42 protein-coding genes and 6 pseudogenes are annotated in these 51859 nt (G+C 69.5%); 20 read left to right on the forward strand and 28 right to left on the reverse strand.

Annotated elements, in window-relative coordinates; genetic code table 11:
- Together AB0L74_RS30730 and AB0L74_RS30735 are read left to right on the forward strand one after the other, a co-directional pair.
- A partial coding sequence (locus tag AB0L74_RS30730; RefSeq protein ID WP_365659561.1) for a hypothetical protein occupies positions 1-221 on the forward strand: 221 nt, incomplete at its 5' end.
- A 337-nt stretch (positions 222-558) separates the two neighbouring features.
- Positions 559-918, forward strand: coding sequence for a hypothetical protein (locus AB0L74_RS30735; RefSeq protein ID WP_365659564.1), 360 nt, complete (start codon positions 559-561; stop codon positions 916-918).
- Positions 919-1003: 85 nt separating this feature from the next.
- On the opposite strand, the gene AB0L74_RS30740 is transcribed toward AB0L74_RS30735, so the two are convergent.
- Together AB0L74_RS30740 and AB0L74_RS30745 are read right to left on the reverse strand one after the other, a co-directional pair.
- On the reverse strand, positions 1004-1162 hold the full coding sequence (locus tag AB0L74_RS30740; RefSeq protein WP_365659566.1) for a hypothetical protein: 159 nt from the start codon (positions 1160-1162) through the stop codon (positions 1004-1006).
- A gap of 304 nt (positions 1163-1466) precedes the next feature.
- A complete protein-coding gene (locus AB0L74_RS30745) occupies positions 1467-1919 on the reverse strand; it encodes an SRPBCC domain-containing protein (protein ID WP_365659569.1) in 453 nt (150 codons plus the stop codon).
- A 562-nt stretch (positions 1920-2481) separates the two neighbouring features.
- Between AB0L74_RS30745 and AB0L74_RS30750 the strand changes: the two genes are divergently transcribed.
- From AB0L74_RS30750 to AB0L74_RS30760, 3 genes are all read left to right on the forward strand, one after another.
- On the forward strand, positions 2482-2679 hold the full coding sequence (locus tag AB0L74_RS30750) for a DnaB-like helicase C-terminal domain-containing protein (RefSeq protein WP_365659661.1): 198 nt from the start codon (positions 2482-2484) through the stop codon (positions 2677-2679).
- A gap of 445 nt (positions 2680-3124) precedes the next feature.
- Positions 3125-3598, forward strand: coding sequence for a hypothetical protein (locus tag AB0L74_RS30755; protein WP_365659572.1), 474 nt, complete (start codon positions 3125-3127; stop codon positions 3596-3598).
- Positions 3599-4472: 874 nt separating this feature from the next.
- Entirely contained in the window at positions 4473-4985 is a 513-nt protein-coding gene (locus tag AB0L74_RS30760; protein WP_365659664.1) for a DUF6233 domain-containing protein, read from the forward strand.
- A gap of 8 nt (positions 4986-4993) precedes the next feature.
- On the opposite strand, the gene AB0L74_RS30765 is transcribed toward AB0L74_RS30760, so the two are convergent.
- Positions 4994-5347, reverse strand: a complete 354-nt coding sequence (locus tag AB0L74_RS30765) for a hypothetical protein (protein ID WP_365659574.1) — start codon at positions 5345-5347, stop codon at positions 4994-4996.
- Positions 5348-5390: 43 nt separating this feature from the next.
- Here AB0L74_RS30765 and AB0L74_RS30770 point away from each other — a divergent pair, with 43 nt between their 5' ends.
- Together AB0L74_RS30770 and AB0L74_RS30775 are read left to right on the forward strand one after the other, a co-directional pair.
- Complete coding sequence (locus tag AB0L74_RS30770; protein ID WP_365659577.1) at positions 5391-6386, forward strand: helix-turn-helix domain-containing protein; 996 nt, start codon at positions 5391-5393, stop codon at positions 6384-6386.
- 96 nt (positions 6387-6482) lie between these two features.
- Complete coding sequence (locus AB0L74_RS30775; RefSeq protein ID WP_365659580.1) at positions 6483-6725, forward strand: hypothetical protein; 243 nt, start codon at positions 6483-6485, stop codon at positions 6723-6725.
- Between the two features lie 127 nt (positions 6726-6852).
- Here the strand turns inward: AB0L74_RS30775 and AB0L74_RS30780 are convergent.
- Together AB0L74_RS30780 and AB0L74_RS30785 are read right to left on the reverse strand one after the other, a co-directional pair.
- Positions 6853-7410: pseudogene (locus tag AB0L74_RS30780) on the reverse strand (XRE family transcriptional regulator).
- A 12-nt stretch (positions 7411-7422) separates the two neighbouring features.
- A pseudogene (locus AB0L74_RS30785) lies at positions 7423-7695 on the reverse strand (transcriptional regulator); the annotation flags it as partial.
- 34 nt (positions 7696-7729) lie between these two features.
- On the opposite strand from AB0L74_RS30785, the gene AB0L74_RS30790 reads away from it, so the two are divergent.
- Both AB0L74_RS30790 and AB0L74_RS30795 read left to right on the forward strand, forming a co-directional pair.
- Positions 7730-8092 (forward strand): hypothetical protein, encoded by a 363-nt coding sequence (locus AB0L74_RS30790; RefSeq protein WP_365659583.1) that lies wholly within the window; start codon positions 7730-7732, stop codon positions 8090-8092.
- Between the two features lie 73 nt (positions 8093-8165).
- Positions 8166-9392 carry an erythromycin esterase family protein gene (locus AB0L74_RS30795; RefSeq protein WP_365659585.1) on the forward strand — a complete coding sequence of 409 codons (1227 nt, stop codon included), beginning with the start codon at positions 8166-8168 and terminating at the stop codon, positions 9390-9392.
- Between the two features lie 10 nt (positions 9393-9402).
- On the opposite strand, the gene AB0L74_RS30800 is transcribed toward AB0L74_RS30795, so the two are convergent.
- From AB0L74_RS30800 to AB0L74_RS30830, 7 genes are all read right to left on the reverse strand, one after another.
- Positions 9403-9663 carry a hypothetical protein gene (locus AB0L74_RS30800; protein WP_365659588.1) on the reverse strand — a complete coding sequence of 87 codons (261 nt, stop codon included), beginning with the start codon at positions 9661-9663 and terminating at the stop codon, positions 9403-9405.
- Between the two features lie 41 nt (positions 9664-9704).
- Positions 9705-10016, reverse strand: a complete 312-nt coding sequence (locus AB0L74_RS30805; protein WP_365659591.1) for a hypothetical protein — start codon at positions 10014-10016, stop codon at positions 9705-9707.
- Between the two features lie 134 nt (positions 10017-10150).
- Positions 10151-11515, reverse strand: coding sequence for a hypothetical protein (locus AB0L74_RS30810; RefSeq protein ID WP_365659594.1), 1365 nt, complete (start codon positions 11513-11515; stop codon positions 10151-10153).
- A gap of 38 nt (positions 11516-11553) precedes the next feature.
- Positions 11554-15237, reverse strand: coding sequence for a hypothetical protein (locus tag AB0L74_RS30815; RefSeq protein WP_365659597.1), 3684 nt, complete (start codon positions 15235-15237; stop codon positions 11554-11556).
- On the reverse strand, positions 15227-17680 hold the full coding sequence (locus AB0L74_RS30820) for a hypothetical protein (protein ID WP_365659600.1): 2454 nt from the start codon (positions 17678-17680) through the stop codon (positions 15227-15229). The genes AB0L74_RS30815 and AB0L74_RS30820 overlap by 11 nt, the downstream gene beginning before the upstream one ends.
- Positions 17677-23199: a YncE family protein gene (locus tag AB0L74_RS30825; protein ID WP_365659603.1), complete on the reverse strand. Its 5523-nt coding sequence runs from the start codon at positions 23197-23199 to the stop codon at positions 17677-17679. Before AB0L74_RS30825 ends, AB0L74_RS30820 begins: the two co-directional genes overlap by 4 nt.
- An 8-nt stretch (positions 23200-23207) precedes the next feature.
- Complete coding sequence (locus AB0L74_RS30830; protein WP_365659606.1) at positions 23208-25193, reverse strand: DUF4157 domain-containing protein; 1986 nt, start codon at positions 25191-25193, stop codon at positions 23208-23210.
- Positions 25194-25523: 330 nt separating this feature from the next.
- Here AB0L74_RS30830 and AB0L74_RS30835 point away from each other — a divergent pair, with 330 nt between their 5' ends.
- A complete protein-coding gene (locus AB0L74_RS30835) occupies positions 25524-25787 on the forward strand; it encodes a hypothetical protein (protein ID WP_365659667.1) in 264 nt (87 codons plus the stop codon).
- 5 nt (positions 25788-25792) lie between these two features.
- Here the strand turns inward: AB0L74_RS30835 and AB0L74_RS30840 are convergent.
- The 4 genes and pseudogenes from AB0L74_RS30840 to AB0L74_RS30855 form a co-directional block, all read right to left on the reverse strand.
- Positions 25793-26272 (reverse strand): annotated as a pseudogene (locus AB0L74_RS30840) (asparagine synthase-related protein); the annotation flags it as partial.
- Positions 26273-26402: 130 nt separating this feature from the next.
- Positions 26403-26501, reverse strand: a pseudogene (locus tag AB0L74_RS30845) (IS982 family transposase); the annotation flags it as partial.
- Positions 26502-27022: 521 nt separating this feature from the next.
- Positions 27023-27391, reverse strand: coding sequence for a MazG-like family protein (locus AB0L74_RS30850; protein ID WP_365659609.1), 369 nt, complete (start codon positions 27389-27391; stop codon positions 27023-27025).
- Positions 27388-28092 (reverse strand): NUDIX domain-containing protein, encoded by a 705-nt coding sequence (locus tag AB0L74_RS30855; protein ID WP_365659612.1) that lies wholly within the window; start codon positions 28090-28092, stop codon positions 27388-27390. The genes AB0L74_RS30850 and AB0L74_RS30855 overlap by 4 nt, the downstream gene beginning before the upstream one ends.
- A 602-nt stretch (positions 28093-28694) precedes the next feature.
- Between AB0L74_RS30855 and AB0L74_RS30860 the strand changes: the two genes are divergently transcribed.
- Complete coding sequence (locus AB0L74_RS30860) at positions 28695-29075, forward strand: hypothetical protein (protein ID WP_365659615.1); 381 nt, start codon at positions 28695-28697, stop codon at positions 29073-29075.
- Between the two features lie 78 nt (positions 29076-29153).
- Here the strand turns inward: AB0L74_RS30860 and AB0L74_RS30865 are convergent, their stop codons facing one another.
- Together AB0L74_RS30865 and AB0L74_RS30870 are read right to left on the reverse strand one after the other, a co-directional pair.
- Positions 29154-29486, reverse strand: coding sequence for a hypothetical protein (locus AB0L74_RS30865; RefSeq protein WP_365659618.1), 333 nt, complete (start codon positions 29484-29486; stop codon positions 29154-29156).
- A 73-nt stretch (positions 29487-29559) separates the two neighbouring features.
- A complete protein-coding gene (locus AB0L74_RS30870) occupies positions 29560-30705 on the reverse strand; it encodes a hypothetical protein (protein ID WP_365659621.1) in 1146 nt (381 codons plus the stop codon).
- Between the two features lie 160 nt (positions 30706-30865).
- Here AB0L74_RS30870 and AB0L74_RS30875 point away from each other — a divergent pair, with 160 nt between their 5' ends.
- Positions 30866-31072, forward strand: a complete 207-nt coding sequence (locus AB0L74_RS30875) for a hypothetical protein (RefSeq protein WP_365659624.1) — start codon at positions 30866-30868, stop codon at positions 31070-31072.
- Positions 31073-31538: 466 nt separating this feature from the next.
- On the opposite strand, the gene AB0L74_RS30880 is transcribed toward AB0L74_RS30875, so the two are convergent.
- Positions 31539-31781, reverse strand: coding sequence for a hypothetical protein (locus AB0L74_RS30880; RefSeq protein WP_365659627.1), 243 nt, complete (start codon positions 31779-31781; stop codon positions 31539-31541).
- A 170-nt stretch (positions 31782-31951) separates the two neighbouring features.
- On the reverse strand, positions 31952-32722 hold the full coding sequence (locus AB0L74_RS30885; RefSeq protein ID WP_365659630.1) for a TetR family transcriptional regulator: 771 nt from the start codon (positions 32720-32722) through the stop codon (positions 31952-31954).
- Between the two features lie 234 nt (positions 32723-32956).
- Here AB0L74_RS30885 and AB0L74_RS30890 point away from each other — a divergent pair, with 234 nt between their 5' ends.
- The 4 genes and pseudogenes from AB0L74_RS30890 to AB0L74_RS30905 all read left to right on the forward strand — a co-directional run bounded on the left by AB0L74_RS30890 (position 32957) and on the right by AB0L74_RS30905 (position 37943).
- Positions 32957-33577 (forward strand): (2Fe-2S)-binding protein, encoded by a 621-nt coding sequence (locus AB0L74_RS30890; protein WP_365659632.1) that lies wholly within the window; start codon positions 32957-32959, stop codon positions 33575-33577.
- Positions 33574-34557, forward strand: a complete 984-nt coding sequence (locus tag AB0L74_RS30895) for a xanthine dehydrogenase family protein subunit M (protein ID WP_365659634.1) — start codon at positions 33574-33576, stop codon at positions 34555-34557. The genes AB0L74_RS30890 and AB0L74_RS30895 overlap by 4 nt, the downstream gene beginning before the upstream one ends.
- Positions 34554-36767: a xanthine dehydrogenase family protein molybdopterin-binding subunit gene (locus AB0L74_RS30900; protein ID WP_365659636.1), complete on the forward strand. Its 2214-nt coding sequence runs from the start codon at positions 34554-34556 to the stop codon at positions 36765-36767. Before AB0L74_RS30895 ends, AB0L74_RS30900 begins: the two co-directional genes overlap by 4 nt.
- A 5-nt stretch (positions 36768-36772) precedes the next feature.
- Positions 36773-37943, forward strand: a pseudogene (locus tag AB0L74_RS30905) (XdhC family protein).
- 101 nt (positions 37944-38044) lie between these two features.
- Here AB0L74_RS30905 and AB0L74_RS30910 read toward each other — a convergent pair.
- The 7 genes and pseudogenes from AB0L74_RS30910 to AB0L74_RS30940 all read right to left on the reverse strand — a co-directional run bounded on the left by AB0L74_RS30910 (position 38045) and on the right by AB0L74_RS30940 (position 42135).
- Complete coding sequence (locus AB0L74_RS30910) at positions 38045-38419, reverse strand: hypothetical protein (RefSeq protein WP_365659639.1); 375 nt, start codon at positions 38417-38419, stop codon at positions 38045-38047.
- Positions 38420-38573: 154 nt separating this feature from the next.
- A pseudogene (locus AB0L74_RS30915) lies at positions 38574-38902 on the reverse strand (twin-arginine translocase TatA/TatE family subunit).
- A 48-nt stretch (positions 38903-38950) separates the two neighbouring features.
- A complete protein-coding gene (locus AB0L74_RS30920; protein WP_084899284.1) occupies positions 38951-39532 on the reverse strand; it encodes a TerD family protein in 582 nt (193 codons plus the stop codon).
- Positions 39533-39692: 160 nt separating this feature from the next.
- Positions 39693-40508, reverse strand: a complete 816-nt coding sequence (locus tag AB0L74_RS30925) for a hypothetical protein (RefSeq protein ID WP_365659642.1) — start codon at positions 40506-40508, stop codon at positions 39693-39695.
- 32 nt (positions 40509-40540) lie between these two features.
- Positions 40541-41116: a TerD family protein gene (locus AB0L74_RS30930; protein ID WP_084899287.1), complete on the reverse strand. Its 576-nt coding sequence runs from the start codon at positions 41114-41116 to the stop codon at positions 40541-40543.
- 152 nt (positions 41117-41268) lie between these two features.
- On the reverse strand, positions 41269-41538 hold the full coding sequence (locus tag AB0L74_RS30935; protein ID WP_365659670.1) for a LytR C-terminal domain-containing protein: 270 nt from the start codon (positions 41536-41538) through the stop codon (positions 41269-41271).
- 27 nt (positions 41539-41565) lie between these two features.
- Positions 41566-42135: an LCP family protein gene (locus AB0L74_RS30940; protein ID WP_365659645.1), complete on the reverse strand. Its 570-nt coding sequence runs from the start codon at positions 42133-42135 to the stop codon at positions 41566-41568.
- A 949-nt stretch (positions 42136-43084) separates the two neighbouring features.
- Between AB0L74_RS30940 and AB0L74_RS30945 the strand changes: the two genes are divergently transcribed.
- From AB0L74_RS30945 to AB0L74_RS30960, 4 genes are all read left to right on the forward strand, one after another.
- Entirely contained in the window at positions 43085-44326 is a 1242-nt protein-coding gene (locus tag AB0L74_RS30945; RefSeq protein ID WP_365659648.1) for a hypothetical protein, read from the forward strand.
- Positions 44323-45888, forward strand: coding sequence for a VWA domain-containing protein (locus tag AB0L74_RS30950; protein ID WP_365659651.1), 1566 nt, complete (start codon positions 44323-44325; stop codon positions 45886-45888). Before AB0L74_RS30945 ends, AB0L74_RS30950 begins: the two co-directional genes overlap by 4 nt.
- The gene (locus tag AB0L74_RS30955) at positions 45875-46624 is read left to right on the forward strand and encodes a hypothetical protein (RefSeq protein WP_365659653.1); all 750 of its coding nucleotides are present in this window, start codon (positions 45875-45877) and stop codon (positions 46622-46624) included. Before AB0L74_RS30950 ends, AB0L74_RS30955 begins: the two co-directional genes overlap by 14 nt.
- Positions 46625-47693: 1069 nt before the next feature.
- Entirely contained in the window at positions 47694-48575 is an 882-nt protein-coding gene (locus tag AB0L74_RS30960) for a thermonuclease family protein (RefSeq protein WP_365659656.1), read from the forward strand.
- Between the two features lie 233 nt (positions 48576-48808).
- Here the strand turns inward: AB0L74_RS30960 and AB0L74_RS30965 are convergent, their stop codons facing one another.
- Positions 48809-51220, reverse strand: a complete 2412-nt coding sequence (locus tag AB0L74_RS30965) for a Helicase associated domain protein (RefSeq protein ID WP_365659659.1) — start codon at positions 51218-51220, stop codon at positions 48809-48811.
- Positions 51221-51859 lie beyond the last annotated feature (639 nt).

The following is a 51859-nucleotide window of genomic DNA, read 5'->3' on the forward strand; positions in this document are numbered from 1 at the left end:
CCGTGGAGGAGTCCATCAAGCGGTCCAGTGGCGGCGCCCCGTCGATGCTCCGGAAGCTGATGGGCAACATCGGCGCCAAGCAGGCCCAGGACGACGCCGCAGTGCGGCCACGGCGGCGGGACGGGGGATGGCGGTTCGGGGGGCGCGGGTGTCATGCCCGTAGGACGACCGGGCGCGACCGGATGGTTGCCCCGCGCCCTGCCGCCGAGGCGCAGCACTGAAGCTCTCGGTGCGGCACTGAAGGACGTACTGAAATAGATTGTGTGCTCCTGAAATCATTCGCACGGTCCGACATCCCCGACCACCTCTGCCGCCGCGTGGCCGAAGAGACACATGGTGCAGGAGTAGGACGGTCGCCAACGGCTGGCGTCCCTGCTGAACGTCTCGAAATCTCAGCTGGACAAGATCTCCACTGATCCCTGCCGGATGCCGAAAACGGCCCAGGTCGGCGCTCGCCGCCGGTGTCTCATGAGACATCGAAACGGTGGGGAACGCTGCCCCTTCTGGAGGCGGCAGCACGGGACTGTGCCATAGGCCCCGGCGAGCGACGCTGGAGGCGTGGCCCGCATCCGCTTCTGCGCCTCCCGCGGTGCCCGGCTGCCAAGGAGGGCGTCGGCCAGGCGCCGGTACTACGACGACGTGTGCCGGGCCCAGGCGTACCCGGGCCGGCCGCCAGGCCGTCCGCGATGTCCGCACCGCCCCGCTCCCGCCGCCCGCCGCCCGCCGCCCGCCGATCCGCCGGCGGGCCCGGCCGTCGCCGCGCTGCGCGCCGTCGCCGACGACCTCGCCGCCAGCACCCACGCGATCGGCGAGCCCCTCAACCACGGGCTCGCCGCCCGCCGCTCCGCGATGTCCGGGGGACCGCCGCGCCCTGCACGGGATCGTCCTGTGACCGCTGTTGCCCGGCCGCTGCTGTGAGGCTCACACTCCTTTTCCCAGATGGGCGGGGTGGGGTTGTGAGGCTGTGAGGTATGAGGCGAGGGCCTGCGGCGGCGGTACGGCGCTACTCCTGGCCGTGCCGCAAACGGCCGTTTGCAGCGGCTGCTGGTTCGGGGGAGCCCCGGGGGCGCTGCTCGTCGTCGCCGACGTGCTGCTCGTGGTCCTGGAGGTGGTCGTCGGAGGGCAGCACCGTGCTGTGGTGGGTGCAGCGCGGCATTTGCATGGGCCAGGCGGCACGCGGGTGCTGCAGGGGTGGCAGGCCGGCCCCGGCCGGAGCAGCACGGCCAGCTGCTGCACGCTGCTCGGACCCCGCTGCTACCCAGCCGACATCTGCTGGTCCAGGGACAGGCGGCAAGACCACGGGCCCGTCCCGGCGGCTGCGTGACAGCGCAGATCTGCCATGTCCGGCAGGAGATCCATGCACGTGATTGTGTCGGCGAGATGTAGCAACGCCTGACGGTGAGTTCCCATCGGCCGGAGCAAGCCTGCCTTGCCCCGACCGACCGGGTGGTGACTCCTTCGAACGCTCAATCCTGTGTCTTTGCGGCCAGGAAGGTGCTCAGGCTGTCGAGGAGCATGGTGCTGCCCTGCTCGGCCATGTCGCGTTCCTCGGCGGTGTCGCAGGTCTGGTGGAGCACAATCTGTGTGTGCTGGTCGTCCTGCTCGTCGAGTTCCATGACCATGGTGGCGGGCTCGGACTTGCCGGGTACGTCCATGCCGGTCACCAGGCGGCGATTCTCGGCGACTTCGAGGTAGGAGCCGGTCAGCGGGAACTGCCCGCCGTCGGGGGTGACCATCATGGCCTTCCACGCTCCGCCCGGCCGTACGTCCATCTCGACGGAGCCGGCAGCGGCTCCTGCCCACTGGGCGTACTGCTCGGCGTTGGTCCACGCCCGCCACACCATCGCCGCAGGAGCGTTGAGCGTTCGGGTCAGCGTGTAGGCGAAGCCATCGGCTGCGGCGGTCTGCTCTGTGCTCATGTCTCGTCTCCTCGTCTTGTCGTCTCGCCCGGCCGGGCTGTCGCATCTGTAGACGCCCGTGGGCACGGAAACTCATCGGTGTGGCATCAGGCGATGACGAGATCGCCGGTCTCTAGCGGCTCGGCGCTGAATTTCGGTGCCATCGACTCCTCCTTGGAGGTGGGGCACGCCCAGGCTCCTACCGTAAGCCCGATCGAGCGTTGCCAAGACTCTTCGACATCCGCCTACCGCAGTCCGAGGTGTTCTCAGCGCTGGCCGACACACGGTCGCGGAACTCACCGACATAGCCAATGCACGGCTACTGCGTACAGCGTCCGCGCTTCGAGAGGCCGCTGGTTGTTCTGCTCCTCCAGAACAAGCCGGTTCACCTGGTGCGCTCATCGCCGTCGACGACGTCCAGCAGCTCCACTACGGCACCCCCCGGGGTCGCGCTACGAGGAGGTCTCCGAGACCGCCCGCGGCCTCACGCACCTCGCCAGGGAACTCTGGAACCCCGTCGTCGCCGTCTCCGCCCTCAACCGCCCCCGAACAGCGCACCGACAGGCTGCCCAAGATCAAGGACCTGCGCGACTCCGACGCCCTGGAGGACAACGCCGACCTCGACATTGTCCTGCACCGCGAGGACGCCTACGAGAAGGACTCACCCCGCGTCGGCGAAGCCGACCTCATCGTCCCCAAACACCGCTACGACTCCACCGCCACGCTCACCACCGCCCATCAGGGGATGTACGGGCGTTTCGTCGACATGGCACGCGACTGACGCCCTCGCGGACTGCGCGCGGCGGTGAGGTCGCACGCACAACGACTATGCCGTTACCCTCGGCCCCTTCCCCGCTGAGGGTCTGCGCCGCTACGCATGGGTATGCGGGTTCCCAGTGCTCGCTCGCTTCCTGGTGAGGCGGGGAGAAATTAAGTTGGGTGTCATGACTGGGGACTCTGACGACAGCGCACCTGGCGCCTCCGCATCACCTCCTCCGCCTCCTTCATCACCACCCCTGCCTCCGCCCCCTTCTTCGTCACCGCCCCCGCATCCGCCGGCTCCCCCTCAGCCTCATCAGCCCCGGTGGGCATGGTGGGTTGTCGGAATCCTCATCCCTGTCATCGGCATCATCGCGACGTTGGTCGTCAACAACCAGGGATCTTCCTCCTCCGCAGACTCGAGCCCGTCAGTCGGCGTCACAAGGTCGGCGGATCCAGCGCGCTCAGTGAGCCCGAAGCCGTCAACTGGCACGCCCGAGGTGGCGAATTCGACGCCAACGGCCGAGGCGAGCCGTGAGGGTGCAGGAGAGAAGCCACCGCAGATTCGATTCGGGCCGAAAATCATCGAGTTCCCTTCGTTCAACTGGAGCGTCGACCTAGATTCCAAACCCCCGCTTGTCATAGAAACGTCAACCAGAGGCACCGACCTCGGAATTTCCTGCTGTTCACTCAGTCTCGGCACCATCAACGGTGAGGGCAGGCTTGCGCCGCTGCCTTCTTCCGGTCCTGATCCGAGCGAGGCCGAGTGTGCAGAGCAGATACAGACCAACGGCACGTACAACTTGCATCTGATCAAGGGTGCTCGTTACTGCGCGGTGACCCGCGAGGGACGCACGGTCTATGTGCGTGCTGTGGCAGCCCAGCCGGAGGGAGAGGGAGTCGTTCGGCTTGAAGTAACCGTGTGGGAGCTCCCAAGCTGATCTACGCACAGGCAGACCGCGTCCCAGGCCTGCGAGTCGGCGGATTGCCAGGGCGGTGGCCGGTGGGCGGCCGAAGGCCGTGGGGTGGGAAAAGGCGCAGCGGCAGCGGAGGGTGAGCCTTTCGGCTGATCTCGGTCTGCGGGTGGCTCTGGGGGCCGGTCGCGGGGCTGTGGGAGCGGCTGTTGGGCTGGCAGCTAAGCCAAGTGGGCGGCGCAGGCGGAGATGACCCGGCTGGCGGGAATGCCGGAGCGGCCGGAGATGGCGCCGCGGCTGCTGGCCGGCCGGCTCACCGACCGCCCGGCGGAGACCGGCGACGAGGCCCTGGTCAAGCGCTCCTTCCCGTGGCTGTTGCGGCGTGGCCTGGTGCAGCGTCAGCAGTGCTCGGGCCGCCGGTGCGATGACGGGATCGGCCTGGACACGGGCGGCGAGAGTGCGAGAACCACGGAAACGTGGTGCACATCCGGCAGGCCCCGGCGGGCGAAGATCGCGGCGGAGGCCGACCGGGAGCTGCCTGGCCTGACCGAGGGCGAGCGCCGCCGGGTCCTTGAGGAGCGGGTGCGGGAGCAGGCGGCCATCGAGGCGGAGGACTTCGTGTTGCGGCGGGAGCAGGCCCGCGCGGAGCAGGCCCGCCGTGATGCGGCCCATGCGGCTGCCGAAGAGCGGGCGGAGCACGAGCGTCAGGCCGCGGCCGCCGCCGACGCGGTGCGCCGGGCCCTGCCGTGCGAGGACTGCGGACTTCAGCGGTCGGCCGGCTGTGCGAGGCGTGCGGGTCCCGGCGCCGGACCGAGGCGACGATCGTGGAGGCCGGGCTCATCGTCGCGACCTGGTCGGCCGACCTGGACGACCCAGGCGCCTTCGCCGCCCACGTCCGGGCATTGCTGGAGGCCGACATCGAGCGGACCGGCGTGTGCTGCCCGGCGACCAGGAGGTCGTCGCGCGGCTGCGGCCGAAGCGCCAGGTCCTCGACGGCTGGCTGTACGAGGTGGGCCTCCCCGCGTACCGCAACGGGCCCGGGGACGCGATGGAGTCTGCCGAGTATCGGGTCTGGGTGCGGGCGCCGCAGCACGTACGGCCCGTGGAGGGCGTCTCGTACGACCAGGTGCCCACCGAGTACCTGCCGAAGCCGTCCGTCGTGGAGCAGGTCCTCGAGCCGCGCCGCCCGTCGGGCTGGGTGATGGCAAAGGCCGGGGGCCGCGGTCCCGGCCGGGGCGGTGTCGTGCACGCCGTCGACTGCGACGAGGCCCCGGCCGGGGCGCCGGTGCTGACGCTGGAGCGGGCCTTGGACCTGGCGCAGCAGCCGGGCGTCCGGCTGTGCTCGCTGTGCGGCGCGGCCGCCGAGCTGGACCCCGTTCTCAAGGGCTTCGACCACGGCTTTGAGGAGCCCTGAGCAGCGGATCAGGGGCGGGTGACGGTGTAGCCGGCGTCGTTGACGGCGCAGGTCCACACGTCACGGTCGAACCACTTGGTGATGTTCGGCTGCAGCTCGGTCATGGTGCGCATCCGGGCTTCCCAGTCGTATCCGGCCGGGCCGCGGCTGCCGTCGCATCCGGTGCAGCCATCCTCGCCGTGGATGTGGCCGGCCATGCAGGTGACCGCCGCGTTGATGATGACCGCGAACAGGTCGCCGCCGGTCTGCGTGCGTGTTTCTGATCTCCGATGGTTTTGATCTCGTACTTCATTGCTGCCAGGAGGTGCGTGGCGGCACATGTGACCGAACTGCTGCTGGACTGCATCGTTTCCTCGTGTCACGTTCGGAGCCGCAGGGGACCGGCTACGGGGATGGGGAATCCTGGTGACGGAGTTCAGCACGGAGGTCGTGTCAGCACCGGAGCGGTTCGCATTATGGGAGGAAGCGACGGAGCAGTCGCACATGCGTAATCGGCTGTACAGCAACGACCGCGACAACTTCCGTGCCAGGATGCGTGGTCTGGATTTAGGGGCGGTACAGGTGTCCGCGCTGGCCTACCCGCATCTGGAGGTCGTGCGGACAGCGAAACTCGTGCGGCAGTCCGACCCCGAGGCGTACCAGATCAACTACCTTCTCGGCGGACAGGGGCTTGTCTCCATGGGCGGGCGTGACACGACTCTGGGCACTGGTGACTTCGTGGTGGTGGACAGCAGCCGTCCCTTTCGAGGCGCTGTTCACGCCGATCCGGACAGTTGGTCACATATAACCGTGCAATTTCCGCGCCGGCTACTGCCGCTGCCGGAGAAGACGGTGCAGGGCCTGCTCGCGGCCCCGATCAGCGGGCGTCGTGGCATGGGCGGAGTATTCGCCCGCTGGCTGTCCGACCTCAACGCACGCGCTGACGAGTTGGCCCCTGCCGACATCCCCACGCTCGCCTCGGTGACCCTGGACCTCCTGGCGTCCGTCCTCGCTCGCTGTCTGGAGGCTGAGGAGGTGCTGAGTCCGGAGGCCCGCAGGAATGCCCTGCGGGCTCAGATCAGTGCGTTCGTCGAGCAGCACCTCGCCGACCCGGCCATGACTCCCCAGGTGATCGCGGACGCCCACCACATCTCCCTGCGCCACCTTCAGCAACTGCTCGCTGAGAACGACACGTCGCCGGCAGCCTGGATACGCCACCGCCGATTGGAACGCTGCCGCCTCGACCTGGCCAACCCCCGACTGAACGCCCGCCCGATCCAGGCCATCGCTGCCCGGTGGGGCTTCTCCAACCCCACACACTTCAGCCGCCTGTTCCGGACTGCTTACGGGGTACCGCCGCAGGACTACAGGAAACTGCCGTCCAAGGTGTGCGTGAATCGGCAACACCCCTGCGCGGAATGACAAGGCCCGATGCTGTTGCCCTCGGCATTCTGAATGTCACACGGGCACTCGGGCCCGCCGAAATCTACGAAGGGAAGGACGCATATGCGCGTTCGTATGTTGCTCACCGGCATAGCTCTGGGGGTCACCGTGCTGGCGGGGGGCGCCGCCACTGCACAGGCAGCTCCGGCGACCTCCGAGACCATCGCGACATCGACTGCCGTGGCTGCGGGCCGCTGGGTGTATGACGGCAGCTACTCCGAAGCGGCGTGCTACTCGCTGGCGGCCTCCTACGCCGGTCCCGCCTACTGCACCCCGAACGGTAGCAAGTGGGCGCTGTACATCTGGGTCGAGGACTAGAGCCGGAATTGCATTCGGCTGCCCAACGGCTGGCGGGAACCGCATGAGCATCCGCCCCCGTGGATATGCGAGCGAGCCTTCGGACCACATCGGTCCGGGGGCTCGCGGGCTGTTCGGGGCGCGGCTGCTACAGCTCGAACTCGAGGTGCTCAATGTCCGTGAGGCGGACCTCTTCCAGACTGCCGGCGCGACGGCCGCCGTCCTGGAAGTACACCTCCTTGAGCGCTTCGGCCGCGATCTCCTGCAGCCGGGCGTCGCTGGCACCCTGCTCCTGGGCCTCGAAGAGGCGGGCGGCGTACTGCGGGGGCAGGGCGACGGTCAGGTGCCGGATGCGGTCCTCATCGGTCGACCCGACCGGTGCGACATAGCCCATGCGGGCCCGGGTGTCGATGACGATACCGCCGGTCGTGGCCGCCTTCTGCCGGGCCTTGGCCCGGATCTGCGGCTGCCAACGCTTCTTCACCTCGCGCTCCAGGCGCGCGGCGAGCTCGGGCCGGGGCTTCTTGATCTGGTCCTTCACGTACCGCTCGACGGTGCACTGGGAGACCCGCAGCATCTGGGCGACCGCCTTCGTGCCCTTGAGCTGCTTGACCAGGTACCGCATCTACGCACCCGCGCTCTTGGGTGCCGGGCGGGTGAACGCCTTCTGCACCGCGGCCTCCAGGCCGTCCCCGAACAGGCTCATCATGGCCTACTCCTACTCTCTGTTGTCGACGTCGGTGACGGTGCCGTCCTTGATGTACCGGGCGAGGTCGAGCTCCGGGGCGTTGAACCGCTCGCGGACCTCCTCACCCCACAGGACGGTCTGGGTGCCCTCGTGCTTGACCAGGCCGGGGTTGACGCCGAGCTTGAAGCCGCCGGGCAGCGGCTTGCCCTCCCGGTGGGACAGGAATTCCAGCGGGTTGGTGCCGTCGGCCGCGTAGACGACGCAGTCCGACAGGATCGCGACGGGGTACTGCCCGGGGAACGCCCGCGTGCTAGGGGCAGCGGAGGCGGGCCGCGCCGTGCCCCGCGTCGTCACCGTCGTGCACGCCGCCGTCGATCGCCCCGGCCGCAACGCCTACCGGCTTGCCCACGCGGCAGCCCACGTCCACCTCGCCGGGCCGCACTACGCCGACATGCTGCGCCGTGCCGGGTTGCGCGTCCACCACAGCCGCCCAAACCATGGCGCCCGCGCTCTGGTAGACGCCGGCGTCTTCCTCCACGGCCCGCCCGGGGACATCGCCGCGCGGCTGGCCGATTACGGTCGGGCAGGGGTGGGCGAGGTTGTCGTCAACGTCGCGGGCGTGTATGCCGAGCATGGCCAACCGGACGCCGTGCGGGACCTGCGCGAGATCCTCGGGGCTTGCCGGGAGGCGACGACCTGACCCACGACCGGGTGCGACGGCCCGGGCGCGCCGACGCGCCGCCCGTCCGCGCTCAGGGAGGAGAGGCACTGCGGTGCCCGACGACATCGTCCGCTGGCTGACCGAGCACGCCCACCCCCTGAGCACGCTGACACCCGGCGCGCCCACGCAGGACCTGAAGCCGCTGGGCGAGGCCCTGCGCGGGACGCGGATCGTCGGCCTGGGCGAATCCACCCACGGCACCAGCGAGTTCTTCCGGCTCAAGCACCGCATCGTGGAGTTCCTGGTGCGCGAGGAGGGGTTCACGACCCTCGCTGTGGAGGCCAGCCAGTCCGCCGGCCATGCACTCGACGCCTACGTGCGGCACGGCACCGGCGACCCCGAACGACTCGTCGCCCGGCTGGGCTTCTGGACCTGGCGCACCCAGGAGATGCTCGTCCTCGTCGAGTGGCTGCGCGCCCACAACCGCGACCTGCCCGAGGAGCGCCGTATCCGTTTCGTCGGCACGGACCCCCAGCGCTGCGCCGACTCCGTCGAGACCGTCACCGACTTCCTGCGCCGGATGGTGCCCGAACGGGCCGCGGACGCCCGCGTCCTTGAGGTGCTCGCCCACGCCCGCCCGTCCTCGCTGCCCGACCCGGGCCGGGCGCTGATGCGGCACGCCGAGGAGATCGCCCGCCTCGTCGCGGAGCGCCGCGAGCGGTCGGGACCGGGCGACGGCGCGGACCAGGCCCTGGAGCACGCGCGGATCCTCGTCCGCGCCGCCGACCTGGTGACCCGCCCCTTCGACCCCCCGGCCGGCGAGGACAACGTGTTCGCCGCACGCGACCGCTACATGGCCGAGGCCGTCACACGTCTCCTGGACGACGACCCGGGGGCGCGCGTAGTGGTCTGGGCTCACAACGGCCACATCACCAAAGGCGCATACGGGCAACGGGTCCCCGCGCTCGGCAGCAAACTCCGCGAACGGTACGGCGAGGCCTACTACGCGCTGGCCCTCTTCTTCGGTAAAGGATCCTTCCTCGCCCGCCGCGACGACGACCTCCAAGGCCCTCCAGTACGGCACCGCATCGGCACCGGCATCCGTTCCCTGGAGGCACGGCTCGCGGACGCCGTACGCGGCGACTACTACGCCGACCTGCGGACCGGTACCTCGCCCTGGCTGAACGCCCCTCAGGTACAGCGCAGTTTCGGCGCCAACGTGCCGCGGTTCGTCTACCGCTTCCACACGGCCCCGCTCGTTCCGGCCCAGGACTACGACGGCCTCGCGTTCGTCGCGCGCTCGACCTGCTCCCACCCGCTGCCCGGGGCAGCGGGCTGAGGTCCTCGCATCAGGGCCAAAGTTCAAGGGCGGCGTTCAGGGTGAGCTTCCACATCGGCTCGGCGCCGGTCCCGAAGGCGGCGGACAGCGCGTATCCCACAGACGCGTCGTACGGCTCCGGAATCCGGCCGAAGTCGCTCTCCGTCTCCCACTCAACGGTCACATTCCCGTCACCGGACGACGCGAACACACCGAGCAGCCGACCGTCGCACAGCAGTCGGCTGGTACCGAGGGAATCCGGCACCAGCACGTACCCGCGCCCCCGCGTCACGGAGACCACCTCCACCCGGTAACCGCCGGGCGGCAGGAAGGTCAGCGGCCGCGTCGGCGGTGGCTCGGGCCGATCGGGCCGGTGAAAATCTGGGCGTGGTGGACCAGGAGGTTGACCGCCTCGTAGGAGCGTTCCAGGTGGCCGTCGAGGAGAACGGCGGGGGCTTGAAGGACGGTGCGGTGGTAGGACTCCCAGACCGGTGGGGAGAAGACGAGGTTGATCATGGCGGTTTCCTCTTTGAGTGCGCCGAGGGCCACGCCGTGGGCGGTGGGCGGGCGTTGCAGGTATTTCGCCAGTCCGCCGACACGCATGCGGGTGTGGTCGGCCTGGTCGCGGGCGGCCGCAGCAGTCATGGCGCCGCGCGGACCGGTACTGCAAACCCTCCGGAACATGCACTTGCCGTACACCGGGCGAAAACGCCCCAAGAATGCAGGGCTCCGTCTACCTGACCGGTGGGGTGGGCCCCAGTCGATCATACGGAGACACGCTATTCGGCCTCAATTGGTTCCCACTTCACGTAGTCGGGCTTAAGCCCTCCTCCGAGAGAGTGCCAAAACATCACCCCTCTGGCCTTTACCGTCCGGTCGAGTTTCAGGTCCACCCGAATCCCTGCCATCATCGGGATCGTGAGATACCGCAGCACATGCGGGTCGCCCGTTACGTCAAGACGGTACCCGTTGACTTCAAGCTTGAAATGATGACCCAGTTCCAGGATCTCGGCATAGGCCATGAGGAGGCCATTCGCCGTCCCAATCCTGAATGACGCTTTGGCGCGCATGTGCTCGGTAGGGTAATCCCCGAAGGTGTATAGAATACGCGGATTACCGATGAGCTTTGCGGGCCCCTCCATGGCATCGATACCCCCGGGGATGGGCGTGATCTTGCCGTATACTCTGATATCTCCTCGGACCTTTAGTTCCCCATCATCTCCAATCTCTCCTTTAGAATTGATGAAAATTCTCCCCATGGGCTCCTTGTGCGTTGCAGAAAATACGTCTCCGGGTGCATCCTCCACGCTGATCCCGCCGCCTTTGACTGTGATTCCCGTGTACTGCGGGTCCTTGACCGTGACGGTTGTGGTGAGATAGTGCGTGACTTCCTCGACGACGTAGCTGACGCGGAATGTACTGTTCCGGTACACCTTCGCTTTGTATTCTTTTTCCGTCTCCTGGCGGTTCTTGTTTACTTTCTCGGCGCCGGTCCCGTGCTCGACTGTGTAGGCGACGTCGGGGCCTCGCCAGGTCAGGTGTACCTGCCCTCCGCATTCGACTTCGGGAGGATCGGCCTGGAAGTCGTAGGCGAGTTGCCTCACGCCCGTAAGGCGCGGGTGCTTGGTGATCTGAATTTTTCCGTCCCGGTGGAGTGCGGGCCAAGTCTCGGTGTCGTGGGTGGACATTTCTCGGATTTCGATGCGAGCGACACCGGGGACGGTGTTGATCTGGAGGTTTTTGATGGTGATGGTGAGGCTCGTGGCCGACAGTTCCGCGTGCTGGGTCTCGCTGTCGCCGGGTGCTGTTTTGAAGTGGGCGTAGTCTCCCTGGGGGAGGAAATCGAGTACGCCTTTTTGGACGTTTGTGACGGTCCATGCGGTTCCGTTGCTGTCGACGGCGCTGCCGTCTCCGTCGGTGGCGCCACTTTTGAGGAGACACTGGGCGATGTTGTCGCCGTGGGGGAGGGAGAGGAAGATGTTCTTGCAATAGACGGGTTGTTTTCCACCGTTGGAGACAATGATGCGCAGTGTTGCCCGCTGGGTATCGGAATTCGTCGATGCGGCCTGGAGAGGGTGGGGGTCGCTGATGATGTCGTAGTCCAGCAGGCAGGAACTGTCGGTGGCGGCGGGCTGGGCGGCCATGATGTGTCTCCCTTCCCGGAGTGGCCGGTGCATAGTTGTCAGCCGTTGCTGGGCTTGCCGGTGTGCGGTGTGGGGCTGATTGCGTGGCTGAGACGGAGGAACCCGCTTCTAGCGGTGGGGCTGTCTTCGTCCAGGCGTGCGGTGGTGTCGGCGGGGACGACCGGGAAGGTCTGCCACTTTGCTGCCTTGGTGCTGCCGGTCAGTTGGGCCCAGTCCCAGGTGCCGTGCGTGGCAGTGGGGTGGGGCAGGACCAGGGAGTCGGTGAGGTCTGGCGGGCTGTCACCGGGCGCGGTCGCTGTCGTAGGGATTCTTCTGGTGGTGGTCAGCAGGGGGCTCAGGCGCAGGGAGATGGCCAGCTCGGCCAGGGCGGGGCGGATGAAGGCCTGGGGTAGTCGGCAGGTGGTGACGGGGAGGATGTCGGTGGTGGCGTGGAGGTCGGCCAGTGGGTCGGCGAGTGCGGTGAGGGTGAAGGTGGTGTGGGAGTCGGCGGGCAGGCGGGGCCAGTTGTCGGGTCCGATGGCGGTGAGGTAGCCCTGGTCTGTGGTCAGGCCGGTGGGTGCCAGGACGCAGTGGAAGCGGCTGTAGTCGGTCGGGGGGTCCTGCAAGGACGCGGCGGTGGTGGCCTGTGGCGGGAAGTAGCCGATCAGGCCGTCTGCCTGGTGGCCGGAGTTGCCCAGGCGCACGGGCCAGCGGTGGCCGAGTTGCGGCATGGGTCCGCCGGTTCGTGCGGGGGTGGCGCGTGTGTCGTAGCGGGCCTGGGTCTGCCAGTCGAGGGCGTACTGCCACCCGGGGTCGGTGAGGGGCGGGCCTGCCAGTTCGAAACAGCACTGCAGACGGAGCAGTGCCAGAGGCCGGCCCAGGAGCAGGCCGAGGGCGTCGTCGCCGTAGGGGTTGCCCGGGTCGATGGCGGCCAGGGCCTGGTGGATGCCGGCCATCAGGGCCGCGTGGGCGGCGGTGCCCTGGGCGATGAGGCTGGTGACCATGCCGTGCAGGTGGGGGTGGTCGGCTGCCAGCGCGTCGGGTTCGGTGATCGCCGAGCCGGGTAGGGCGGTCCAGGCCAGGGTGTGCCGGGCCAAGGTGGTACGGGTCAGGGCGAGCCGCACCTCGCCGAGGGCGGCTCCCTCGGACCCGAAGAACATCAGGGCGTTGTCGACGTAGTTGGGGATGACCCAGCCGGCCACGGGGTTGGTGCCGGCGTTCAGGTCGACGGGGGCGTCGCCGTTGTGGTGGAGGAGGTCCATGCGCAGGCGGGCGGGCTGCAGCAGACGTGGGGGCAGCTGGATGCAGCGGTCGGGATGCTGCGGGTCGGCGTAGCGGGTTCCGGGAGTCAGGGCGGGGCTGCGGTGGGGCTTGTGGAAGCGCTCGTCACCGGTGAGATAGATCTCGCAGGTCTGTCCGAAGCGGTCGATGACGGTCAGGCGGACGAAGGCGAACTGACCGCCGCGGAAATCCTGGAACCCTGAGGGCTGCCAGGTGCCGAAGGGGTCGGGCAGGGGGCCGGGGTCGGGCAGGTGGTCGGTGGCGGACTGGACCAGGTCGCGCCACGGCTGGGGAGGGGCGGTGCCCGGGGCGGGGTTGCGGCTGGCCAGGGCGTCAGTGAATCCGTCCGCGCGCTGGGAGAGCACGTCCCAGCCTTTGACGGCTTCGGCGGTGGCCAGGAAGTTGTCGTGCAGGGCGCCGGTGGCGGCGTGGGCGTGCTCGATCAGCTGCGAGGCCAGCTGGTGCTGGGGCAGGGGAACGAGGAAGCGCCGGCCGCGGTAGGTGATGCTGTCCTTGGCATCCCCGTCGGCCCAGGTGTAGGTGGTGCCGTCGAACGACCAGTTCTCGGTGGCGTCGGCCGCAGCGGGCTGGGGGACGGGCCAGTAGCGGATCTCCCACTGGTACAGCAGCGGGTTCCAGGGCTGCTGCCAGGCCGGCAGCAGAGGGTCGAGCGCCGGGGTGGTGAGCAGGCGGGCGTATTCGTTGACCAGGCCGATCACGTCGTCGGGCAGGCCGCTGGTTTTGAGGGTGTCGAAGGGCGGGCGGACTTGCGGGGGCGGGTAGTCGGGATCGGTGATGTCGATGGCAAGACGGAAGTGGAGCGGGCCGGGGTCGGTCAGCGGGTCGTGGGAGCGGGCGTTGCGGGTACCGCTGACGACGATGGTGGGGTCGGCAGGGCGCCAGAACGGTGGCCGATCGGCCCGGCGCAGGCCGACACCTGCCGGCATGTTGTGGCGCAGGCGGTAGGCCTCGATGGAAGCAGCCAGCTCCTCGGGCGTGGCGCCGTGCGGAATGGCGTCGCGCAGCTCGGCCAGACGTGCCTGGCGCCGTTTGACCTCAGCGGCCAGGCTTGCGCTGTTGCCCGCATCCAGTTCGGCCCTGAACTGCTGGCGGGTGTACTGCTGAGGGAGCACGGGTAGGCCGTGCATCCACCACATGCCGTACAGGCGTGCCTGGAGCACGGTCAGGGTCCGGGCGGCTTCGTCGTGGGCGAGCTGGTTCCGGTTGAGGACGGCCAGCCGTTCCTCGGCACTCTCCCCCGCATCGGTCGGGCCAGGGCTGGAGGCGGCGTGGGTGGCGGTGTCTGGGTGTTCGGTCAGGTGCCACCGGTATCCGCCGTGGACCGGTTCGAACCAGGTGCGGTGCAGCTCCTGGTCGACGCTGATGTCACCGTCGGGTTCGTCGAGTGCGTCGAGCAGTCCGCAGCTGAGGGCATGGGTCAGGGCCGGGGCGTTGGGCGGGAAGGCGCGGTGCTTGCTTGTCGGCGTGGTCAGCGCCGCCAAGGCGTCGTCGGCGCTGTTGCCCACGGCGACCTTCAGGCCGCTGCCCTTGTGTTCAGGGCGGGCCGGGCAGTCGGGGGCCTCACCGGTGCGATCCCAGGCGAGTCCGGTGAACCGCCCGCAGTAAAAGGTGCGTTCCAGCCGTGCATCGTCCGGGAGGCCGGTGCCCTCAGGGTCGGCGGCCCACTTCCAGGCGGCCAGCAAATCCTTCAGGCCCGAGCCGGCGTCCTGGGCGGTACGCAGGGGTTCTTGGGCGGGATCGGAGTACCAGCCGGCGACCTGGTAGCTGACGGTGGCGTCATCGATTCCTGTGAGGGGGTCGTGGAAGGAGAAGACGCCCTCGTGGTAGGGCTGGAAGGCGGCGAAGGTGACCAGGCCCGGTCCCAGCGCGGTCAGGAAAAGCGTCTTGCGGTGGCCTTCGGAGGGCTCCTGCCAGGCGGTGTCGCCGATGCCGACGTGCTTGCCGGCGCGGGTGAGGGTGAGGGTGGAGCGGTACGGCGTGGTGCGGTGGTCGTCCGGCGCGATGCCGGCCCGGTAGGGGTGGATGAACGGCGTGGTGCCGTCGCGTCCGGACAGGTAGTCGCTTTCGACGACCCAGCCCGCCACGGCGCCGGAAGCGTTCTCGGCAGTGCTTTCGATGTGGCGCAGGATGAGCCACCGGTTGGGCACCAGGGGGAATTCAAGGCGGCTCCCTGGTTCGGCGGGGGCGCCCGTACACAGTGCCGTCGGCAGGTCCCAGCGCAGGTGGACGCCTTCGCGGTGGGCGTGCTTGGTCGGGTCGTTGGCGTCGAACCAGGTGTCCTCCCCCTGGAAGGGGGCGGGCTCGCAGCTGCGGTGGTAGCGCAGTTCGTTGAAGACCGGCTGCCAGCGCCGGAACCCTTTTTGCCGCACGGCCTTGTTGACCGCCAGGCCGTGGAGGGTGACGGGGACGACCAGGGTGTGGGCGGTCGCGTCATGCGTCATCGGGACTCCCCGTGTCGGTAGGCGCTGCTGTGGCGGCGGTGAGCTCTGCTGGTGCGTGGAAGGTGCGGCGCCGTGCTCCGTTGATCATCTGGACGGCGAAGTCTGCCGGACTCAGGTCCTGGTCCAGGTCCGTGTCGGCCAGGGCGGAGGTGAGTGCGCCGATGTCGGCCACCCGGTCGGGCAGTGCGGGTGAAGACAGGGATCGGCGCAGCACGTGCTGCAGGCCCGGCGTGTCGGGGTACCAGGAGTCGAGTGGGGCGCCGATGTCGTCGCCGCTTACGGCTCGCAGAGCGATTGCCCCGTACCGCAGCGGGTCCGCCTCGTTGGGGTCGCTGTCGGGGTGGCGGTCGACACCGAAGTGCACGCCCTGGGTGGGTTCGGTGAGCATCACCTGGTCGGGGACGGCGTCGAAGAGCACCAGCAGGACGTCACCGGCGAGCACGTCGCGCCGTCTGACGGTCACCTGCTCCATGACCGGGGGGTCGCCGTGCGTACGTGTGGCGGTGATTTCCAGGCCGGGCCATCCCGACACCAGTTCCGAGCGCAGGAGCATGCCGGCCGCGGCCGCACGCGTATCCGGCTGGGTGGCGGCCTGTGGGGTGAACAGCAGGTCGTCGATGGCCGCGTCGAAGTCGTGGGCGCGCCCGATGCTGAGAGCTCCGTCGACCAGTGCGGTGATCCAGTAGGGGTCGACGTGGAAGAAGCGCAGGCTTTCCGGTGGGAGCATGCGTGAGTCGGGGACCAGGTGGGAGAAGGGCAGGCCCTTCAGGTCGGTAAGGCCGGCCAGCCATGCGTCGGCCACGCCGGTGTCGTCCCCGGCCTGCCCGGTGGCGGTGGTGGGGCGCGGTGGTCGCAGCAGGGTGCGCAACTGCCCGCGCAGGGTGGTGTTGCGGCGCAGCAGATCGGGTGTGAGGTCCGTGACGGCCGCGCGGGCGGCGGCGCGGGCCCGGGCGGGGGCGGGCGGGCGTCCTTGCCGGGGCTGGGCAGCGTTGCTGAGGAGGCGGGACAGCAGGCTGTCGCTTCCTTTGTCGACCAGCTTTTCCAGGGTGGTGCGTGCCTGCCCGGGACGCAGGGTCGGATCGTCGGCCTTGACGGCGGAGGGGAGTTTGCTCTTGGCGTCCAGGCGGGTCAGGCCGCCGCCTCGCAGGGCGTCGGCGATGGCCCGGCGCGCCTGGGTGCGCGTCCGCAGCAGCGCGGCGCAGAAGTGCGGGGCGGCGAGTGCGGCCGCCCGCCCGGCGGTGAACGCCGCGGACAGACTGACGTCGTAGACCCCGTAGGATTCCAGCAGCACCAGGGCTTCACCTGCGCAGCGCCGGCGCTCCGCGGGATCGAAAGGCACGGCAAGGGGGTGGGCGGCCAGCGGCCCGCGGTACCAGCCGAAGGTGTCCAGCCCGGTCTCGGACCGGCAGGTGATCGGGACGTAGCCGGCGTTCAGGCGGACGGCGACTTCCTTCTGGTCGGTGCCCAGCGGTTGGGTGGCGACGGGGATCCGCAGCAGAAGGTTCCCGCCCTCGGATCCGGCGCTGTCCACGAAGCGCTGAGTGAGGGTGGTGAAGCTGGCCGCCCGGCTGGGCAGGCACTCGAATGTCCAGGACCACAAGGACACCATCCGCAGTTGTTCGGGGTCCGCGGCCGGCCCCTTCGCGCTGCCGTCAGTGTCGGGAAGGTGGTTGCGCCACCCTTCCAGGGACACCAGGTGGGCGACGTACCGTCCGCCGGCCGGGCGCGGGAAGCGGTTGGCGACGGTGACGGCGTAGTCGCCCAGGCGGATCTCGTCGGACCGTGTGTGCTGGTCCTCCTCGTTGACGGTGCGCAGGTGGCACAGATAGGGCAGTTCGTCCTCACCTGGCGCCAGGTCCTTCAGCAGCGTGTCCGTCAACGAGATCGTGCGTACGGGCGCCGTTTCGGGGACGGCCAGCCCCTCGGTACGGTCGAAGTCCGGCAAAGTGACGCCGGTGTCGTCCGGGTGACGGTCCTCGGGTTTCGCGGCCCACATCTGGGCGACGGTCCGCGGTTGTGTCGTGCCCATGCAGTGGGGATCGCCGGGCAGTTCGCCCTCGCCGAACAGCAACAGCGCCAGCCACGGCAGGGCGCACGTCTTCGTCGCCGAGGACGAGGCAAGCAGCCGTTCCCAGGGCAGGGTCGCCCGGGTCAGGGTCACGTGTGGCAGCGTGTCGGCGAATCCGCCGATGGCGTTGGCCGGCGGGTAGCAGCCGTGGATCCACTCCGGGTCCACGGTGAACCGGGGAGCGCGTACCTCGAACTGCTGACTGGTTGGCGCCGACTCGGTCGGCAGGTATCCCTCGTCGACCGCGTCGCCTGCGGTATTGGTCAGGTTCTGGTGGACGGTGATGGTGTAGGTGCCAGTGACTAGGGCGGGGGTGAGGGAATCGGCGATGCGCAGACGCAAAGCCGGTTCCGCGACGGTGCGATGCGCGCTCATGACGAGTCCTTCCCGGAGCCAGGTGAAACCGAAAGGGTGTGCTCGACCACTGGTGGTGGCGGAGCGACGGCCAAGACCACAGGAGCGTGCGTGAGCGGCATGCACACGGGCAGCAGAGCAGGGGTGTTACCGCTGACGTCGAGGACACGTACGTGCGCGGCATCCTGGCCCGGCGAGACGTCACCGGTGGAGTGGGCGATGAAGACCAGTGCGCCGTCCGGTGACACCGCCAGGGCCAGGGGCCGGTATCCCACCCAGACCTGGCGGGCCGGCCACTTCTTCGGATCAGCGTCGGTGATGTCGATGACCGAGACGGTGCCGGAGCCCTCGTTGGCGACGCACAGCCGCTTCCCGCCTGCGGCCACCACGACAGCAACGGGGTCCAGCCCGGTGCGGACCTCCGCTGCGATGCGCAGAGGAGTGCCTGTGCGGATGACGGTGACCGTGTTGAGTTCTTTGCAGAGCGCGAACAGCCATTCATTGTCCGGGGTGACAGCCAGCCGTGATGGGGGTTGTACTGTCAGCGGCTGGCCCGGGTGAGGGGCTTTGGTGTTCACGTTGAGCGTGCCCATGTACAGCACCTGGCTCTGCGCGGGCGCTGTGAGATAGACCCCCACCGCACTGCTGTTTTTGGGTGGGGTAATCATTGCGACATCGCTGACCGAGGTGATTGTCTTTCCGGCGCCGGCGATCCACAGCACCTTGGGCGGGTCTTGGGCGATGTTGATGAAGTACACCTGATTGGATCCGGCGAACGTCATGACAGCAAGCGAGCTGTCCGGGGTGATCGCCACGCCCACCGGGCGCTGCGGCACCCACAAGTTGTCATGGTCCCTGTCGCCCTGGACCGAGCCTGTCGGGTGCCCTGAGATGTCCCAGACCTGGATGTGCTCATTGGTTCGCACCAGGCAGGCCCGTCGTCCGTCCGGGCTGATCGCGAACCGGGGCCGGTCGGCCGCCGACGAGGAGCCGTCGAGTCTGGCCTTGCGTGCCCAGATGGCGCCGGTGTGGGCGTCCAGGGTCGTCAGGCCGCCCTTGTCAGCGGTGTCCAGGGCGAACAGGCGGTGCCCGGTGGACGCCTCCCTGGTGGACTTGCGCCGGATCCAGGGAAGGGCCGACAGGTCACCGGCTGCGATCACCTGGGCCTCTGCACGGTGTGGCTTGTTGTGGCCGGGGCAGACGCCCAATGCCTGCATCGCCGCGAACAACCGGGCCCTCCCCCAGATGTGGGACGGTGTGCGGACCTGGCCAGCGAGCTGCCCCACGCTCTGAGCGGCCCGTTGATGACGCAGGTCCCTGGAAGGCTCGAAGGAGCGAAGCGGCAGCGGTCCGTCGGGTACGCAGTCCTCCACCGCCAGAGTGCCGGCTTTGATGTCGCCCGGTGAAGCCCCTTCGGTCGGCGGCGGGACGGTCAGGGTAGCTCCGGTGAGCTGCTGGGCGACACGGGGCGGGTCGTTGGGGCGGAGCGGGCCGCTGTAGGCGCTCCACAGGCCCGCCGGCAGGTCGCCTGTGACGGCGGCAGGGGCCCAGTCATCCAACGGCTGGATGGTCTTGCCGTGCGTGAGGAGGAGGCGGGCCTTGGAGGTCAGGTTCGTCCCGGTATCCCGCAGCGGGCGCAGCTGGACCGCCTGGCCGTCCAGGGTCAGTGGCTTGTCCGGTGGTGGGGGGTCCTGGCCGAAGGTGAAGGTGGTGACCGGGACCGCGGTGCGTACGGTGAAGGCGAAGGCGTCCGGACGCACCACCCACGTCGATGTCCCGCCGGCCTGGGGGGTTTCCTCGGCGGGCTCCAGGCCGCCGGTGCACACCAGGCGGACCGCGGCGTCGGCGGCGGGCAGCTGGCGCTGTACGTCCTGCCATGCGGCTGGTTCGTCCTGGGGCGGTGTGCCGGCACCGAAGGCAACGGTGAAGTCGACGAACCACAGGTGCACGGTGACCTTGCCGCAGGTCGGTGGTCCCCACAGGTTCAAGGTGGCACCGACTTCGGTGCGGATAGTGCCGGAGTAGAACCACAGGTCCAGCAGGTAGCTGACCCCGATGGTCACCTCGACACCGGCGGTGAAGTGAAAGGGTGCCCATTCGATCAGGACGTCCGTGCGGGCGGTCAGCCAGGCGTGCAGGTCGCCCGAACGGTAGTTGATCTCCAGCGCACCGCCAGCCATGACCGCCGCCGGGGTGAGGGCAGCGTAGGCGGTCCCGCCGATGGACAGATTGTCGTTGATCGTCCAGGACACTCCCAGTGGGGGCACCGCCGGATAGTGCGATGGGCGCTGGTACTTGCTGTGGTAGCCGCCCAGGGTGAGCACGAAGTCCCCGGCATGGTCCTTGTCCGCCCACAGGTACAGGGCGAAACCGCCGGTCAGTGCGCAGTTCTCGTCCAGCAGGAACGAGCCGGGCAGCAATTGTGCGGTCACCTTGACCACCGGCTGCGAAGCGCGGAAGGAGGCGGCCAGTCCCAGCCCGGCCCGGGCGTAGGCGGGCAGCTGGATGTCCTGGGGAAAGCGGGCGGTCGCGGTGCCCAGCAGAGCCAGGGCCAGGTCTGGGCCCAGTTCGAGCACCAGCAGGGCCTGGCAGGACAGGAACTCGAACAGGCTGAACGACATGCCGGCGGCAAGCCACAGCTGGTCGGCACTGGCCCGCACCCAGGGAGCCGTACCGGTCATCAGGTCTCCCAGCACCTCCAAAGGATCGTCCCCCATGTCCGCGGGGTCCTTCAGGAAGGGGAAACTGTCCAGTTCTGCGGCGGCTGGCAGCCGCAGGCTGGTGTTGTAACCGAAGCCGGCCATGATGCCGGTGATGTTCAGCGGCGGTGGCCCCCCGAAGCGGCCTGAGACCTTGCCGAACAGGAAGAACACCGGGTAGCCGTCGGTGGTGCGCGCGTAGGCGGCCAGCGCCGTCACCCCCCACTCCCGCATCTGGATCACCACGGCGCCCTCGATCAGCAGCACGTAAGTGTCGTTGGCGGGCCGGTTCAGCAGGGCCCCCAGGATCACCAGGGGTGGTTTGCTGTAGCCGGCCGTCAGCCCGTCCAAGCGGACCGAGATCTGGTGCGGTGGCTGCAGTCCGGCTCCCAAGCCCAGGCCCTGGACACCGAAGACCAGTCCGGCCATGCCCAGGGAGGCGTCGAACAGGACCCACACGGCGTCGTCGATGTAGCCCACCCCGATCCGGCGCAGCGACAGCGGACCTGCTGAGCACTGCACCGGCAGCCACGCCACCAAAGGCGGCTGCCCCGCTGCGGCCTGGCCCGTGCCCGCGGAAACCGGAGCCTGTGCGGTGGGGGTGGGGGCTGCGCGGGTGCTGATGGTGACCGACTGCGGGCTCGTGCCGCCAGGCAGGGCGATCTCCGCGGTGAAGGCCAGGCCGCTGGCCAGGGGGCCCGTGGGGAGCGCGGGCAGGGATGAGCCGCTTGCTGCCACCGCGGCGTTCAGTTCACCGATGCGCTCCGCGGACAGCTCGCCGGCTGCGTACAAGACGCTGACCCCGCGCAGGCCTGCGTCCATGCCCTGTGGCAGCACGCCGCGCAGCAGTTCCACGTCGGACAGGCCGGCGTTGATGCCCAGGCCGACCCGCGCCACCCAGTCACGGGCGGCACGTGGTGCGTCCTTGCGCCAGGTCGAGGCCAGCAGCAGTCCGCCGCCGTTCGCGTCGGCCATGGTCAACACGAAGGTGCGGCGCTGGCCGGCGGCTTGGGAGTACGACAGGGTCGCCTCGTTCACCGTGCCCAGGCTTTTCAGTACCTGCTCGGTGGCCGGATCCTGCACGCCGCACAGCTTCGCCAGGTCGGCCAGGGACACTCCTGTGCTGTCCTCCCACGCGGCGGTGAAGACCTGCTGGTGGCTGCTTTCGACGACGAAGGACATCACGCGGCGGGTTCCGTCGTCCTGCGGGATCTCCAGCCCCAGTGAGGCGCTGTAGTTCCGGTCGTAGCCCCCGCCCGTGCGCCGGCTCAAGTCCGCTGCGAGAGTGATCCGGGCCTGGGCGGCGCCCACCGGGAGAGTGCCCAGCACATCCACCGTGAACTTGTCGCCCTTGCTGTCGAAGGCCACGGCGAGACGCTCGATCGTCAGGTCCTCCAGGACCGGCGGCGCCTCGATCCCGAAGGCAGTGAACAACGTCGCCGGCTTGGCATCGGTGACCACCGCGGAGAAGCCGACCTTCTTGCTGTCGAAGTGGTAACTCAGTGACAGCTCGTCCACACTGCAGGTCAGGTTGTCCGGCACATCGATGCCGAGCTTGCCGGCGACCGTGTGCAGCGACCGGTCCTTGTCGTCGGCTGCCGGCTCCCATGTGGCGGTGACGGACCGTTCCTGCTGGCCCGACGCCAGATCCAAGGTGAACTCCAGCTCAGCGTCACCGACTTCGACCGTGAAGGCGGTGAACCGCGGACGCAGGTCAAAGCCATTGGCATGGCCGACGCCGAACCCAAGCTCCTCTGAGCTGATGGTGAAGTCGCCCAGTGTGAGCCGGGCGCGCAGCAGAAGCCAGCATGCCTCGCCGTCGAAACGCAGCCGCACACCTGTGATTCTGAAGGGTTCCAGCCCCCAGTCGCACGGGGTCCACGCGGTCTCCACCTGGTCACCCTGCAGCGTCAGCGCATACGGGGTAGCACCCAGGTGCAGGGTGAGCGTGATGCCGAAACCGGCCGCTAGGCTGCCTGGGCTGCCGGGCAGGTGGGGCCCGTCCTTCCCTACCGCCGCGTTGAACGCCGATACCTGATCGGCGGGCATGGGCGCGCGCAGCTGCCATACGCGGAAGCCGGTCACCTTGGCGACTTCCTCGTCCTTGCCTCCGCCGATCAACTCTCCCACCAGCGGCAGGTCTTTCAGGCCGAAGTCATCGACGGCCCATGCGCCTACGGTGTTGGCCGAGCCGGGCAAACAGGCGTACGCCATGCGCAGCAGCGCATCCGCGGCGTGCAGTGCCGTCAGGCAGCCGCCGCTTGACCGGTCGGCACGGAAAATACCGCTGACCGGCACCTTCTTGCTGGTCCAGGGCAGCTGCAGCTCGCACGACCAGGACTGGGACAGTCCCCATAGCCCAGCCGGGTTCCCGGTGAGCCGCACACCATTACGGTCGGGCATGAACGCGTAGTCAGCGGTGACACTGGCTACCAGGCGCGGCTGAACGTCGATGATATTCGATTCGGTGGCGTGGGCCGGTGCCGGCCATTCCAGCCGCACCACGGGAAGCTCGCAGTCCATCTCAAGCATTCCGCTGAGGTTCCACGCATCTTTCGTTGCGCCGACCGTGCCGTCCAGCGCGCACAGCTCCACCCGCACATAAAGATTACTCTTATGCTCGCCGAAGAAGATCACCGAGGGGGACTGGCCTGCCATCCCTTTCACCCATGCGGTGCGGGTGTTGTCCGGCACTGTGACGGTGGCTTCCGTGACGGTCAGCTTGTCCTGCGGGAAAGACTGCAGGAGTTCCGTGCACTCGGGCACCCAGTCGTCATCGAGTACGAACGTGGGTTCGGTGTAGGCCTTCAGCTTCTCCCTGATTTCTTCGATCCGGCCCATCGGGAACCTCACGCCCAGACCGCAGTGGGACCTTCGGGAACCCGGTCAAGAATCGTCTTTTTCCCGCGCTTTTTGTCCTCGCTCCTGCGGTACTCTGTGAGGGTTTCGTAGTCTTTCGACGGCCATTCCATATGCCTCGCGACCGAGTACAGGACCAGGCTCTTCGCAAGGTCGCGTCGGCGGCAGAACAACTGCTGTTCGCACATGGTCTTCAGCGACTGGTCGTGCCAGTCGTCCAGCCCAAGCCATTTCGTGCCGACCTTGACCTCCCGCGGAAAAAGGTCGAAGATGTCGCGCGTCGTCGTAGTGGTACTGCCTTTTTCCATGAGGTCAACGATCGACTGCTGCGACAACTGAGCGGCGCGGCGCGCGATCACCATTCCCTGCCCACTCTTGATTAGGGTGTCGTCGCCCCAGACAACAAAATCCTCTTGCTTCTTGTTACGCACATGCAGCGATGTCCTGTTCAGGTGGTCGTGAACAACGTTGCTCGACAGTTGGACGACGCTGTTGTTCAAAAACTCAAGGAAACAGGCGTACGCATATTTCTCGTCCAACTCGGCCGCAGTGGTGCGCACCCCGCAGCGCTGCATCCGCAAGGCGAGAGTCTGTTCCTCCTCGGCGGTCTGCGGGTCGGTCACCCAACTATTTCCTGTCTCTCCCTTGGGGCGCATCTCGCGAATACTGTCCACGTACTTGGGGTCATACAGATCCGGAGCGTGCAGCAGCTTCTGCTCCGTACTGGACATCGTTCTCACCGACGCCCATTCACCCACCCCTCGGCTGAACTGCGACGTCGAAAGCCAGTCGATGTACCACTGCATGATGCGGGTCTTGTTGATGAGGTGACCGGCGGCGAACGAATCCTGCAAGAAGTGGTCGGCGAACCCGAGGTTGACCCAGATTTTCCTCTCATCCTTGGCGTCCCGGGATGTGTGATAGGTCTCCGCGCAGGTTCGGGCGCGTAGATAGAAGATCTGCCACCGGTACCAGGAGTACGGAGCGAAATGGCAGGCGTTACGGCACAGAACACTGTTGTAGCGGTCGCTGACCTTGTTATCCGCGAGAAATTTCTTGGTCGCGTTGTTGAAGCTTCTGGTCTCCCTAGCATTTCGAAGCGTGTTATCAAAGTACGACAAACCCAGGCTGTGCTTAAAGGCTTTGCGGGACCACTGCAGAATGCTGTCCCTTCCCAAAGCGCTCTTGTACTGCCGTGAGCTCTGCTCGCGCACCGTTTGCAGGATTGCAACCAGAAGGTCGTACGGGCAATCTTCGATGGCATCAGCATCGGGTAGATAGTCTGCCAAAGTGTTCAGCTCTCCGAGACTGACCAGCAGGCTGCCTTTCTTCCCCTGTTCCGGTTCCAGTACGACCGTTTTCACTTCCGGGAACACGGATCTATAATGTTTTTTCCAGCGGTCGGCGTCAACGGCCGTCGGATCCTGATACCACAACTCCATCAGCGCACGCTCTTTGGCAAGGAGTTCGCGGCGAGCCGCCACCTGATGCGGCTCGGCCCCGGCCAGCGCACCGTCTGCAATGTCCTGCATCAACGAGACGGGGATATCCCCCAGCAGCCGGTGTTCCCACGACGAGTGCCGCTGCACGACCGGGCGCGCCGGCCCCGTCGGCGCACCCCACACGAACCGCCGCCCGGCCAGCACGGCATCGGCCGCCGCGTCCGCCTCCCTCTCATACCGGACACCCGGCCGGTCCAACCCGATCGACTGGCGCACCGTATGGGCGACCTCGTGCGCCAGCAACCACAGCCCCCCTTCCGAACCCGGAGCGTACGCGTCCCTTCGGAAAAGCACATGCCGCCCGAAGGCCAAAGCGTGCGCCCCCCAAGCCCGGCAGTGCCGGTCGGCCTGTTCACTGTGGTGCACCCGAACGGCCCCCAGATCATGTCCGAAGGCATCCTCCAGAAGACGGCGCAAACCCGCATCCAACGGCCCGCCCTCGAACCGACCAGCCACTTGGCAGAACACAGTCATACCGAACTCCACACATGAGAGGCGACGCACTACGTCGAGGGATGCCCCGCTTGGGATGAAGCCTTAAGGCCTCGACGTCCATATCCACTCTTCGAGCCCCCGAGCATCCCCCGCATGGCTCCGACAGCCCCAGAGGGCCGCCCGCCCATCGCTGGTCCGGGCTGCTCAGCGCTGCCGCCTTGCCAGCCGTCCGGTTCCCGGCGGCGCGGCATCATCGTGATGACGAGGCAGTGTGCCGACCACAGGTAGTCGTCCCTCAGGTTCCTCTCTCGCTGTGAGGGAGACGTCCATCAACAAACGGAACTTGACAGGGAACCGGCCGTTTTTCCGATGGATCGACATACAACGCCTGCCCGGAGGCCGAGGGCCTGCGCGAAGCTCTGCTACGCCAGGGTGGGTACCTATCGGTGGCCGGTCGTCTTGGCGGCGCACGGGCGCAACATGTGGGTGACGATGCATGCCCTGGACGAGTGGGAAGCCCAGATGGTCGAGGAACTCCGACACAGGCGGTACCGGGGCTGCTGGGCCAGGTCGCGGCGGTGGGTGAGGGGTTCGTCCTGCGGCTCACCGCCTTCTTCCAGACCGGTGAGGTAGGGCGGCAACTGCGCGGTGGGAAAGACCAGGTGGACGGTTTCGGCGGGAAGACGTCCAGCGGCCTGCCGGGCGTAGGCCGCATCCTCACGCGCGGGATCGCGGGCCTCCAGGGTCAGGGCGACGAGGTCCGCGCCGGCTTCGGCGGCCAGGAAGCACAGGGAGATGAAGTCCATGCCGCCGGAAAAGTCCGCCCCCACCGCTCGCCGGGCCGTACGCGGGCGGCCACCGCGTCCCGCAACGCCCGCCGCAGCCCTGCGGCGCCCTCTGGCAGCGGAAGTTCCGCCTCCGGCGCCCGCCACCACTGCCGCACAGCGGCGCGGGCACCAGGCTCGATGTGCAGGGCCTGGCCCGGCGGTACGGCATCGACGCCGTGGAACATCGAGGCATGGTCCAGCGGGTGCGGGACGGTGATCAGCGAGGCCAGCCGGACCGCGACCTGCGACATTCCGCCTGCGCCGCGGCCAGCCAGGCCAGCGTGCGGGCACGGTCAGCAGCAACGGACACTCCGCGCACCGTCGTATGGAACAGGCGCCGGTCCCCTGACGCCGTCCCGCGCGCGTAGACGCGTCCGGCCACCGAGCCCACTAGACGAGTAGTTCCGATGTGGCATGTGGCTCAGTGGTCGTAGGCGATCAGTGAGCGGGTGACGGGTGCGCCGATGGTGCGGTTGTGCCAGATCGCGCAGGTCATCGCCAGGATCCGCTGAGCCACGCGGAGAGGCCCCGCAAGGAGCTGGTCCAGCTTCGCGAGTCGGGTGCGGTCCGCGGTGAGCCGGACCTGCTCGTAGGAGCCGAGCTTGACCAGACCGCGGCGGCCAGGCTGGAGACGGAGGAGAGCCGGGCCTGGTCGAAATCCCGGCGGGACGAGGCAGCGGCCTGCCCGTCACCGAAGAGGCTGGGCAGAACAGCGCCCAGACGCCCGTGCACAGTTGTGTCGTACAGTTCGCGGGCGGTGGCCCTACGTGTCCAGGACGGGGCCGCCAGCCCGTTGCCATATCCAACGAGCCCGAGCCCCCCCCCCCCCGCCACCCGGCGCTGTCCGCGCCGTCCCGCTCGAGGTTCCGCCGGTCGGACCACTCGGCCGGCCGGGCCGACGGGTCGGTGAGCCGCGCCGGCGGCATCGTCCAGGGCAGCGGCGAGCAACAGCCGGGCCCCGTGGATCACCACCGGGCCCAGCGACGCCGGGATCGAGTCGAGCGGCTCGACGTCCCCGCTGCTGGGATACCTGCGTGCCGCTCACGTCTGCTCGGCGACCGCTGTGCCCGCCTCGTCGACGCAGGGAAGGAACTTCCCTGCCTTCTCGGCGAGCATGGTGTCGAAGAAGAGGGGTGCCTCGTCACCGAGCATCCGGTACAACGTGACCAGGCTGGTGATGGCGGTGTCGACCACCTCCTCTCGAACGTGCTGCCACGTGTGGCTTTGTCCCTTCCTGGGGTTGGTACCCCAGGCGCCGATCACGGCCTGCGCCGATTCGCCGGCCTCCTCGGTCAGCTTGAGGATCTGCAGCGTCCACTGCTGTTCCGGTGGGATGCCGCGTGCGGTGTCCAGCGCGGTGAAGCGGCTGGCGAGGCGGCTGATGGTGTCCGACGTCGGGTTCGTGTTCACCACGTGCTCCTTGTTGCGTCAGCCGTCGTTGCAGGCCCGGTCGGGGAGCCGTAGGGCTGGAACCAGGCGGCTGGGTGATCGAGCGGGAGAGCCGGGTCCCACGCCGTCAGACACTGGGCGCTGGGCACGAACAGCGGGCTGGGCAACCTGTCCGCGGGCCAGAATCTCCAGGCCCGCAGGTCCTCCTCGCGCTGCTGCGGGGTGCCGGACCAGCGGGTGACCAGTACGGGTACCGTCACCCGCACCACATCGCCGGCCCGGTCGAGGAGAGTGCCCAGCACCCGCACATGGCTGGGGTCCGCCATGAGACCGGACTCCTCGGCGAGCTCGCGTACGGAGGCCTCGGGGAACGTCTCGCCGGGCTCCACCTTCCGCCGGGCAGTTCGTACGTGCCGTGCCGGTGGCGGTCCAGCAGCACGCCGTGCGGGCCGTGCACGATCACGCCGACCCACGGCCGCGTTCGGCGGAGGCGGTGGGGGCGTACGGGGGCGGCTGGGGACCCGTCCCGGCCGGCGGGCCGCGTACAGGCGGTAGGAGGCGGCGTCGTCCGGCTGCGGGGCGTCGATCGCCGTGACCGAGCCGAGGATGAGTCCGTACTCGACCAGGAGGTCCTCCCACAGTGCCGTGCCCGCGCCGCCGTCCGCCGCAGCGCCCCGCCGCCCGCGCCGGCGTCCTCCGGTGCCCCGCTGCCCGGCGTCCACCGTGTCCTCCGCCTCGGCCCCTCCGGCCCACGTCCCGCCCCCGGCCGTGTGCCGCTTCCGCTCCTGGTCGTCCGGGTCCGGTGCCGCGCCATGCCCCGTGACCGCCGTCGCCCCGCCAGCCGGTCTCCGTCCCTGCGCCCGGCCACATTGCGCCGCCGGAGCCCGGCCCTCTCCCATCCCGCCGCTCCCGTCTCCGCCCGGCCCGGGACACCACCGCCCGTGGCCGACGGCGCGGTCGATGTCGCGGGCGTCGGCGAGGAGCGCGGTTCGGCGGGGAGCTTGCCCGGCTCGGCCCGGGCGGTGCGCGCACTGGGATGCCTGCTGGGGTATGCCGCCGCCCGGGCCCGCACGGGCGCCGCACTGCCCGGCGGGATCCTTCATCTGGTTGCCGACGTGCTGGCCGCGTGCCAGCGACGAGGCGAACGTCACCGCGATCGGCGTGCACCTGCCGCTCTTGCACCGCCGCGCCGGCGAGTTCACCGCCGCGTCCCCAGGTGTACGCCCTCACCCCGGCCGGACGATGCCAGCCGCCGTGTGGCTGCGCTGGGGCGGGCAATGACCCGCTGCTGACCGCCCTCGGCCCCGGCCGGCTCCTCGACGCGATGCGTGGGCATCTGCCCGGCGCCGACCGGCACCTTGCCCACGCCCTGCTGGCCGGCACCGGTGACGCCGACGACGGCCTGGGTGATGCGGCGGCCGCCTGGATGCTGACCGTCCTGTTCCACTGGTGGGGCGAACTCGCCTGCGATCTCGCGGCCGTCCGCGTCTGCGGCCGGTCCGCAGTGGCCGACATGTGGCGCGAGGACCGCGACCGCGACCGCGACCGCGCCCGCTCCCTCCCGCCCCGGACCTGGGCGATGGCCCGCAGCCTGCGCACCCAACCACCGACGCGCCTTCGAATCTTCTTCGCCGAACACGCTCCGATGCCCAGCCAACCCGCCGCCGTGCCCCAGCACCCTCTGCATGGGCCGGCAACCAGCTGACCGTCGCAACCACCTGTCGCGCATGCCGGCCAGGCCATCCGCTCGGGGGCAGGCCCTCTGCCGGAGGGTCGTGTTCTGTCAGGTCACGGGGAGAGCGGACTGCTCCACCTTCAGACGCGCGCTCTGCTCGTGCTGCAGAGCACGACGGAGGTGATGGCAGACGATGAGGGGCAGCAGCCCGCCCAGGCGGGCCACCGCTCTCAGACGCTCGACAGCCGTCCCAAGGTGGGATGCTGCCGCAGCGCGCCCGTCACGATCGGCCTGAAGCCGGTCGACGGCTTGCGCCAGTCCGTCGGCGAGCTCGGTGACGCCGGGGTCGTCGGACACCTCGTAGCCCCGCTTCGCCGCGGCATCCGCCAGTTCCTCGATGAGGCGGGCGCGGGCGAATGCGTGACGGGTGATCAGGCTCATGAAGCCGTCTTCTCCCCGAGCAAGTCCACACGGTGCGGAGTTGGCCGAAAGCCGAGCCCGGGAGTGAAGAGACCTAAGAGGAAGCCGGAGTGGCCGAGGGCAGGGCGAGGAAGGCACGGACGGGCGGGGGAAGGAAGCCCGGAGTCTGGGCGAGGTCCCATTGCAAGCCCTCCTGTACCCGGTCGAGCTCGGCGAACGTTTCGCGCTGCAGCAGCAGGAGCAGAGCCGACAGAGCGGTCGTGGTGGCCTTTTCGTGCCGGGTGCGTAGCTCCTCCAGGAGGTAGAGCCCGGCCGGCAGCTGCCTGCTGATCCACCACTCCGTGGTGGCCTCGCCGGGCGCCCGGGCGGCAAGTTCTGCTTCCGTCCGCACACACAGGTCCATCGCCCAGGAGCGCACACCCTGGGCGGCGTGCCAGGCGGCGGCGAGGTCCTCCGGCGAGGCTGTCTCCGCCAGCGTGCGGAGGACGCTGCGAACGTCGCCGGCCGGTATCGTCAGGCTGTCGTCAGGGCCCAGGACGGGGGAGTGCGGAACGTCGCGCACCGTGGTCTCCACCAGGGACGCGATCGGATTCGCGTCCCGGCCGGGTGCCATCCCACGCAGCAGCGCGCCGACGAGCGGCAGGGGTGCACTGCCCGTGAGCAAGGCGTCGGCGGCGAACAACGTGGCGCCCTGCGGTGTCAGTCGCTCGTCGTTCAGATGCTCGTCGAACGGGACGAGTTCCTTAGGTGGCCAGGGGACACCGGCTGACTCGAAGAACGCGGCGATTTGCTCGTCAACCCGGCGTGCGCGCGCGGGCACCATGACCGCGGCCTGGCCGCCGCGGCCGATGTACGAGTCGACGGCGTCCAGTTTCTCATCGACGTCCTGCCCCGGGACGGTGCCCGGAAGGCGGATGGCGTCCACGGCGGCCCGGAAGGCGGCCCGGACCGTCGGCTCCGGCACCGGCAGGCCCTCTCCGAACAGGGCCAGCGCCACGTCCGCCGGCCGCTTCCCTCTCCCGGCCAACCGGGCGAGAGCGAGCACCAGAGCGAAGCTGGCGGCCACCGGCTGCGAAGTACTGCCCCGGCCGCGACCGAGCCCTCCACCATGCGCGTTCGCCGGGAGCAGCCCGTGGCGCCTCCATCCGGACAACCGCTTGCCCGTCACCGTGAAGCCGTGCTCACGGGCATGCTCGATGAGCTGCTGGTCCGCCCGGCTGGGCACCTTCGTGGTGTTCACCCCGCGACCGTACCGGCGCCGATTCACAGCGGTCGGCGGTTCTTGGAGACCCCCCACCTTCGCCCGGTCGCCGTGCTACCGGTCCGCTGCAATGGGCGAAGAGCCGGCCCACCCGAACCAGGCTGGGCCGCGACCCGAGACGAAGGAGACGGATCCACCCATGACCAGGAACGCCGAACACCGTGAGCTGCGAACCCTTGTGCTCCTGCTGGCCACGGCGGTGGGCCTGCTCACCACCGCAGGGGTCGTCTGCTTGACGTTCGCCTATCCGAGACTGGCCGAACCCCTTGCCGTGGGCGCCGCTGTCCTGACGTGTCTGGCGGGCCTCGTGCGGTTGGTGGCCAAAGAGGCCGGGCGGCATCGCTGACTGCGCCCGCTGTCGTCCGCCGTTGCCGCTGCCTCGCCTCGTGCTCACGCCCGAGAGCCACATCGCCGTTGGACGTGGGTTCCGCGTGCTGATAGGAAACGGACCAGCTGGACTACGACGGCACCGCGGAGTGGAAGCATCGGTCGGTGTACGAGCTCCCCGCTGCGTACGGCCGCTGGTTCGCCCCTGCCGCCCTCCCGGCCGGGGTCCGGGCGCTCCCGAGCGGCAATGCTTCGTCAACGCGGCGGAGACCGGGCTGGAGCACCCGGACCTGGCCTATATCGAGGGCCTCGCGCTCGGGGCGGCAGCCCCCTGCCGACGCTCTATGCCTGGTGCGCGGACAGGAACGGCCAGGTGATCGATCCGACGTTGTCGGAACTCGGAGGAAGTGCGTACCTGGGAATAGCCCTGCCGCCCGGGCGCCGCTGCGCCGTGTCGCCCCGTGGGGCCCCGGTCCGCGCCCGCCTTATGCCTGCGCTGTCCGCCGCCCGGTCCGCGACCGCCGCGTCACCCCGGCCGCGGCGCCGGGCGGTCGGCTGGTGGGGAACGCGTGGTGATCAGCCGTCACGGCGCCACCGTTCTGAACCCGCAGAAGACCGAGCAGGGCCGAAGGCAGCGTCCCACCGAGCACACGCTCGGCTTCTCGCACCATCTCGTCCGTCAGCGGCTGCTGGACGCCGTCATCGCCCTCACCCCAGAACGTCGCCATGACCTCATCAAATCGCGCCATGGCACGCAGCCTACGGTTCAACCACGCTGGCCTCAGCCACAAGGTCATTCCCGTCGGTCAACTCGTCTGACCGGCGAGGCGGGGGTGCCCTGGTCGAGCCGGGACCCGCCCGGCTCGGCCACCGGCACCCGGAGGGGCCGGAAATGGGGTCAACTGTCGGACGGGGGAGGGGAGTCGCTCTCCGCACCGTCCGCCGCCGCGGTGGCGAGCCTCGTGAGCCATTCGCCCAGCAGCGTGTACTCCCCCGCCGTGAAGGGGTGCTCTCCGTCATCGAGCAGGGCCTTGAGGGCGACCGCGTGCCGGGCGCAGCGTGCGGCGCGCGTGCCCTGGGGCGAGGTGTCGTCCAAGTCCGTGACGAGTGCCGCGAACACGGCCTCGCGGGTGCGTTCCGAGAGGCCCTCGTGGTCGGCGAGTCGGCCGGCGGCGTCGGCCTTGATGAGCGTGAGCGTGACGCCGACGCCCGCGGCGTGGATCATCGCCGCCGCCTCTTCGACGCCGACGCGCAGTCGGCCGGCCTCGGCGACCCGGGTGACGAGCTGCAGGAGCAGGCTGCCGGCCTCACCGTTCGCCGCGAACCCCGCGCCGGGACGCGCGTCGGTGTTGAGCAGCCGGTAGAGGGCCGGGTTGGCGAGCCCGAAGGCCACATGCAGGGACCAGCCGCGCCGCAGCTGGTCGACGGGGTCACCGGCGATGAGGTTCTCCCGCTTGGCGGCCAGGTAGGACGCGTAGCCCTGGCGGGCCACTTCGTCGAGCAGACCCTGCATGTCTCCGAAGTGCCGGTAGATCGTCTGTGCCTGCACGCTCGCGGCGGCGCTGACCGAGCGGGTGGAGACCGCCTCGCGTCCGCCACGCGCGAGCAGGTCCGCCGCTGCCCGGAGGATGCGCTCGCGCGGCTGGGCTTGGGTGTCGGGGAGCGTCATAGATCGATGATAACGCTTGACCGACATCACCGATGTGTTATCGTCGATGCAGCGAACTCGTCATCAGTGATGCTTCGCGGGGACACCTGGTGGTTAGCGCGAAGTTCGGCTCCCGGCGTGCCCCGGACGGCGCCTTCCCGTCCCCGGTCCCCGGCGCGCCACGTCCCCGGTCCCCCGACGCGCCACCGCACCCCCTCTCCCGCCCGTCACCTTCCCGCTAGGAGACACAGACGCATGTCCGACACTGACGAGCACGACCACTCAGCCGACGAACACAGCCGCCGCAGCGTGCTCAAGGTCGGCGCGGTAGGCGCGGTCGCCGTGGCCGCCTCGGGCGGCATGACCGCGATCGCCGTCGGCGCGGAGACCACGTTGCCCCCCGCCTCGACGGCCGACGTGACTCTCCGTGTCAACGGCGTGGAGCGCCACGTCACGGTCGAGTCCCGCGTCACCCTGCTGGACGCGCTGCGTGAGCGGGTCGGGCTGACGGGGACGAAGAAGGGCTGCGACCGCGGTGAGTGCGGCGCCTGCACCGTCCTCGTCGACGGGGAGCGGGTCAAGTCGTGCATGACACTCGCCGTCATGGAGGACGGGCGGGAGATCACCACGATCGAGGGCCTGGCCCGAGGAGACGAACTGCACCCGGTGCAGGCGGCGTTCATCCGACGCGACGCCTTCCAGTGCGGCTTCTGCACATCCGGGCAGGTCATGTCAGCCGTCGCCTGCATCCGGGAGGGCCACGCCGGATCGGACGCCGAAATCCGCGAGTGGATGAGCGGCAACCTGTGCCGGTGCGGCTGTTACCCGAACATCGTCGACGCCGTACGGGACGCCGCGAAGGGACAAGCGGAGTGAAGCTCTTCGAGTACGCGCGTGCGTCGCGCCCCGCCGACGCCGTCGGCCTGGTCGCGGGCCATCCCGGTGCCGCGTTCATCGGAGGCGGGACCGAACTGACGAACCTGATGAAGGACGGTGTCCTCACCCCGGACCTCGTCGTGGACGTGAGCGGTCTGGACCTGACGGGCATCGGCGTCAGCCAGGGCCGACTGCGGATCGGTGCCACGGCCCGCATGGGGGACGTCGCCGAGCACCCGGTGGTCCGGGAACGCTTCCCCGTGCTCTCCGAAGCCCTGCTCGCCTCCGCGTCCCCGCAGATCCGCAACAGGGCCACCATCGGCGGCAATCTGATGCAGCGCACCCGCTGCTGGTACTTCCGCGACGTCGGCAGCGCCTGCAACAAGCGCGAACCCGGCAGCGGCTGCCCCGCCATCACCGGGCAGAACCGCTGGCACGCCATCCACGGCGGCAGCGAGCACTGCATCGCCGTCCACCCGTCCGACCTGGCCGTGGCCCTGAGCGCCCTGGACGCCACCGTTGTCACCCTCGGTCCGGACGGCCGCCGGTCCCTCGCCCTCCGGGACTTCTACCGCCTGCCCGGCTCCACCCCGCACCGGGAGTCCGCGCTGCGGCACGGCGAACTCATCACCGGCGTCGAGATACCCGAGAGCCGCCTGGCGGCCGGCTCCCGCTACCTCAAACTGCGCGACCGGGCCTCGTTCGAGTTCGCCGTGGTCTCCGTGGCCGCCGCCCTCACCCGGGAGCGGGGCAGGGTTCGTGACGTCCGGCTCGCCTTCGGCGGCATCGCCACCAGGCCGTGGCGTTCACCCGAGGCCGAGGACGCCCTGCGCGGCCGACCTCTGAACCGGGCCACCATCGCGGCGGCCGGGCGGGCCCTGGTCCAGGGCGCTCATCCTCGCGAGCACAACGCGTTGAAGGTCGAGCTGGTGCAGCGTGCCCTGGCCGACGTTCTCGAAGATCTCGGAGGACTGGAATGAGCCCGATCGTCGGCAGCCCTCTCACTCGGGTCGACGGCCGCGCCAAGGTCACCGGCGCGGCCACCTACACCGCGGACATCGAAGTCCGCGGGGCCCTGCACGGCTTTCTCGTGCTGAGCACTGTCGCCAACGCCCGCGTCACCGGCGTCGACGTGCGGGACGCCGAGCGCTCACCCGGCGTGGTCGCCGTCTTCACCCACCAGAACATGCCCGAGCTGACCGTGCCCACAGCGCAGGGAACGGCGTACTGGAAGCGGGTCATCCCCCTCCAGAACGCGGACATCCACCACAGCGGCCAGCCGGTGGCCTACGTCGTGGCCGAGACTCCCGAGCAGGCCCGGCACGCCGCGTCACTCGTCGAGGTCTCCTACGACACCCGCGCACCGCAGGCCGACCTGGCCGCGGCCATGGACGAGGCCTTCGTGCCCACGTCGGGTCTGAAGGGCCCCAACGACATCACCCGCGGCGACCCCGCGGCGGGCCTGGCGCAGGCCGACGTACGCGTCGACGTCAGCTACACGACGCCCATGCACCACCACAACGCCCTGGAGCCGTCCGCCACGACCGCTGTCTGGGACGGCGAGAAACTGACCATCTACGAAACGGCCCAGGGCATCAACGCCACCAAGGCCACCGTGGCCGAGGCGCTGAAAGTGCCTCCCGCCAACGTGCGGGTGCTGTCCCGGTTCCTGGGCGGAGGCTTCGGGGCCAAGGGCCCGGTGTGGCCGCACACCCTGATCACCGCCGCCATCGCCCGCGAGCTGAGGCGCCCGGTCAAACTGGTGCTCTCCCGCGCCCACGCCTACACCTCCAACGGCCACCGCCCGGAGACCCACCAGCGGCTGCGGATCGGAGCGAAGCGGGACGGCACGCTCACCGCCATCGAGCACGTCACCACCTCCCAGGTCAGCCGTACCGAAGAGTTGCTGTTCAACACCAGTGAGCCCACCCGCATGCTGTACGCCTGCCCCCATGTGCGGGTGACACAGCGGGCGGTGGCGCTTCACCTGCCCGCGCCGAGCATGATGCGGTCACCGGAGGCCGTCGCCTCCCACGGCCTGGAAACGGCACTCGACGAGCTGAGCTGTGAACTGGGCATGGACCCCATCGAACTGCGGATGCGCAATTACGCCGCGGACAACCCCGACGAGGACGGTGCCCCCTTCGGCAGCAAGCACCTGGAGGAGTGCTACCGCCGTGGTGCGGACGCGTTCGGCTGGCACCGGCGCGATCCGCGCCCGCGGTCGATGCGCGACGGGGACACCCTGATCGGCTGGGGCATGGCGACCGCCGGGCACACGGCCGGCGGACGGCCGGGGGCCGGCGCCCGCGTCGTGATCTCCGCCAGCGGGCAAGCGGTGGTCCAGGTCGCCACCCACGACATCGGTACCGGCACGTACACCGTCATGTCCCAAGTGGCCGCGGAGAGCCTGGGCCTGGACATCGACGACGTGGACTTCCAAATCGGGGACACCGCCTACCCGTTCGCCTTCGTCTCCGCCGCCTCCGCCACCGTTCCCGGGGTCGGCGCCGCCGTCAACCGGGCCTGCACCACGGCCCGCCGGGCACTGATCGACATCGCCGTCTCGGACACCCGCTCCTCCCTGCATGGCGTCCCGGCCGACCGGATCACCGTCGAGGGCGGGGTCCTCTGCGACACCGACCGGCGCACACGCCGCGACACCGTCCGCGCGGTCGTCACCCGGCACGGCGAACCCGTCGAGGCCACCGCCAACCCCCTCTTCATTCCCCCCGGTTACTCCACCGGCGCCTGCTTCGCGGAAGTACGCGTCAACCCCCGGCTCGGACAGGTCCGCGTCACCCGCATGCACGGGTACTTCGACGCCGGCCGGGTGCTGAACCGCAGGACGCTGCGCAGCCAGGGGATCGGCGGCGCGGTCTGGGCCGTCGGTTTCACCCTGTCCGAGCACACCGTGGTCGACCAGCGCCTGGGGCGGATCGTCAACCCCAACCTGTCGGGCTACCTGGTGCCGGTCAACGCCGATATCGAGGAGATCCGCATGGGCTTCGTGGACAAGCCCGACCCGGCCAACCTCGACGCCCTCGGCGCACGCGGGTTCGGGGAGACCCCGATGACCGGGATGACCGCCGCCATCGGCAACGCCGTCTACCACGCCACCGGACGTCGTATCCGCGACCTGCCCATCACCCAGGACAAGCTCATCGAAGAGGAGGGAGGAGCCCGGTGAACGACATGTGGGAGCGGCTCCACCGCTTGTGGGAGGCGGGCACACCGTGCGGCCTCGCCACCGTTGTCTCGGCGTACGGCTCGGCCCCGCGCCAACCCGGAGCCCTCATGATCTGCGCCCCGGACGGCACCGTCACCGGCAGTGTGTCGGGCGGCTGCGTGGAAGGCGCCGTGTACGACCTGGCACAGCAGGCCATACGGGACGGCGTACCGGTGCTCGAACGCTACGCGGTGAGCGACGACGACGCCGGAGCGAGCGGCGTGACCTGCGGCGGAACCATCGAGGTGCTCGTCGAACGCGTCGACCGGCGGTCCTTCCCGGAACTGGGCCTTGTCATGGAGCGCTTGCGGGCGGGGGACGCCGTCGCCGTGGCCACGGTCGTGGAGCCGCACGGGTCCGCGCCCGCCGGAGCACACCTGGTGTACTGCTCCGACGGCACCACCGGAAGCACCGGTGACGCCACCATCGACGCCGAAGTAGCCGAAGCGGCCCGGCACCTGCTCACGCAGAGGCGCTGACACACGCTGAGCATCGGGACCGCCCCACGGGTGTTCGTCAACTTCCTGGCTCCCCCGCCCCGCATGCTGGTCTACGGTGCCACCGAGTTCGCCTCGGCCCTCACCCGCCAGGGCGCGCTGCTCGGTTTCCGGGTGACGGTGTGCGACGCGCGGCCGGTGTTCACCACCCCCGAGCGCTTCCCGGACTCCGATGAGGTCGTGGTGGACTGGCCCCACCGGCACCTGGCCGCCGAGGCGGCGGCGGGACGGGTCGTCCCCAGCACCGTGGTCGTCTCGCTCACCCACGACCCCAAGTTCGACGTGCCCTTGCTGTGGGCCGCGTTGCAGATGGACCTTGCCTACGTCGGCGCCCTGGGCTCCCGCCGGACCGCCGGGCAGCGCGAGGCGTCGCTACGGGCCGCAGGCGTACGGGACGACCCTGGCCCGGCTCTGTTCTCCCGCGGGTCTCGACCTGGGCGGTGCCGACCCGGCGGAGACGGCCCTGTCGATCGCCGCCGAGATCCTCCTTCACCGCCACGTCGGCACCGGCGCCCGGCTCACGGAGACCGAGGGCGCCCCCGGCTGGCACCAGCGCCGGTGGTGTCCCAGGTGGCGGCGGGCTGAGCCGGGTGACGGCTCCTCTCTCCCCTCAGTCAAGCCAGTCCGCCACCCCCGTTGACCAACTCGATCAGCGCGTCGACGCCTCGAGACAGGGCCGCCCCTGCGGCGACCGGGACGGCCCACCAGCTCCGGCATCCCCGAATACGCCCAGCCCCGTCGTCATCGGGGCAGATGTCGTCGCCGGGCCACCTGCCGATGATGCTCGTCCTCGATCCGCTGACGGAGGCGGTTGAACTCCCGTGGGCTGTACCACCAGTCGACACCGGGGTGCGGCGTCGAGATCCCGACGGGTACCCCTTCGGGGTCGTACTCCCTGGCGCCGTAGGCGTAGTAACCGGCCACGGCGAGATCCCAGGCGTCACCGGAACGCGCGTTGTGGTACCGAACGTTGTGCCGGAGGTTGTCGAAGACCGCCGTGTCGGGCGTGCTGCACGAGACGCTGACCAGGCGCCGGTTCCCCGAGTCGGATTCTGGTCGATCGCTTCGCATGGACGTGCGGTCGAGGATCGTGTCCAGTGACGGCGACGGCAGCATGTGACCTCCGGGATACGGACACTTCGCCGCCATCATGACGCGTGGTGCCGCCCACTTCGACGGGAATGGCGGAATTCAGGGCATCCCTGGACGACCTCGGCAACGGCCGCTTCGTGCGCCTCTGCGGCCGGTCACCGAGCCGGTGGTCGGCCGGTCAGGCGCTGAAGACGGCCTCGGAGTGGTCGCGGTTCTCGTGGAGGTCCCCGTACAGGGGGGCGATCTCCTCGGGCTGCCTTCCGGGCCGCCCTCGCCGATCCAGACGCTGATCGACGGTGTCGCCGGGTGCGGCCTGGATGATGCGCGGGGCTGTGGCATCGCGCGTGGCTGCCTCCGCTGTGGTCGGCGGCGTCTGGTCGGCCTTCATCGCTTTGGCCTCGCTCTCGAGGATGCGGCCGACTTGCCCGTGGACCGGGCGAGTTCGGGGAGTTTCTTGGCGCCGAAGATCAATATGACGACGATGAGGATGATGGCGAGTTCGCTTATGCCGAACGTGGGTGTCCGTCTTCTCCCCGGTGGCGGGCGGCAGGATGGCTAGAGGTGGCTGGCGATGGCGGGCATCAGGTCCTGGAAGGTGCGGCCGTTGGCCGGTTCCCCGATGGCGGACATGTGCCATCCGCCGCTGGAGCGGTGGACCTTGGCCATGATCTGGGCGGTGTAGGAGCCGCCGCCGGAGAGGGTGTAGCGGGCCAGTTCCTGGCCGGTGTTCTCGTCGATGAGGCGGCAGAAGGCGTTCTGCACCTCGGCGAAGGTCTGCCCGGTGAAGGAGTTGACGGTGAAGACGATCTGATCGACGTGGGCGGGCAGGCGCAGCAGGTCGACGAGGATCGATTCGTCGTCGCCGCCCTGCCCGGCGCCGCCGACGAGGTTGTCGCCGGTGTGGCGGACCGAGCCGTCGTCGCTGACCAGGTGCTGGAAGAAGACGACGTCGACCGGCTCGTTGCCGGCGAAGAGCACCGCGGAGGCGTCGAGGTCGATCTCGCGGGCGGTCAGCTTGGCCAGGAAGCCCTTACGGGGCGCCGCCTGCCATCCCAGTCCCATCCGTACGACGCTGAGCGGTTGCCCGCCGGTCTTCTCCAGGCTGATCTGCTGGCCCTTGGTCAGCGTGATTCCCACCGGTTACCTCCTGGCGCTTGGGGATCGGACTTCGCTGCCCGGGCTGTGCATGGGGCAGCACGCCTGAATCTACAGCACTGTAGAAGCTTCGGGCAGGGGCGCGCCTGACCTTGGCGAGTATGGCGTGGCGGCACCTGTTCGTGCCCCCCGTCGGGGGGCGTCAGTCCCGCGATGGGAGGGAGGGGCCGGTGAAGTCCGGACTGCTGTAGCCGGGGCTCGTGGTGCGCTGCTCGAAAGGCGGGGCGGGGCTACGGCGCGGGGGTGCGGGCGGTTGGTGCAGTTCACGGCGCAGGAACGGGAGCAGTCCGTGCTCCAGCAGGGCTTGGCGCCACGCCGCGTGGGCCTGGGCGAGGGAGGCGGTGTCGGGCTGCGGGCGGCGGGATGTGGCGCGGTGCCGGGCTGCGGTGACCATGAGCGCGGTGATCGCTGCTGTGGCGGCGAGCAGCGCCACGGCTCCGGCGACCCAGCCGGCCCGGACCAGCGCGGTGGCGAGGGGCTGCTGGGCGTCGGCCAGTTGGAGCCCGTAACCGAGGAGAAGGAATATGGCCGCTGCCGCGGCGGACAGAACGGGAGTGAGTACGGCCAGTGCCGCCGCTAGTCCCTTCCCGACGGTGGCGGGCGCGAGTTGGCGGGGCTGGCCGGCGGGTTCCGGGCCGGCCACCCGCAGTCGCCGTAGGGCGGTGTACTCGGTGGCGGCTTCGGCGGCGATGGTGTCGGCCGCCGCAAGCGCCCGGGCGCGCAGCTGCTCGGCGGTGACCTGCGCGGTCGGCTGTTGCAGGGCCTCGCGGATGTCAGGGTCGTCCAGCGCGGCGTGCAGCGCGTGTTCGAAGTCTGCTTGGTCGACGGCTTCGAGGCGGCCGGGCTCGTTCATGAAGGTCCCCCCGATCGTGTAGTGCGGGTCGGTGCCGGTGTTCTGGCGGCGCGGCCGCTGGCGGGCACGGGCAGCGGACGTGCTCGTCGCGGGCGGGGCGGACACACGGTCCACCCCGCCCGCAGACGCGTGGTGGGTCAGACGTTGACGCCGAAGTCGGCGGCGATGCCCGCAAGTCCGGAGGCGTAGCCCTGGCCGACCGCGCGGAACTTCCACTCCGCGCCGTTGCGGTACAGCTCACCGAAGACCATCGCGGTCTCGGTCGCGGCGTCCTCGGACAGGTCGTAGCGGGCCAGCTCGGCGCCGCCCGCCTGGTTGACGACGCGAATGTAGGCGTTGCGGACCTGGCCGAAGCTCTGGCCGCGGTTGGCGGCGTCGTGGATGGAGACGGGGAAGACGATCCGGGCGACGTCGGCGGGGACGGTGGTCAGGTTGACCTTGATGACCTCGTCATCACCCTCGCCTTCGCCGGTCAGGTTGTCGCCGGTGTGCTCCACCGAGCCGTCCGGGCTCTTGAGGTTGTTGAAGAAGACGAAGTGCTGGTCGGAAAGCACCTTGCCGGACTCGTTGACCAGCAGCGCGGAGGCGTCGAGGTCGTAGTCGGTGCCCGTGGTGGTGCGGACGTCCCACCCGAGGCCGACCAGGACAGCCGTCAGGCCCGGCGCCTCCTTGCTCAGCGAGACATTGCCGCCCTTGGAGAGGCTCACACCCATGTCGCATTCCTTTTCGTGTCCGAGGGCCGGGCGCAGGGGCCCGGCCGATGAGTGACTGAACTCGAAATCTACAGCACTGTAGAAGTTGCTGAGGGGTGTCAGGGCCGTCCATGCCGCAATCGGGCATGGAGCGCGGTGATGCAGGCAGCCGGTCAGCCGCGCAGTCCGGAGTAGTCGGGGCCGACGGTAAGGGTCACCGCACCAGGTGCAGCCTGCGGGTCCTGCCCGAGGGTGGCGGGGATCCGCACGCGGACGGCCAGGGCACTCGCCTGCTCTTCGAGGCCGGACGGATGGGTCACGGTGGTTTCCTTCGCCGGCGTGGGCGCGGTGCCGGTGACGGTGTAGCCGGCCGCGCGCAGCTCCTGGGCGGTGGTGGCGGCCTGGCCGGGTGTGCCGGTGCCGTTGAGGACCTGGCCGGCGATCGTGCGGGCGGGGACCGCTGACGGCGGTCAGTTCCCCCTTGCCGACCTCCTGGTCCTTGGCGAGGGCGTGAAGAGGGTCTGTGCCTGGGGGTACTGCCAGGAGATGTTGGCCTTGTCGGTGGGGACGTCCAGTTCGCGCGGGTAGCTGGGGACGGTCAGGAACGTGAGCCGGTCCTCGGGTCTGCCCTTGAGGCTGGAGGCGAGGCTGGTCAGGGGTTCGATCCCGGCGAGGTCATCGTAGGCGGTCAGCGACTTGGTCGCCGAGTCCAGGAAGGAGTACGGGTCGCCGGGGCTGGCCAGTTTGTCCTGGGCTCTGGCGGCCAGGGCCTGCACGAGTTCCTGCTGGCGCCCGATGCGTCCGATGCCGGAGCCGTCGCCGACGCTGTAGCGGGTCCGGACAGAGCCAAGGGCCTGCTCGCCCTTGACCGTCTGGCAGCCGGCCTCCAGGTCCAGGTGAGCCTTGGTGTCGTGGATCGCCTGCTTCGGGCAGACCTCGATGCCGTCCAGCGCGTCGCCCCGCGGCCGCGGACGTTCGACGGCATCCGTGCCGCGGTGTCCGCGGAGAGTATGTTCCTGAGATGGCCCGGGACCCCGCATGCCTGCCCAGGCAGGTGGCCGGTTGCCCAGTCGCCATCATGTGCGCGGATCATGGACGACAGTGTCCAACGGATCACTGACACCCACGGCACCGGCTGAACGCCACCGGCACCCACGGCCCCCCCGCGCGATGCTCTGCGCGTAGGAGGGGCGGGAGGGGCCCCTCAGCGGGTCACCGCGCCGCGCCGAGGGCACAGGCTCCCGCGTTTACGGCCCCGGTCCCGCCAAGTCGAATGCCCAGCACGGCACGTGGCGGGTGGCGCAGGGGCCGCGCTGGTCGCCGGAGAACAGGCTCGCGGACTCGCCGGGCTGCGGTGGAGTGCGAACTGGACGATTTGCCGGTCGGCGGGATCGAGGACGTCTTCACGGCGGCCGTCGGCCCGAACAGAGGCTGGATCAATCGGGAGATGCCGCGTGGGCCGGACACGCCCGAGGTGGGCTTTCACGGTGAGTCCAAGCACGCCGAGGTGACTCTCCTCTTCAACACTCCCACCCGCGATCTCGACGAACCCGCCGACGACCACACGATCCCCGCCACGTCCGTGGTGTCTGCGCCGGCGGCCGCCAGGTGCGGGAGCCTACGCGCCCCGGCTTGCCGAGCAGGTGGGACTCACGGTCATCGGGCCCGGGCAGCGGTGACGCAGCCGGCCGGCCCACACCGATGCGGTTCGGTGCTGGGCCGCGCCCAGGTCCCGCCGGCGCACCCGAGTCCGCGAAGACCGCCGCGAGCGGCGGGGAACCAGCCCCGGAACGGGTATCGGCGGTGTCCGCGCACGTGATCTGCTCAGACGTCGGCCCCCCGGGTTTGACGTGCTGCCGACCTTAGCCGCGCGCTTTCCGCTACGTCAACCGACGTTCTGGGAAGGGTCGTTCGGGGTACACCGCCATCACTGATGTTCCTGGCCCGGCCGCACGGGGAGAACGCAGGTGTCACGGGGGGAGAACGCAGGTGCCCGCGAACAGGCCCACCACCGCGGAGCCGCGGTTAACCGTCACCAGGCCCCCGCGCCGCCGCCTGCGCGGAGCGCTGGCAGCGGCGCTGCCCGTCCCGGTCATCGGGCTGGTCCTGCTCATAACCTCCGGGAACCTGCTGCTGCCGGTGCGGCCGGTGATCACCATCGAGGCCAAGATGGCCTCTAAGAGGGACTTCTTCCAGGACCCCGAAGTCGAGCGGCTGCTCATGAAGCACGGCTTCCGCGTGCACATCACGAGCATGGGCTCGCGTGAGATCGCCAAGCAGGACTACGGCGGATACGACGTCGTCTTCCCCTCCGGCCAGCCGGCCGCCGACCTGATCAGCCGGGAGCGTGCCCGGGCGAACCGTCCGGTGCTGCTGTACCGCCCGTTCGTCAGCCCTATCGTGCTGGCCACCTACCGGGACTACGCCGAGGTGCTCGCGGCGGAAGGCGTCGCCCAGCGCCTGCCGGGCTCGGGCGGCCCGCCGATGTACTACACCCTCGACATGCGCAAGTTCCTCGACCTGGCGCGCGGCAAGAGGAAGGGCGTCCAGCGTGATCCAGAGGACGGCTACCGCTGGGACGAGATCGACGACAAGAACCACGTCCGCAACGGCAACAAGATCCTCGCCCAGACCTCGGACATCTGCGAGGCGAACTCTGCCGGTACCTACCTCGGACTCGTGGCCTTCGTCGAGCACGGGAACGACGCACCGGACAGCGAGGCCGAGGCCGAGCGACTCGCCCGGAAGATAAAGCCGCTCCTCGTCGAACAGGGCTTGCCGTCCTCCGAACGGGCCGACACGTATCTGTCCCCCGACGGGCAGGGCATCGCCCCGATCTCGGTGATCTACGAGCACCAGTTCCTCGCCCACCAGCTACGGCACGAGGCACGGAAGGGCGAGACCGACGACGAGCGCGTCCTGCTCTACCCGTCCACGCGCTTCGTCACCGAACCCCAACTCGTCGCGCTGACCGGCGACGGCGCGCGGCTCGGCGAACTGGTCAGCGAAGACCCCGAACTCCAGCACCGCGCCATGGAGCTGGGCTTCCGGGCCCGCGGCGCCGGCACCGGCGCGAGCAGCGACGAGCTCACCCGGTTCCTCACCGAGCGGCAGATCCCGGTGCCCACCACCTCCTCCGACGACACCCGCGCGGTCCTGCCCAGCCTGCCCCTGCTGGAGAAGATGATCGAGATCGTGGGCGACTGCCCGGACCGGACGGGCAGCCCGTGAGGCGCGGCGCGGACCTGCTGGCGCTCTGCCTGGCGCTCGTCGCCACCTTCCTGACCGCCTGCTCGGGCGACGCTGACGACGACACGGTCCGGCTGCGCGTCCTCGCCAGCCCCGATCTCGCCGTACTGGGCCCGCTACTGGGCGAATTGAAGGACGAGACCGGTGTCGACCTGCGCCTGGACCACCGGGCTGACGCCGAGACGAAGACCCCGGACCGCGACCGGTACGACCTCGCGTGGCTGTCCTCCGACCGCTATCTGCGCCTCACCGACAGATACGCGATCCGGGGGCTGCAGCGCACGGTCACCATGACGTCCCCCGTCGTCATCGGCCTGAAACCGGATGTGGCGCGCGAGCTTCGCGCCCGGGTGCCCGGCTCCCGGCTCACCTGGGCGGACATCGCGGACGCTGCCGCCACCGGCACCGTCCGCTTCGGCATGGCCGACCCCCGGCACGCCGGCAGCGGCCTCGCCGCCCTCGTCGGCGTCGCCACCGCCGCGGCCGGCACCGGAGCCGCGCTGCGCCCCGAGGACGTCTCCTGCGACCGGCTGCGCGGCTTCCGCTCCGGCCAGGCCCTCACCGCCGACACCGGCCCCGCCCTCGTCGACACCTACGTCGACCACCAGGACGAGGCCAACGCCCTCATCACGTACGAGTCCGATCTGCTCGCCCTCAACGCCTCCGGCCGCCTCGACGACCGCCTGGAGGTCATTCGCCCCCAGGACGGCACGGTCCTGGCGGACTTTCCGCTGCTCCTGCTGAACCCGGCCCACCGCACCGCGTACGACAAGGTCACGCGGTGGCTGCGGCGCGACTCGGCGCAGCGGCAGATCATGCGGCACACACTGCGCCGCCCCGTCAATACGACGGTCACCCGGGACCCGCGGCTGCGCGAACCGGTCGGCAACGCGCTCTTCTACCCCGACCAGCCGGCCGTCGTCGAAACGCTGCTGGCGGACTACGGCGACCCCGACCGCCGCACCACGAGCCAGGTGGTCTTCCTGCTCGACTTCTCCGGCTCGATGCGCGGCGCCCGGATGGCCGCCCTGCGCGAGGCCTTCGCCGGACTCAGCGGCGCGGACCCCTCCGCCTCCGGCAAGTTCACCCGCTTCTACCGGGGCGAGCGACTGACCGTCGTCCGGTTCGGTGGCCGGGTGCTGGAGCAGACGACCGTCACCGTCACCGGCCCGAAGGATCTGACGGCCCTCGCCGGCACCGTCGCCCGGGGCGGCTACGGCGACGCCACCGCCGTATGGTCCGCCCTCGACCACGGCTACCGCACCGCCGCCCTTGACCTGGCCGCCGACCCCGACCGCTCCGTCTCACTCGTCCTGATGACGGACGGCGAGAACAACACGGGCCTATCCTACGCCGAGTTCGTACGCCGCCACAAGGCGCTGCCCGCCGCCGTGCGCGCCACCGTCCCCACCTACCCCGTCCACTTCGGCGAGGCCGACGCAGGCGAACTGCGGCGCGCGGCGGCGAGGACGGGCGGACGGATGGTGGAGACCGCCGACTCGTCCCTTTCCGAGGCTTTCAAGGAGATCCGTGGCTGTCACTGACGCACTGTGGTGGAGCCTTTGGTGGCCGTGGATGACGGTCTGGCTGGTGACGGCCGCCGGCACGGCGGTGCTCGCGGTGATCCTGGTGCGCCATGCCCGGGAGCGGCGCAGGCACCTGCGGCGCTGGCAGTCGGCGTACAGCATCTGCCTGTACCTCGACGAGCAGGCCGTGATGGACCTGTACGAGCTCGGCAACTACCGGTCCGCGCTGGAGGAGGCCGTCGAGCTGCGGACGAAGGTCGACACGAGCGTCGGCTTCTGGAACCGGGTGCTGACGTGGCTGTTCCGGTTCCGGCTGAAGCGGGACGTCAGCCAGGAGACGTTCCGCAAGTTCGTGCGTAAGGACAAGCCGATCAACGTGATCGGCGTGGTCATGGAGGCCTTCGACCGGGCCGACGCCATCGTCCACGCCGACCTGACCACACTGACCGTCGTCCCGAACCGGAACCTCGCCGACAACCTGGCCGACAGCCGTGCGGTGACCCTGAGCCGCATCGGCGAATTCGTCTCAGTCAAAGGCGTGTTCTCACGCGTGCCGGACGTGACGGAGGGATTCGTCCTGCGGGCCGAGTACGGTGACGAGCAGCCCCCCGTCTACATGCGCGTCGTAGCCCCCGGGAACGCGCGCCGCTCCATCCCGGACGGCACGTTCACGGCCCGCTGCCTTGGCAAGATGACCGGCTGGCGCGAGGACACCCGCGAGGTGACGCTGGAGGCGATCGCCATCTTCTGGTGACCGCCGCCCACCGGGGATTCAGTTCGGCGAGGACGCGCAGGGCGTGCGGATCGGGCGCGAAGGCCAGCAGGCCGGTCACCGGCCCCTTCGGTGACCTCCCGAACGGGCGGCCGTACCAGCCCTCGATGGCGCTCATGGCCGGCGGGCGGACACCAGGACCCCAAGGAGACCGGTCCCGTCATCCCCTCCGCCCGCTCCCAGGGCGGATACCGCGGACGCGGCCCCTCGGCTCCACCCTCCAGCCGGGTGAACACGCGGGCCAGGGCCGCCAAGGTCAGGGCCCGGACCACTCGGCGCGCGCCGTCTCGACGGCCCCGCTCCGCCTGACCTCGCTTGCCGGTCGCAGGCCTCGGTCTCCTCCCTGACCAGGAACAGGCTGTCGGGCAGGCCATAGGCGGCGGTCCCGCTACTGCGCCCGTGCGCGCCGTGCGCGGGCTTTCCTCTCCTGCGCCAGCTGGCCCTCCTCGCAGGCGCGGGCGCGGGCCCGCTGCTCGGCGAACGGCGACCGCGCATTGCGCGCGGACGGTTTCCGCCTGCACCACGGCCCTGGTCAGCTCGTGAGGGAACTGGTCGGCGAGCCCATCCTGCGGGCGGTCTCCATCCGTTCGCAGATGATCAGGCTCTCGGGCTGGCCGACCAGCATGTAGCGGCCGTGCGATGCTGGTGTGCTGCCCGGCCCGTACGCGCGCTCGGGAAGCCACCAGCACCCGCCGCGCGCCCACCCGGGGTGAACCCACGGATGAGTCACCCTGCCAGACGCCAGCGGATCTGTGCACATGATGAAGGACCAAAAGCAACCGCCATAGCATCCCCGGCCCCGCGGGCCGCCAAGACCAGGTGGTACTTCGAGCCGGCCCCCGCCGTCGACCGGCGACGGACCCGTCTGGCCCCCTTTTAGCGGTCTGACCTGCGAGGAGCCGACCACGCAGCGGGACCAGACCGGCCGGGAGACCGCGTTGACCTGAGGCGCGTGTGTCGTCGACACCGCCCGTTCTCCCCGGATCGCGTGTACGCTCAGTAGTCGATGTAGCGCACAGTACCCGCTCGGTCTCGATCCATGGGAGCCGCCATGGCCATGTTGCTGATCAAAGGCTCGTTCCGGGTGAACGGCGGTTCCGAGCCCGACGGAGACACTCTTCCCTTCATTCCCGACGACGTGGCGGACTGGAAGCTCGTCGGCGGCCGCGCCAGGATCGTCCCCAAGGCCGACGGTCGCGCGAACGTGCGCCTGGAAGGCGTCGACGCGTTGGAGAGCCACTACGACGGCACCTACGGCCCCGAGCGTCGCCAGCCGCGGAAATTCGCCGACAAGGCCGGTGACGAGCTCCTGACCTGGCTCGGGTTCACCAGCGTCGAGCGCCAGGAGAACCACACCGTCAAGACCGTCCCCGACACGGTGCCCGGCTTCATCCTCACCAGCGGCGCCGACGCCTACGGCCGCTGTATCGCCCTGGTCTGCAAAGGCACCGCGCCCGTCTACAGCGGCTACGAGTTCACACCGAACGAGGAGTTCCTGAGGAAGAAGACCGCCAACCACCACCTGGTCGAGAAGGGGCTGGCGTACCCGATGTTCTACCCCGGGCTGCCCGGCTACCTGCGCGACGTCCTCAAGACGGCGGCAGTGGAGGCGCGCGTGGCGAAGAAGGGGGTATGGGGCGTCGACAGGACCTACGACGGGGTAGTGGTCGACGACATCGACTCGATCACGGACACCGCGACCGGCCAGGTGGTCCTGCCCAAACTGTTCCGCCGGCTCACGGACTACCTGGACTCCAAGACCGGCTCCTCACTCGACGGGTTCGAGGCGTACCTGGCCGGTGCCGCCGACCAGTACCGCGTCCTGCCCGACGGCAAGACCGTCACCGGGCTGCACAACCTGATCACCGTGTCCGAAGGCGGCTCTCTGAAGATGATCGAGCGCACGGAGGACCTGCTCTTCCTGGACAAGTGACGCCGCGCCGCCTTCCGCCGCAGTCTGGTCGTGGTGGTCCTGGGAAGGCTGGAGACGGTCGCACGGTTTTATGCCGAGTTTTGTCTCCGCTGTCTCGTCTTGTTCTCTTGTCTGTCGCGTTTGCGGGTGGGACAGCACAGGTGAGGTGTTCTTTTCCGTGTCCGTGAGGGCGGGGTCGTGGGCGTGTCGCTGCATGGCGTTCTGCGCCCGTTGTTCTTCCTCGTGTGTGGCTATCACACGGCCCCTTGCGCGGTCCCTTCCGTGGCTGCCCAGTCGAGTCCGAGGCGGGCCAGCGTGGCGAGCTTGTCAGTGGTCAGTCTGGCCCTGCGGGCCTTCTGGTTCATGACCCACACCCCGAGCTTGACCTCCGTGCCGTCCTCCAGCTGCTCTGCGTGATTTCTGGGGACGGTCACGGAGTTCGTGCGGGCTTTGTACTGGGCCAGGGCCGCGACGCCCCGCTCGAAGGCGCCTGTGGTCGCCTTGGGGGCCTTGGTGGGTGTCTCCTGCTTCGGGGGCAGCGGTGTGACGCCGATGGCCTCGAGGAGTTCGCGCTGCCGCTCCATCAGCCCCGCCCACACCTCGGGCTTGCGCTGCCGGGCCAGCCACCGTCCGATGTCCATACCGTGGACGGTGACGCCGGGGGTGACGACCGTGGGGTCGTTCTCCTCGCGTACCAGCTCGCGCAGGGCGGCGTAGTGCCGCTGCCAGTCGGCCGGCCACGCCGGGTTCCAGTACGGGTCCACGGCCTCCAGCGCCGTCTTCCATTCCGGGTGCCCGTCCAGCGCACCCGGGCGGCGGAGGTTGGACAGCCATTGCCCCACCGGCCGGTCCAGCATCGTCGCGGTGCGGGGCGCGCACAGCGTCCAGTGCTTCTGGTAGTACACGCGGGCCGCCGCCAGGTTCTCCTGGAACCGCGCGTCGGCCGCCGTCCAGGCCATGCCCAGCTTCTCCAGGCGCCGGGCGCGCAGGCCGCTCATCTGCCCCGCCCCGTACGCGCGCCGCTGCTCGGCGACCCACTGTCCCAGCGGGTAGGGACCTTCCTTGTGCCCGTACGGCACCCGGGCGTGCCCCTCACGCTCCGCGAACGCCTTCAACTTCGCCCAGCCGCGGGCCCAGTCCTGCTTCTCGGTGTCGATCACGTTGAACGACACCCAGTCCGCGACCATGACCGGGTCACGCGGAGCGGCAAAGCGAAGCAGTAGGCGGGATTCTTCCTCGCCTTCCTCGGGCGGCGGACCGATGTACTCGGACGGCTGCGCCACGTCCTTCTGCGGCTCTTGCGGGATAGCCAGCAATTCGATGGCCTCTTCATCGTGAGCGCGCAGTCCTTCAAGGACCTTCACCAAAGGCCGATACGATCCCGAGGTGAACATGTCCTCCGGCTTTTCCCTGGGCTGGAGAAATACCGGCACGATCAAAGAAGCCAGTTTTCCCTCACCGGGCTTCTGGCGCAGCGCCCGGCCGATGGCCTGGACGATGTCGTGCGGCGCGCCCTTGGGATCCAGGAGCGCCACGGAATCCACGGCCCGGATGTCGACGCCCTCGCCCAGGACACGGCAGTTGGACAGCACGGCCCGCCGCGCAGTGGTCCCGAACCCGGCCAGGACCTCCCGCCGGCGCTCGGGCAAGTGCTCGCCGCACAGCCAGTCCGCCCAGATCCGGGCGGGGTACTTCTCGGGCTGGTCCGCGTGCAGCTTCGCCGCCACGCGCTGAAGGCCCTCCGCGTACGCCTGTGCCTCTATCGTCCGGTGGTGGAAGGTGATGCAGGTCTGGAGGTTGTGCTGCGCCATCGTGTGCAGCAGCGCGGCCTGGAGCGCCCCGAGGCGCTCCCCACGGACCTTCTCGCTGTGCCGCTCCTCGCCCATCAGCCGCTCGGGCGTGACGACCGGGTCCTGGAGCTCCAGCACGATGATCTGGTACCGCGCCAGCAAACCGCGCGAGACGGCCGACGCCAGGCTGAGCTTGTAGAGGACGGGCCCGAAGATCTTCTCGTCGTCCATGGAGGCCGCCATCTCGCGCGGCAGCGGGTCGCGCACCCCCTCGGCGACCTCACGGCTCAGTCGCTCCCCCCAGATCCGCGGCGTAGCGGTGAGGTACAGCCGCCGGTAGGCGGGGATCACGGCCTGGTCGTGGATGTCCGCCCACGCCTTGCCCATCGAGCCACTTGTCCGGTGGGCCTCATCGACCACCGCGAGGTCCACCGGGGCCAGCCTCTGCCCGTAGACGCCCTCGAACGCCTCCGCCAGCACACCCAGCGAGGCGTACGTCGCGTAGATGGTCACCGGCCCCTGCCCATGCCACAGTGCCAACTGCACCGGGTTGGTGGTGGAGCGCACCCCCAAACTCCACAGCTCCGGGTCGTCCTGGAGCGAACACACGGCAACCGCCGGCCCCGTGTGCCCGACCTCGTGCCACGCCTTCACCGTCTGCGCCAGCAGGTCCAGCGTCGGCACCAGCACCAGAATGCGCCCCTTGGGCACAAGGCGCTTTGCCGAGACGGCGGCAATAATCGTCTTCCCCGTGCCGCACGCGGCGTGCACCTGCCCACGAAGACCATCCCAGGGAACCCCACCCGGAGGGATATCGAAGCCTCGCACAACGGCATCAACAGCCTCGATCTGGTGGTCACGCAGTTTCACGGCCATACCCCGTCTACTCCTTCGAGGAATGCAGTACGTCAACAGAAAGGGAATCCGGGCGCGAGGTACGCGGCGCGCTGGAGATGTGGTGCCTCATCCCAGACTCTACACAGCACTGAACCGCGATGCATCACTCGCGATCAGCTTCGCTCCCAGGTGATACGTGACTCAAACGTCACCCACAGACGGCCGGTTACACTACACACCAGCAAGATATACCGGTAAGTGTGCCGGGAGGGTTCGAGAATGGGGGAGGGGTTCGGGTGGAGCGCAGCGGAGCCCGTCGCTGCAAAGAGGCCGACACCCGCCAAATCCGACGGACCGTCACATCTACTGCTGAAATAACAGCTGAGATCCCCAAACCCTACACAGGCCCGCGCGTGACACACCTCCCCTCGCCGCCAGCCCTCGGCATCCGCGCAAGCGCGGATGCCCCCAATTCGCGCTTGCGCGAATTTCCCCGCTTTTAGAATTCCGCTTGCGGAATTCTGATTCCCCCGCTTGCGGGGGAATCAGGCGGAGCGCAGCGGAGCCGTCACTACCGCGCGGCTTGCCGCGCGGTATCCCGCGGAGCGGGACCGACGCCCGTCTGAAGATTCTGCGCTGTGTCGACCCCGACCCAAAGTCCGCCACCACGCGTGACGA

Source organism: Streptomyces sp. NPDC052020 (assembly GCF_040680575.1).
Lineage (GTDB): Bacteria > Actinomycetota > Actinomycetes > Streptomycetales > Streptomycetaceae > Streptomyces.

Coding starts and splice junctions, on each gene's coding strand:
- AB0L74_RS30875 (WP_365659624.1), top strand. CDS start 30,866: ATGACCAGGAACGCCGAACACCGTGAGCTGCGAACCCTTGTGCTCCTG.
- AB0L74_RS30805 (WP_365659591.1), bottom strand. CDS start 10,016: ATGACTGCTGCGGCCGCCCGCGACCAGGCCGACCACACCCGCATGCGT.
- AB0L74_RS30880 (WP_365659627.1), bottom strand. CDS start 31,781: ATGGCGACGTTCTGGGGTGAGGGCGATGACGGCGTCCAGCAGCCGCTG.
- AB0L74_RS30910 (WP_365659639.1), bottom strand. CDS start 38,419: ATGCTGCCGTCGCCGTCACTGGACACGATCCTCGACCGCACGTCCATG.
- AB0L74_RS30815 (WP_365659597.1), bottom strand. CDS start 15,237: ATGACGCATGACGCGACCGCCCACACCCTGGTCGTCCCCGTCACCCTC.
- AB0L74_RS30965 (WP_365659659.1), bottom strand. CDS start 51,220: ATGGCCGTGAAACTGCGTGACCACCAGATCGAGGCTGTTGATGCCGTT.
- AB0L74_RS30900 (WP_365659636.1), top strand. CDS start 34,554: ATGAGCCCGATCGTCGGCAGCCCTCTCACTCGGGTCGACGGCCGCGCC.
- AB0L74_RS30830 (WP_365659606.1), bottom strand. CDS start 25,193: ATGACTGTGTTCTGCCAAGTGGCTGGTCGGTTCGAGGGCGGGCCGTTG.
- AB0L74_RS30820 (WP_365659600.1), bottom strand. CDS start 17,680: ATGAGCGCGCATCGCACCGTCGCGGAACCGGCTTTGCGTCTGCGCATC.
- AB0L74_RS30960 (WP_365659656.1), top strand. CDS start 47,694: ATGGCCATGTTGCTGATCAAAGGCTCGTTCCGGGTGAACGGCGGTTCC.
- AB0L74_RS30825 (WP_365659603.1), bottom strand. CDS start 23,199: ATGGGCCGGATCGAAGAAATCAGGGAGAAGCTGAAGGCCTACACCGAA.
- AB0L74_RS30740 (WP_365659566.1), bottom strand. CDS start 1,162: ATGCAAATGCCGCGCTGCACCCACCACAGCACGGTGCTGCCCTCCGAC.
- AB0L74_RS30940 (WP_365659645.1), bottom strand. CDS start 42,135: ATGCGGGGTCCCGGGCCATCTCAGGAACATACTCTCCGCGGACACCGC.
- AB0L74_RS30860 (WP_365659615.1), top strand. CDS start 28,695: ATGCGTGGGCATCTGCCCGGCGCCGACCGGCACCTTGCCCACGCCCTG.
- AB0L74_RS30745 (WP_365659569.1), bottom strand. CDS start 1,919: ATGAGCACAGAGCAGACCGCCGCAGCCGATGGCTTCGCCTACACGCTG.
- AB0L74_RS30885 (WP_365659630.1), bottom strand. CDS start 32,722: ATGACGCTCCCCGACACCCAAGCCCAGCCGCGCGAGCGCATCCTCCGG.
- AB0L74_RS30810 (WP_365659594.1), bottom strand. CDS start 11,515: ATGGCCGCCCAGCCCGCCGCCACCGACAGTTCCTGCCTGCTGGACTAC.
- AB0L74_RS30835 (WP_365659667.1), top strand. CDS start 25,524: ATGGATCGACATACAACGCCTGCCCGGAGGCCGAGGGCCTGCGCGAAG.
- AB0L74_RS30890 (WP_365659632.1), top strand. CDS start 32,957: ATGTCCGACACTGACGAGCACGACCACTCAGCCGACGAACACAGCCGC.
- AB0L74_RS30865 (WP_365659618.1), bottom strand. CDS start 29,486: ATGAGCCTGATCACCCGTCACGCATTCGCCCGCGCCCGCCTCATCGAG.
- AB0L74_RS30930 (WP_084899287.1), bottom strand. CDS start 41,116: ATGGGTGTGAGCCTCTCCAAGGGCGGCAATGTCTCGCTGAGCAAGGAG.
- AB0L74_RS30775 (WP_365659580.1), top strand. CDS start 6,483: ATGTTGCTCACCGGCATAGCTCTGGGGGTCACCGTGCTGGCGGGGGGC.